Annotated in this window: 55 protein-coding genes (2 of these 55 only partly in view); 15 read left to right on the top strand and 40 right to left on the bottom strand. The window is 43.8% G+C overall.

The genetic code is table 11. The features are described from left to right. From ctaG to cyoE, 6 genes are all read right to left on the bottom strand, one after another. Nucleotides 1-428, bottom strand: the 5' portion of a protein-coding gene (ctaG, locus tag SporoP37_RS13985) for a cytochrome c oxidase assembly factor CtaG (RefSeq protein ID WP_081244252.1). 496 nt of this gene lie to the left of the window's left edge; 428 of the gene's 924 nt are visible here — the first part of the coding sequence; it begins with the start codon at nucleotides 426-428; its stop codon lies beyond the left edge, outside the window. Between the two features lie 233 nt (nucleotides 429-661). Further along, nucleotides 662-1,009 carry a cytochrome C oxidase subunit IV family protein gene (locus SporoP37_RS13980; protein WP_081244251.1) on the bottom strand — a complete coding sequence of 116 codons (348 nt, stop codon included), beginning with the start codon at nucleotides 1,007-1,009 and terminating at the stop codon, nucleotides 662-664. A 1-nt stretch (nucleotide 1,010) separates the two neighbouring features. Continuing rightward, complete coding sequence (locus tag SporoP37_RS13975) at nucleotides 1,011-1,637, bottom strand: cytochrome (ubi)quinol oxidase subunit III (protein ID WP_081244250.1); 627 nt, start codon at nucleotides 1,635-1,637, stop codon at nucleotides 1,011-1,013. Further along, nucleotides 1,637-3,514: a cytochrome c oxidase subunit I gene (locus SporoP37_RS13970; RefSeq protein WP_081244249.1), complete on the bottom strand. Its 1,878-nt coding sequence runs from the start codon at nucleotides 3,512-3,514 to the stop codon at nucleotides 1,637-1,639. The genes SporoP37_RS13975 and SporoP37_RS13970 overlap by 1 nt, the downstream gene beginning before the upstream one ends. A gap of 33 nt (nucleotides 3,515-3,547) precedes the next feature. After that, nucleotides 3,548-4,615, bottom strand: coding sequence for a cytochrome c oxidase subunit II (gene coxB / locus SporoP37_RS13965; RefSeq protein ID WP_081244248.1), 1,068 nt, complete (start codon nucleotides 4,613-4,615; stop codon nucleotides 3,548-3,550). Between the two features lie 102 nt (nucleotides 4,616-4,717). After that, a complete protein-coding gene (gene cyoE, locus SporoP37_RS13960; protein WP_085431279.1) occupies nucleotides 4,718-5,635 on the bottom strand; it encodes a heme o synthase in 918 nt (305 codons plus the stop codon). Between the two features lie 410 nt (nucleotides 5,636-6,045). Here cyoE and SporoP37_RS13955 point away from each other — a divergent pair, with 410 nt between their 5' ends. After that, nucleotides 6,046-6,957, top strand: coding sequence for a COX15/CtaA family protein (locus SporoP37_RS13955; protein ID WP_081244246.1), 912 nt, complete (start codon nucleotides 6,046-6,048; stop codon nucleotides 6,955-6,957). Nucleotides 6,958-7,060: 103 nt separating this feature from the next. Here SporoP37_RS13955 and pyc read toward each other — a convergent pair whose 3' ends face one another. From pyc to SporoP37_RS13940, 3 genes are all read right to left on the bottom strand, one after another. Then, nucleotides 7,061-10,507 carry a pyruvate carboxylase gene (pyc, locus tag SporoP37_RS13950; protein ID WP_085431278.1) on the bottom strand — a complete coding sequence of 1,149 codons (3,447 nt, stop codon included), beginning with the start codon at nucleotides 10,505-10,507 and terminating at the stop codon, nucleotides 7,061-7,063. A 14-nt stretch (nucleotides 10,508-10,521) separates the two neighbouring features. After that, nucleotides 10,522-11,691, bottom strand: a complete 1,170-nt coding sequence (locus SporoP37_RS13945; protein ID WP_081244244.1) for an FtsW/RodA/SpoVE family cell cycle protein — start codon at nucleotides 11,689-11,691, stop codon at nucleotides 10,522-10,524. Between the two features lie 64 nt (nucleotides 11,692-11,755). Next, nucleotides 11,756-12,037 (bottom strand): Fpa/YlaN family protein, encoded by a 282-nt coding sequence (locus tag SporoP37_RS13940; RefSeq protein ID WP_081244243.1) that lies wholly within the window; start codon nucleotides 12,035-12,037, stop codon nucleotides 11,756-11,758. Nucleotides 12,038-12,214: 177 nt separating this feature from the next. Between SporoP37_RS13940 and SporoP37_RS13935 the strand changes: the two genes are divergently transcribed. Both SporoP37_RS13935 and SporoP37_RS13930 read left to right on the top strand, forming a co-directional pair. Then, nucleotides 12,215-12,712 carry a hypothetical protein gene (locus tag SporoP37_RS13935; RefSeq protein WP_081244242.1) on the top strand — a complete coding sequence of 166 codons (498 nt, stop codon included), beginning with the start codon at nucleotides 12,215-12,217 and terminating at the stop codon, nucleotides 12,710-12,712. 13 nt (nucleotides 12,713-12,725) lie between these two features. Beyond that, a complete protein-coding gene (locus SporoP37_RS13930) occupies nucleotides 12,726-12,929 on the top strand; it encodes a YlaI family protein (RefSeq protein ID WP_085431277.1) in 204 nt (67 codons plus the stop codon). 19 nt (nucleotides 12,930-12,948) lie between these two features. On the opposite strand, the gene SporoP37_RS13925 is transcribed toward SporoP37_RS13930, so the two are convergent. Both SporoP37_RS13925 and typA read right to left on the bottom strand, forming a co-directional pair. Further along, the gene (locus SporoP37_RS13925) at nucleotides 12,949-13,284 is read right to left on the bottom strand and encodes a YlaH-like family protein (RefSeq protein ID WP_335697148.1); all 336 of its coding nucleotides are present in this window, start codon (nucleotides 13,282-13,284) and stop codon (nucleotides 12,949-12,951) included. A gap of 24 nt (nucleotides 13,285-13,308) precedes the next feature. Continuing rightward, entirely contained in the window at nucleotides 13,309-15,150 is a 1,842-nt protein-coding gene (gene typA / locus SporoP37_RS13920) for a translational GTPase TypA (protein ID WP_081244239.1), read from the bottom strand. A gap of 100 nt (nucleotides 15,151-15,250) precedes the next feature. Here typA and SporoP37_RS13915 point away from each other — a divergent pair, with 100 nt between their 5' ends. Beyond that, nucleotides 15,251-15,436, top strand: coding sequence for a YlaF family protein (locus SporoP37_RS13915; RefSeq protein ID WP_081244238.1), 186 nt, complete (start codon nucleotides 15,251-15,253; stop codon nucleotides 15,434-15,436). A 56-nt stretch (nucleotides 15,437-15,492) separates the two neighbouring features. Here SporoP37_RS13915 and SporoP37_RS13910 read toward each other — a convergent pair whose 3' ends face one another. Next, entirely contained in the window at nucleotides 15,493-16,284 is a 792-nt protein-coding gene (locus SporoP37_RS13910) for an inositol monophosphatase family protein (RefSeq protein WP_081244237.1), read from the bottom strand. Nucleotides 16,285-16,437: 153 nt separating this feature from the next. Then, complete coding sequence (locus SporoP37_RS13905; protein ID WP_081244236.1) at nucleotides 16,438-16,638, bottom strand: hypothetical protein; 201 nt, start codon at nucleotides 16,636-16,638, stop codon at nucleotides 16,438-16,440. Between the two features lie 156 nt (nucleotides 16,639-16,794). Here SporoP37_RS13905 and SporoP37_RS13900 point away from each other — a divergent pair, with 156 nt between their 5' ends. Continuing rightward, a complete protein-coding gene (locus SporoP37_RS13900) occupies nucleotides 16,795-17,421 on the top strand; it encodes a YktB family protein (protein WP_081244235.1) in 627 nt (208 codons plus the stop codon). Nucleotides 17,422-17,577: 156 nt separating this feature from the next. On the opposite strand, the gene SporoP37_RS13895 is transcribed toward SporoP37_RS13900, so the two are convergent. From SporoP37_RS13895 to SporoP37_RS13865, 7 genes are all read right to left on the bottom strand, one after another. Next, complete coding sequence (locus SporoP37_RS13895) at nucleotides 17,578-17,856, bottom strand: UPF0223 family protein (protein ID WP_081244234.1); 279 nt, start codon at nucleotides 17,854-17,856, stop codon at nucleotides 17,578-17,580. A 12-nt stretch (nucleotides 17,857-17,868) separates the two neighbouring features. Continuing rightward, nucleotides 17,869-18,828 carry an NAD(P)H-dependent flavin oxidoreductase gene (locus SporoP37_RS13890; protein ID WP_085431275.1) on the bottom strand — a complete coding sequence of 320 codons (960 nt, stop codon included), beginning with the start codon at nucleotides 18,826-18,828 and terminating at the stop codon, nucleotides 17,869-17,871. Between the two features lie 81 nt (nucleotides 18,829-18,909). After that, the gene (gene lpdA, locus SporoP37_RS13885; protein WP_081244232.1) at nucleotides 18,910-20,322 is read right to left on the bottom strand and encodes a dihydrolipoyl dehydrogenase; all 1,413 of its coding nucleotides are present in this window, start codon (nucleotides 20,320-20,322) and stop codon (nucleotides 18,910-18,912) included. A 5-nt stretch (nucleotides 20,323-20,327) separates the two neighbouring features. Beyond that, nucleotides 20,328-21,716, bottom strand: a complete 1,389-nt coding sequence (locus tag SporoP37_RS13880; protein ID WP_085431274.1) for a dihydrolipoamide acetyltransferase family protein — start codon at nucleotides 21,714-21,716, stop codon at nucleotides 20,328-20,330. Between the two features lie 34 nt (nucleotides 21,717-21,750). Then, entirely contained in the window at nucleotides 21,751-22,728 is a 978-nt protein-coding gene (locus SporoP37_RS13875; protein ID WP_081244230.1) for an alpha-ketoacid dehydrogenase subunit beta, read from the bottom strand. Nucleotides 22,729-22,731: 3 nt separating this feature from the next. Further along, nucleotides 22,732-23,847 (bottom strand): pyruvate dehydrogenase (acetyl-transferring) E1 component subunit alpha, encoded by a 1,116-nt coding sequence (gene pdhA, locus SporoP37_RS13870; protein ID WP_085431273.1) that lies wholly within the window; start codon nucleotides 23,845-23,847, stop codon nucleotides 22,732-22,734. 296 nt (nucleotides 23,848-24,143) lie between these two features. Next, nucleotides 24,144-24,779, bottom strand: coding sequence for a YkyA family protein (locus tag SporoP37_RS13865; RefSeq protein ID WP_158233630.1), 636 nt, complete (start codon nucleotides 24,777-24,779; stop codon nucleotides 24,144-24,146). Between the two features lie 169 nt (nucleotides 24,780-24,948). On the opposite strand from SporoP37_RS13865, the gene def reads away from it, so the two are divergent. The 3 genes from def to rnjA all read left to right on the top strand — a co-directional run bounded on the left by def (nucleotide 24,949) and on the right by rnjA (nucleotide 27,627). Beyond that, nucleotides 24,949-25,506 (top strand): peptide deformylase, encoded by a 558-nt coding sequence (gene def, locus SporoP37_RS13860; RefSeq protein ID WP_081244874.1) that lies wholly within the window; start codon nucleotides 24,949-24,951, stop codon nucleotides 25,504-25,506. Between the two features lie 240 nt (nucleotides 25,507-25,746). Further along, the gene (locus tag SporoP37_RS13855; protein ID WP_081244227.1) at nucleotides 25,747-25,956 is read left to right on the top strand and encodes a DNA-dependent RNA polymerase subunit epsilon; all 210 of its coding nucleotides are present in this window, start codon (nucleotides 25,747-25,749) and stop codon (nucleotides 25,954-25,956) included. Between the two features lie 3 nt (nucleotides 25,957-25,959). Next, on the top strand, nucleotides 25,960-27,627 hold the full coding sequence (rnjA, locus tag SporoP37_RS13850) for a ribonuclease J1 (RefSeq protein ID WP_081244226.1): 1,668 nt from the start codon (nucleotides 25,960-25,962) through the stop codon (nucleotides 27,625-27,627). Nucleotides 27,628-27,766: 139 nt separating this feature from the next. Here the strand turns inward: rnjA and SporoP37_RS13845 are convergent, their stop codons facing one another. From SporoP37_RS13845 to SporoP37_RS13825, 5 genes are read right to left on the bottom strand one after another with little or no spacing between them, the layout of a single operon-like run. Next, the gene (locus tag SporoP37_RS13845) at nucleotides 27,767-28,426 is read right to left on the bottom strand and encodes a potassium channel family protein (protein ID WP_081244225.1); all 660 of its coding nucleotides are present in this window, start codon (nucleotides 28,424-28,426) and stop codon (nucleotides 27,767-27,769) included. Nucleotides 28,427-28,462: 36 nt separating this feature from the next. Next, entirely contained in the window at nucleotides 28,463-29,536 is a 1,074-nt protein-coding gene (locus SporoP37_RS13840) for an ABC transporter substrate-binding protein (protein ID WP_085431272.1), read from the bottom strand. Then, entirely contained in the window at nucleotides 29,533-30,330 is a 798-nt protein-coding gene (locus SporoP37_RS13835) for an ABC transporter permease (RefSeq protein ID WP_081244223.1), read from the bottom strand. The genes SporoP37_RS13840 and SporoP37_RS13835 overlap by 4 nt, the downstream gene beginning before the upstream one ends. Beyond that, nucleotides 30,331-31,140 carry an ABC transporter permease gene (locus SporoP37_RS13830; protein WP_081244222.1) on the bottom strand — a complete coding sequence of 270 codons (810 nt, stop codon included), beginning with the start codon at nucleotides 31,138-31,140 and terminating at the stop codon, nucleotides 30,331-30,333. Then, nucleotides 31,130-32,236 carry an ABC transporter ATP-binding protein gene (locus SporoP37_RS13825; RefSeq protein WP_198160032.1) on the bottom strand — a complete coding sequence of 369 codons (1,107 nt, stop codon included), beginning with the start codon at nucleotides 32,234-32,236 and terminating at the stop codon, nucleotides 31,130-31,132. Before SporoP37_RS13825 ends, SporoP37_RS13830 begins: the two co-directional genes overlap by 11 nt. A gap of 199 nt (nucleotides 32,237-32,435) precedes the next feature. Between SporoP37_RS13825 and SporoP37_RS13820 the strand changes: the two genes are divergently transcribed. From SporoP37_RS13820 to SporoP37_RS13805, 4 genes are all read left to right on the top strand, one after another. After that, nucleotides 32,436-32,738 carry a hypothetical protein gene (locus SporoP37_RS13820; protein ID WP_085431270.1) on the top strand — a complete coding sequence of 101 codons (303 nt, stop codon included), beginning with the start codon at nucleotides 32,436-32,438 and terminating at the stop codon, nucleotides 32,736-32,738. Nucleotides 32,739-32,903: 165 nt separating this feature from the next. Beyond that, a complete protein-coding gene (locus SporoP37_RS13815; RefSeq protein WP_081244219.1) occupies nucleotides 32,904-33,446 on the top strand; it encodes a peroxiredoxin in 543 nt (180 codons plus the stop codon). A gap of 85 nt (nucleotides 33,447-33,531) precedes the next feature. Beyond that, entirely contained in the window at nucleotides 33,532-33,987 is a 456-nt protein-coding gene (locus tag SporoP37_RS13810) for a TlpA family protein disulfide reductase (RefSeq protein ID WP_081244218.1), read from the top strand. Nucleotides 33,988-34,121: 134 nt separating this feature from the next. Beyond that, nucleotides 34,122-35,312, top strand: a complete 1,191-nt coding sequence (locus SporoP37_RS13805; protein ID WP_085431269.1) for an MFS transporter — start codon at nucleotides 34,122-34,124, stop codon at nucleotides 35,310-35,312. 79 nt (nucleotides 35,313-35,391) lie between these two features. On the opposite strand, the gene SporoP37_RS13800 is transcribed toward SporoP37_RS13805, so the two are convergent. From SporoP37_RS13800 to SporoP37_RS13775, 6 genes are all read right to left on the bottom strand, one after another. Next, the gene (locus SporoP37_RS13800; protein ID WP_081244873.1) at nucleotides 35,392-36,276 is read right to left on the bottom strand and encodes a transcriptional regulator CcpC; all 885 of its coding nucleotides are present in this window, start codon (nucleotides 36,274-36,276) and stop codon (nucleotides 35,392-35,394) included. Next, on the bottom strand, nucleotides 36,263-37,702 hold the full coding sequence (locus SporoP37_RS13795; RefSeq protein WP_196796921.1) for an MDR family MFS transporter: 1,440 nt from the start codon (nucleotides 37,700-37,702) through the stop codon (nucleotides 36,263-36,265). The genes SporoP37_RS13800 and SporoP37_RS13795 overlap by 14 nt, the downstream gene beginning before the upstream one ends. Nucleotides 37,703-37,827: 125 nt before the next feature. Then, complete coding sequence (gene cbpB / locus SporoP37_RS13790) at nucleotides 37,828-38,265, bottom strand: cyclic-di-AMP-binding protein CbpB (RefSeq protein ID WP_081244215.1); 438 nt, start codon at nucleotides 38,263-38,265, stop codon at nucleotides 37,828-37,830. 133 nt (nucleotides 38,266-38,398) lie between these two features. Then, entirely contained in the window at nucleotides 38,399-38,629 is a 231-nt protein-coding gene (locus SporoP37_RS13785) for a hypothetical protein (RefSeq protein WP_085431268.1), read from the bottom strand. Nucleotides 38,630-38,909: 280 nt separating this feature from the next. Continuing rightward, nucleotides 38,910-39,779, bottom strand: coding sequence for an NAD(P)-dependent oxidoreductase (locus tag SporoP37_RS13780; protein ID WP_085431267.1), 870 nt, complete (start codon nucleotides 39,777-39,779; stop codon nucleotides 38,910-38,912). Between the two features lie 182 nt (nucleotides 39,780-39,961). Then, the gene (locus SporoP37_RS13775) at nucleotides 39,962-40,132 is read right to left on the bottom strand and encodes an aspartyl-phosphate phosphatase Spo0E family protein (RefSeq protein ID WP_158233629.1); all 171 of its coding nucleotides are present in this window, start codon (nucleotides 40,130-40,132) and stop codon (nucleotides 39,962-39,964) included. Between the two features lie 233 nt (nucleotides 40,133-40,365). Here SporoP37_RS13775 and SporoP37_RS13770 point away from each other — a divergent pair, with 233 nt between their 5' ends. Both SporoP37_RS13770 and SporoP37_RS13765 read left to right on the top strand, forming a co-directional pair. After that, the gene (locus SporoP37_RS13770; protein WP_081244211.1) at nucleotides 40,366-40,554 is read left to right on the top strand and encodes a YkvS family protein; all 189 of its coding nucleotides are present in this window, start codon (nucleotides 40,366-40,368) and stop codon (nucleotides 40,552-40,554) included. Between the two features lie 61 nt (nucleotides 40,555-40,615). Next, nucleotides 40,616-41,260 (top strand): hypothetical protein, encoded by a 645-nt coding sequence (locus tag SporoP37_RS13765; RefSeq protein ID WP_081244210.1) that lies wholly within the window; start codon nucleotides 40,616-40,618, stop codon nucleotides 41,258-41,260. 67 nt (nucleotides 41,261-41,327) lie between these two features. Here SporoP37_RS13765 and SporoP37_RS13760 read toward each other — a convergent pair whose 3' ends face one another. After that, on the bottom strand, nucleotides 41,328-42,713 hold the full coding sequence (locus SporoP37_RS13760; RefSeq protein WP_085431266.1) for a two-component system sensor histidine kinase NtrB: 1,386 nt from the start codon (nucleotides 42,711-42,713) through the stop codon (nucleotides 41,328-41,330). Nucleotides 42,714-42,926: 213 nt separating this feature from the next. Between SporoP37_RS13760 and SporoP37_RS13755 the strand changes: the two genes are divergently transcribed. After that, complete coding sequence (locus SporoP37_RS13755) at nucleotides 42,927-44,681, top strand: B12-binding domain-containing radical SAM protein (protein ID WP_085431265.1); 1,755 nt, start codon at nucleotides 42,927-42,929, stop codon at nucleotides 44,679-44,681. A 45-nt stretch (nucleotides 44,682-44,726) separates the two neighbouring features. Here the strand turns inward: SporoP37_RS13755 and SporoP37_RS13750 are convergent, their stop codons facing one another. From SporoP37_RS13750 to SporoP37_RS13720, 8 genes are all read right to left on the bottom strand, one after another. Beyond that, complete coding sequence (locus tag SporoP37_RS13750; RefSeq protein ID WP_081244207.1) at nucleotides 44,727-46,076, bottom strand: TrkH family potassium uptake protein; 1,350 nt, start codon at nucleotides 46,074-46,076, stop codon at nucleotides 44,727-44,729. 161 nt (nucleotides 46,077-46,237) lie between these two features. After that, nucleotides 46,238-47,002: a TerC family protein gene (locus tag SporoP37_RS13745; RefSeq protein WP_081244206.1), complete on the bottom strand. Its 765-nt coding sequence runs from the start codon at nucleotides 47,000-47,002 to the stop codon at nucleotides 46,238-46,240. Nucleotides 47,003-48,329: 1,327 nt separating this feature from the next. After that, nucleotides 48,330-48,641: a hypothetical protein gene (locus SporoP37_RS17110; protein WP_157118656.1), complete on the bottom strand. Its 312-nt coding sequence runs from the start codon at nucleotides 48,639-48,641 to the stop codon at nucleotides 48,330-48,332. Nucleotides 48,642-48,975: 334 nt separating this feature from the next. Beyond that, complete coding sequence (locus SporoP37_RS13740) at nucleotides 48,976-52,056, bottom strand: efflux RND transporter permease subunit (RefSeq protein ID WP_085431264.1); 3,081 nt, start codon at nucleotides 52,054-52,056, stop codon at nucleotides 48,976-48,978. A gap of 195 nt (nucleotides 52,057-52,251) precedes the next feature. Further along, on the bottom strand, nucleotides 52,252-53,826 hold the full coding sequence (locus SporoP37_RS13735; RefSeq protein WP_081244204.1) for a peptide chain release factor 3: 1,575 nt from the start codon (nucleotides 53,824-53,826) through the stop codon (nucleotides 52,252-52,254). Nucleotides 53,827-53,939: 113 nt separating this feature from the next. Continuing rightward, nucleotides 53,940-55,430, bottom strand: a complete 1,491-nt coding sequence (locus SporoP37_RS13730) for a UDP-N-acetylmuramoyl-L-alanyl-D-glutamate--2,6-diaminopimelate ligase (RefSeq protein ID WP_085431263.1) — start codon at nucleotides 55,428-55,430, stop codon at nucleotides 53,940-53,942. A gap of 483 nt (nucleotides 55,431-55,913) precedes the next feature. Further along, nucleotides 55,914-57,302, bottom strand: coding sequence for an aldehyde dehydrogenase (locus SporoP37_RS13725; protein ID WP_369922807.1), 1,389 nt, complete (start codon nucleotides 57,300-57,302; stop codon nucleotides 55,914-55,916). Between the two features lie 96 nt (nucleotides 57,303-57,398). After that, a protein-coding gene (locus SporoP37_RS13720; protein WP_085431262.1) for a heavy metal translocating P-type ATPase crosses the window boundary here: on the bottom strand, nucleotides 57,399-57,671 show its 3' portion. Its footprint extends 1,830 nt past the window's final position; the window shows 273 of its 2,103 coding nt (coding positions 1,831-2,103); its start codon lies beyond the right edge, outside the window; it ends in the stop codon at nucleotides 57,399-57,401.

The raw sequence follows: 57,671 nt of genomic DNA, 5'->3' as shown, positions 1-57,671 counted from the left end.
ACATCCAGAATGAGCGGATAGTGATACATGGAAAACATTAATGTAAATAATAACAAACTTATAAGCGGTTTCGTAAATAACATAAAGATTTTATTGAATATCTTTATGGTCAGCAGCTTTTCCCAAATCCAGTTTGGAATTCCGATAATAAAGAACGGTGCAACCATCAGCAGCAAAATTGCCATTTGAGCCATATGGACAGAGAATAAAATATGTCCCATTAAATCCATAGGGGATCCTTTAACAATATATAGAAGCGCCATAGATGACAGGAAGTATACAGCCTGGCGTTTCGTTAATGGCTCAGATCCTTCAAAACGGCCTCTCCATTTGACCGTGATAAGATAATACAAAACAATCCCCAGCGCAATGGCCAGTAAAAAATAAGGACTCCATAAAGCCCGAAAACCAAAAATACTTAAAGGCAAAACAGTCACTCTCCTTTTTTGATCAACTCGAGTATCCATATTATACTATGCTTTGCGAGTTGCTGAACAATGTGTGCTCATGATTGCATCACGTTTACAACGTTGTCGAATACTTGCCTCTTCTAATTATACGAGCATACAAACCATAACTCAATGTACGAACTTTGACAATTTCATTTCCAGTATAATAATAAAAAGAGCTTATGGACGAATCCATAAGCTCTTTCTATTATTTACCACCAAACGATTGTTACGAATGTAAGCGGGATAAGGAATCCAAGCAATGCACCCGTGAACATAAACATTTGTGGAATGCCATGTCCTTTTTCACTCATATGCATGAAGTAATACAGCTGGAGACCAACTTGTACGATTGCAAAGAGGAATAATGTTGGAATAACAAAGTATTTTGAGAAACCTGCAACATCAGAAATATGGGCAACTACCATCGAGAAAGAGATGAGTGTTAAGAAAATCATCAGAGAAAACATCGCAACTTGACTGCGCATAGCTTCCTTTGCCCGACGTTGTGACAGTGACTGTTCAGCAGGAGATCTTTTAATCATTTGAATTTCAGACATCTTAACCGATCACTCCCATCAAGTAGACTACAGTGAAGATGAATACCCAAACTACGTCAATGAAGTGCCAGTACAATGAAAATGTATAATACTTTGTTGCGTTATACAAATTCAATCCGCGCTTGGAGTTACGGAAGATTAACAATGTAACCCAAACCAAACCAATCGCTACGTGGAATCCGTGTGTTCCAACTAACGTGAAGAAAGAGGAACTGAACGCACTATTGTTGAACGTAAAGCCTTCTTGAACATAGTGAGTGAACTCATAAACTTCTAACATCAAGAACCCAAGTCCTAAAAATGCTGTCAGTGCCAGCCATAGCTGCATCTTTTTAAAGTTATAACTCTTCAGGTGGTACATTGCATACACACTTGTTAAGGAAGAAGTTAAAAGAAGCATTGTCATAACAAATACTAACGGCAATGTATAAAGCTCCTGGGTTGTAAAACCAAAGCCGCTTGGACCTTTGTTTTTCAATGCCATATACGTTGCGAACAATGTTGCGAAGAGAATCGTCTCCCCGCCAAGGAAAAGCCAGAAACCAACGAATTTGTTTTTAGCTTCCAAAGTAGCCTTTTCAGGATTAGCAGGCCACGTCTCAGGGGTGAATTTAGTATTCAAATCCATTAGTTACGCCCCCTTTTACTATTCTCTATATCTTGAAGAATTTGCTCTTTCGTTACATAGTATCCCAGATCATCTTTTAATGAACGAGCGGCCATCATAACAAATGTAAATGCAAGACCGAAAACTAATACCGGAAGTCCCCAAGATGTTTCTTGATGGAACATTGCACCGAATCCGGCAATGAATAATCCCAGAGTCATTAACATTGGAATAATCGAACCGTTAGGCATATGAATGTCCGTAATAGGTTCAGCCGGGGTAATCATTTCCTTGCTGCCTTCTGTCTTCTCAATCCAAAGAGTATCCAAACCACGGATTAATGGAGTTGCAGGGAAGTTATAGAAAGGCGGTGGAGATGGAATCGCCCACTCAAGTGTACGTCCGTCGCCCCAAGGGTCATTTCCGACACGCTCGTTTTTAACAGTTGTCATAATGATATTGATTACCATTACTGTAAAACCAACTGCCATTAATAGCGCACCGACTGTACTGATCATATTTGACATATTCCAGCCTTGTCCGTCCATATATGTCCAAACACGGCGCGGCATTCCCCAGAATCCTAACCAGTGCTGAATCAGGAATGTTAAGTGGAAACCGATAAAGAAGAATACAAATGTAATTTTACCTAAACCTTCATGTAACATTGTACCGAACATTTTTGGCCACCAGTAGTGAAGCCCTGCGAAAATAGCCAGTACTACCCCACCTACGATTACGTAGTGGAAGTGAGCAACGATAAAGTAAGAATCGTGTAACTGATAGTCAAGTGGTGCAGCACCTTGCATTACTCCAGTTACCCCACCCATAACGAATGATGGAATGAAACCTAGAGCATACAGCATCGGAGTTGTAACTTTAATGCTGCCGCCCCAAATCGTGAGCAGCCAGTTAAAGATTTTAACACCTGTTGGTACAGCAATCGCCATAGTTGCTACCGCGAAAATCGCGTTCGCTGTCGGTCCAAGACCTACTGTAAACATATGGTGAGCCCATACCATGAAGCCAAGGAAACCGATTAGCACAGTTGCGAATACCATCGCTGTGTAACCGAAAAGACGCTTACGGGCAAATACAGAAAATACTTCAGAGAAAATACCGAATGCCGGTAAGATCAGGATATATACTTCAGGGTGTCCGAAGATCCAGAAAATATGCTCCCAGATAATTGTGTTTCCGCCCATCGTATGATCAAAGAAGTTACCGCTGAACATACGGTCAAATGTTAAGAAGAACAACCCAACAGTCAATGGAGGGAATGCGAATAAAATCATCGCAGACGCTACAAACGTAGTCCAAGTAAACAAAGGCATACGCATATACGTCATCCCTGGTGCACGCATGTTAATGATAGTAACCAGGAAGTTAATCCCCGCCATTAACGTACCGCCACCGGCAATTTGTAAACCGATTGCATAGAAATCAACACCATGACCTGGTGAGTGAAGTGATAAAGATGCGTAAGATGTCCATCCAGCATCTGGAACCTCACCGAATAACCAAGAAATGTTAAGGAACAATCCGCCAAATGCGAACATCCAAAAACCTAATGAGTTAATGAATGGGAACGCGACGTCACGCGCTCCGATTTGAAGCGGCATAATGGCGTTCATAAAACCAAAGAGAATCGGCATTGCTGCCAGGAAAATCATGGTCGTTCCGTGCATTGTAATTAAATCATTGAAAAGCCCTGCGCTTACGAGATCATTGTTCGGCGTGATCAACTGAAGACGGATAATCATCGCTTCAATACCGCCAAGAACGAAGAAGAATAATCCCCCGAGGAGATACAGAATTCCAATCTTCTTATGGTCGACTGTTGTCAGCCAATCCCATAGCGTTGCGCCAAAGCCACTTTTTTGAGCAACTGAACTCACTGTGTTACCTCCTATTCAATTTCCGTTTGAAAATTATTTTTCGACTTTTAAGCCTAATAAGTATTCAGCTAATGCATCCAAGTCTTCATCAGAAATTTGATCTTTACTGAATGAAGGCATCGTATTGCCAGGTTTGTGTTTCTGTGTATCACGAATCCAGTCTTTCAAGTTCTCTTCGTCGTGCTCAAGGAAACCTGCCACTCGGTTACGATCCCCGAACGATGCTAAGTTTGGTCCCTGTGCACCTGACTCACCAACACCTGAAACTGCGTGACAGCCGATACAGCTTTGAGAGAATACTGCTTCGCCGTCAGCATTTGCAACAACAGGTTCTTCTGCTGTCTTTTGCATTCCTGCGACCCAGTCATCAAACTGATCTCTCGGTAATGTTTTCACTTTGAAGTCCATCAAAGCGTGTGAAGGTCCGCAAAGTTCAGCACATTTTCCGTAGAAAACGCCGTCTTTCAAGCCTTCAGATTCTCTTTCAAATGAGAGATAAAATTTATTCACGTTCTCAACGTTCGTGTCAAGCTTACCTCCGACTGATGGAATCCAGAATGAGTGCTTAACGTCTGCAGCGATTAAGTTGAAATAAACTTTTTCATCTGTCGGTACTACCAGTTCCTGAGCTGTAACAATACCTAGATCAGGATACTCGAACTCCCACCAATACAATTTCGCTGTAACATCAACTACTAAGTTTTCAGCGTTTCCATCCTCATCAACCGCTTCCATTGCTTTTACATCACCTAATTTATAAGTGTAGTAAACCGTAGGAACCGCTAGGATAAGAATTAATACAATCGGAATGAATGTCCAGATCAGCTCAAGTGTGTGACTTCCTTCCACTTGTTCAGGTATATGATCTTCACCCAATTTAGAACGTCTGAAGCGTAATAGTGCAACAGTATAGATTGCCACTACTACAATGATGACTAGTAACATAATTCCTGATGCCAACAGCAGCAAGTTAAACTGATCTTGAGCGACTTGTCCAGCCGGATGGAAGGTTGAAATTTCTTCTTGTCCGCAACCTGCCAGGAACACGGCGAAAACCGCAAGTAATGAAAAGAGACGCCACTTTTTGAGTCCTTTAATCATCGCTAACTAATACCTCTCTTTCTGAAAAAATGATTTTCTGCTATCGAGGACTGAGTGCCTCTGTATGATGAATTCCTGTTTTAAAGAAAGAATTCCGAACCGTCAGATGAATATAGAGAAAATAATCATGGAAACAAACAGGATAGTCATGTAATTCAATGAATATACAAACATCGATGTTGCCCACTTCAAATCTTCTTTGGCCTTAAAACCTTTAAGCGCCAGGTAAAGCCAGCCTACATTCAACAGTGTTGCAAAAACTACAAATCCTGTACCGAGCTGCTGCAATAAGAAAGGAAGAGGAAATAACAAAAGCACCCACATAAGCATGGATTTTTTCGTCCGCTCAAATCCTTTTATTACCGGCAGCATGGGAATGTTCGCCGCCCGATACTCTTCTGTTCTGCGCATGGCCAGCGCATAGAAATGCGGAGGCTGCCAAATAAACATGATTAAAAACAATGCCCACGCTCCCATCGGCAGTGTAGGATCAACCGCTGCCCATCCAATAAGGGGTGGAATTGCTCCTGACAGACTTCCTATTACTGTATTGCTCACGTGTTTGCGTTTAGACCACATGGAATATAACACAACGTAAGCGAATACGCCCAAGATGCCTAGCCAGCCTGCCATGGAAGATGCAGAAAACAGCAGTACTTCTCCTGCAATCAAAAATGTTACGGCCAACGTCAGCACAGCGGGAGCTTTAAATCTTCCCGTTACTGTCGGTCTCGACTTCGTTCTTGACATGACAGGGTCAATATCACGGTCAATCAAGTTATTCATAGCACCTGATGATGCGATGATCAACCCAGTGCCCAGAATTGCAAATACCAGAAGATCAAAATTGTGGAGAAAACTTTTGCCAGTGAATTGAAATGCCAAAAAAAGACCGGTGAACGTAGTGATTAAATTGGAATTGACAATACCTATCTTAATCAGCGCCAAAAAGTCTTTCCACAAGGTAATTGTCTCTACTTTTGGATCTGCAACTGTCGAAAGCGTTCGACCGTTTGACATAATAACCCTCCTTTCAAAGTTTTCAGCAAAGACCCTACCACCTACTATATCGAAAATCGTCTGTAATTTCTAGACCATTTCTCAATTTATAGCGGTTTCGTGCAACCTTTGTGTCTTTGTCCTTCACTTTCTATATAGTAATCCATTTACAGGCGGCATTTGTGAAGTTAAAGAGGCTTTTTTATGAACAATTTGTGAAAAGCCCTGCACTATAATGGTTTCTTCCATGCCGCCATTGTGTTTCATGATTTTTTTCGTTATCATAAAGCTTGCAATAGATGCCCTTTATCAACAGAAAACCAGATAATGCAACAAGTTGCTCCAAAATTATTTTTTCTTTGTTTCGGGCAAATTTCAACGTAAATCGATCTCTGTTTGAGATCAATTCAATAGAAGAAGGTGTTTCATACTTGCGATACAACAGATTTTTAAAATGGTTTGCGGTTGCTTCCACGATTGGAATGCTTGCCATCTTGCTCGGAGGGGCATTAGTTACAAAAACAGACAGCGGGATGGGCTGCGGAAGACACTGGCCGGGCTGTAACGGACAGCTGATTCCGGATGAAATTACAGCAGAAGTATTGATTGAATTCTCGCACCGAATCGTAACCGGCGGCGTAGGAATTTTCATTGTGGTACTCGCTGTCTGGTCCTGGAGATCACTGGGGCATGTCAGGGAAACCAAATTCCTTTCATTTATGGCTGTATTCTTCTTAATTCTACAGGCATTGATTGGTGCAGCACAAGTATTATGGGGACAAGGTGATTTCATACTTGCCCTGCATTTCGGCATATCGCTTATTTCTTTTGCCTCTGTCTTCTTACTCACGCTGCTGGTGTTCGAGGTTGACAAGAAATTTGATACAGACAAAATTCGTATAGGCAGATCATTACACTTCCATACGATTGGGGTGACGGTTTATTCATATCTTGTCATCTATACCGGTGCTCTAGTTCGGCATACCAACTCGGGCCTTGTCTGTGCGGACTGGCCATTGTGCCGAAATAACGAGTTCAGTTTGCCAAGGAATATGTACGAATGGGTCCAGATGGGCCACAGGCTGGCTGCAGCACTGATCGTCGTATGGATTGGGTTCATCGCTATTAAAGCTATTAAGCATTACAGTGATCAGCGTGTCATTTACTGGGGCTGGATCGCCGCATTCGCTCTTGTGCTGGCACAGGCAGCTACTGGGATGATTGTCGTACTGACAAAATTGAATTTGTATATAGCTTTATTGCATTCACTGTTCGTCACCTTATTATTCGGTTTATTGACTTACCTGGTTCTTCTTGTCTCACGGAGCCGCACAAAGAAATAACTAAAAGCGTGCAGAAGCTGTTAAACAGCAACTGCACGCTTTTAGTATACATAAGTACAGAAAAACAGCTCCCGCAGGTATATGAACCTGCAGGAGCTGTTTTTTAATGTTCTAATTCAATCAGCAGATCGCCTGTTGAGATAGAATCCCCCGGGCTAACATATAATGCTTTAACAACTCCCGAGAAAGGAGCTTGAATCGTTGTTTCCATTTTCATTGCTTCTGTAATGAGCAAATGCTCTCCGCGTTTTACTTTTTCCCCTATCGAAACCGCAACTTGCAGGACAGTACCCGGCATAGTGGCAGCAATGTGGGATTCATTCGTCGGATCTGCTATCTGCTTTTTCACGTCTTTTGTTTCAATTTGGAAGTCCTGAATGACGATTTCTCGTGACTGGCCGTTCAATTCAAAGTACAGTACACGGGTTCCATTAGGATTCGGTTCGCCGATTGACACTAATTTGATAATGAGCGTTTTTCCGAACTCAATCTCAATTTCAATCTCTTCACCTAAACGTAATCCATACAGGAATTCCGGCGTATTAATAACTGATACATCGCCGAACTGCTTTCTAGTCTCAATGTACTCCTCAAAGACCTTTGGATAAAGCACATAAGCCAGTGCATCATGCATCGTAGCAGGCTTATCCATCTTTTCAGACAGTTTGTTCAATATATCCTGGAAATTCACAGGCGCCAATAATTCACCCGGACGCACTGTAATCGCTTTCCTTCCCTTCAAAACGACTTCTTGCAGTTCTTTCGGGAAACCGCCGTACGGCTGTCCGATTGAACCTTCAAAGAACTCAATAACAGATTCCGGGAAATCAATGGACTCGCCTCTTGATATGACCGTATCCTCGTTCAAATCATTTTGCACCATGAACAACGCCATATCCCCAACTACTTTGGAAGACGGTGTCACCTTGATAATGTCTCCAAAGAGGAAATTCACGCGGGAGTACATCTTCTTCACTTCTTCCCAGCGCTCACCAAGCCCCACTGCCTTAGACTGTTGCTGCAGGTTGGAATATTGCCCGCCCGGCATTTCATGGACATACACCTCTGAGTGAGGACTGTTCATACCGCTTTCAAACGGGCTGTAATATTTGCGCACATCTTCCCAATAATGCGACAATTCTTCCAATGACTTGGTTTCTGCCCGAACACTCCGCTCGTTATTTTGCAATGCATACGCAAGGGAGTTGGCAGACGGCTGTGATGTCATCCCTGACATAGAACCAATTGCCGTATCTACAATATCCACGCCAGCCTCGATAGCTTTGGCATACATATAAATCCCGTTGCCGCTCGTATCATGTGTATGCAAGTGGATCGGAAGATTTGTAGTCTCTTTTAATTCAGAAACTAAACGATATGCTGCTTCAGGTTTCAATAATCCTGCCATATCCTTGATCGCCAGCATATGCGCACCGACAGCTTCCAGTTCTTTTGCCATCTCTTTGTAATAATTAACGGTATATTTCGCACGGCTGTCGTCCAGAATATCACCTGTATAACAAATCGCCGCCTCAGCAATCTTACCTGTCGAACGCGCTTCGTCAATCGCAACTTCCATTCCTTTGATCCAGTTCAAGCTGTCGAAAATACGGAATACATCAATGCCTGATGCAGCAGATTCTTTGATGAATTCACGGATTACATTATCTGGGTAGTTTGTATACCCGACTGCATTAGCTCCTCTAAATAACATTTGGAACAGAACGTTCGGAATTTGCTCTCGCAGTTTCTCCAGACGGTCCCACGGACTTTCTTTAAGGAAACGGTATGCTACATCAAATGTTGCTCCGCCCCACATTTCAAATGAAAATAGGTCAGGCAATAAATGCGCACTTTCCGTTGCAATCTGTGTTAATTCCTTCGTTCTTACACGGGTGGCCAGCAGTGATTGATGCCCATCGCGGAATGTGGTATCCGTCAGCAGTACATCGTCTTGCTCAAGCACCCATTTAACGAGTCCGTCAGCGCCCCGCTCGTCCAAAATCTGCTTCGTCCCTTTTGGCAACGGAACATTTCGATCAATTTTCGGAATGCGGACAGGATGCAAAACAGGCCGTGCAGGATCATCAATTCCCGGGAATCCGTTAATGGTAACGTTTCCAAGATACGACAGCATTTTTGTGCCTCGATCCTGTTTCTCGGCAAAGGTAAATAATTCAGGCGTTTTATCGATGAAGCTCGTATTATAGTCGCCTGTTAAAAAGTTTTCATGGCATACTACATTTTCAAGGAAAGGAATATTTGTTTTAATCCCGCGTATTCTGAATTCCTTTAAATTTCTGTACATTTTGCTTGCAGCATCGCTAAATGTCGGGCCCCATGTAGAGACTTTAACCAACAATGAATCATAATAAGGACTGATGACAGAACCTTGATAGGCGTTTCCTGTATCAAGACGGACACCAAATCCTCCACTTGAACGATAGACCGCTACTTTTCCTGTATCGGGCATGAAGTCATTCAACGGATCTTCCGTGGTCACACGGGACTGGATTGCAAAGCCGAACAACGGGATATCTTTCTGCTCGGGAATATTCACTTTCTCAGAATGCAGACTCTCGCCCGCTGCAATCAGGATCTGCGACTGAACAATATCAATTCCTGTAATCATTTCCGTTATCGTATGCTCTACTTGAACACGCGGATTGACTTCGATGAAATAAAATGAATCATCGGCTGCCAGAAACTCTACTGTACCGGCATTGATATAGGATACATTCTTGGACAGTTTGACTGCTGCTTCGCAAATTGCTTCCCGCAGCTCATCGGTCAGCGAGATGGAAGGAGCAATTTCCACTACTTTTTGATGGCGGCGCTGTATGGAACAGTCACGCTCGTACAAATGGACAATTTCACCATATGTATCTCCCAGTATTTGCACTTCTATATGTTTCGGGTTTGAAATATATTTCTCCACATACACTTCATCAGATCCAAATGCAGACTTCGCTTCGGATTTCGCACGTTTATATGCTTCATTCACCTCTTCAGGTGATTCGACGATCCGCATGCCGCGTCCCCCGCCGCCAAGTGAAGCTTTAATAATGATCGGATATTTGTACTGTTCTCCAAACGCTGCGACCTCTTCCACTGATGTGACAGGTCCGTCGCTTCCTGGTATAACCGGAATATCTGCAGCAATTGCCTGTTCTCTTGCCTTTACCTTATCGCCGAACATTTCCAGATGTTTTGATGTAGGGCCGATGAAGATAATCCCTTCCTCTTCCAGACGGGCCGCAAACTCCGCATTCTCGGCTAAGAAACCATAGCCCGGGTGAATCGCGTCTACCTTCGCTTTCTTTGCAATATCAATTATTCCTTCGATGTCCAAGTAAGCGTCGATTGGTTTCTTGCCTTCGCCTACTAAAAATGACTGATCGGATTTGTATCGATGCAGAGATGCCCGGTCTTCTGCTGAATAAATACCTACTGTGGCGATGCCTAATTCTGTACACGCCCGGAATACTCGTATTGCAATTTCGCCGCGGTTTGCGACTAGTACTCTCTTGATCTCTCTTCTCTCCACCAATAATTCAATCCTCTCTACTTCGTTTTCTCATACTTGACGAACATCGAAACATTCATCAGTATGCCAAGCGCAATCGACAGGAATACTACTGATGTACCTCCGTAACTGATGAATGGCAGTGTAACGCCTGTCAACGGGATCAGTCCTGTCAATCCTCCTAAATTCACTAGTGTTTGGATAGCAATCAAGCTGCCTACACCAGCCGCAAGCATTCGTGCATGTGCATCTTTTGTGCGCAATGCAACAGTAAACGCTCTCATTACAATAAAGAATAGACCCCCAAGAACAAGCGTTGTTCCAAATATGCCTGTTTCTTCAGAGATTACAGCCATGATAACATCAGTATGGGGTTCAGGTAAATACCCAAGTTTCTGAATAGAGTTTCCAAGACCCACCCCTTTCAGACCTCCGGCACCTATTGCGATGTAGCCATTAACGATTTGCAGGCCTGATCCCTGAATGTATTCAAAGGGATCTGTGAAGGCAAGAAAACGCCCCATTCGCGATACGGTCATGACTGTATCCCACTTAATCCACAGGACAATTCCGATTAAAACACCAAGTAATGCAAAGAATCGGCTGATGATTAAATAATTTTTTACTTTCATTCCGCTGGCCATAATAACCGATATAGCCACCAGGAATAAAATCATCGTTGCCCCGAAATCCGGCTCCAATAGAACTAATAACAGAGAAGCCGTCAAAATGGAAAACGTCGGAAAAATCGTCGTTTTTATTTCATCCAGTGTTCCCGCGTAATACTTATTTGCGAATACACCTGAGAAATACACGATAAAGGCAATTTTCGCCACTTCAGTCGGCTGCAGGTTCCCAAGCCCGAATGGGAGGGAAAGCCAGCTCTTCGCTCCGACTGCATCACCAAACCCTATGAATTTGACAAGAACTAATAGTGTAAACATGATACCAAGTGCAGTATATAAGAACTTCTTACTTCTGTAGTGCCGGTAAGGTATTATGGATACAACGAGAAAGGCCGGTATAGCAATTGCCAGACTCTTTATCTGTTTTTTAAAGAAATGTGATGGCTCGAAATTATAAATATTCATGGACCATACCATGCTGGCACTGTATATCATAATCAGGCCAAACACGCAGAGCAGCATATATACTGCAAATAACGGATAATCAAAATTGCGTAAAATTCGATTCATATAAGTCTTCATTTTCCTTGTACCTCATCGTCCTAAATAAAAAACTCAAACTGTTGGAGTAGTTTGAGTCTTCCATTTATTTATTTGTATACAGTTCATGCAAGATGTTTAACTCTTTTTCCAGCATAGAGAGTATTTCACGGCCCTTTTCATGCTCAACGAGACCGAGCTTCACGGCAAAATCAATTTCACGGGACAGCCCGTACATTTGCGTATCGAGTACTTCCTCATATAGCGGACATTGCGGCATAGTTAAATTATCCATTTGAACTTTGATCAGCTTCGCAATTTTCTCTGCGTCGATCTGCAGTTGTTTCATGGCTTGTTCTTTGTACGTATCTTGAACTTCTATATCCATGGAGACGCCCCCATTACTCATTATTCCCGCAAGGTGTTAATGTCTAAATTGTATCTTTTGCTTATGAAAATTGCAAGCGTTACCCAATGAAAAAAATGATCTGAAATGAAATCCTTTTCACTTCATCTATGAAACGGTATACTTACTCTAGTGACAATTGAATGAGGGGGAAGTATCTTGGAACTGATTATACCGATTACCGGAAATGTTAAACATGCGATCACGCTGGATCCTACCGTTTGGATATTTGATGATCGCCGAATCGATCTTGACGAATTTTTTACAGAGGGATTTGTCGAGAGAGATGAAATGGAAGAATATAAAGAAAAGATGGGAAAGCACTGGTCACGCGAAATTATGGAAGGTGCCATCTATCCGCCTACTTTGAAAAGTGAAAAGCGCTACGAGAAGAACAAAATGCTTTCAAGCAGCTTCGGCATCGTTTTGAAACCTTTTATTCATAATGCTGTACCGTCAGCAAACGCCAAGACGTTCACATTAATTACAAAAGACGACAAATACACGTACCCACTTGAGGAAGCGGCCAACATTATTTTCAAATTCAGTCATGAAGGCAAACCTCTTCGTGAAGATGGACCTGTCCATGTACTGTTCAAAGACGGGTCGAATAAAGATTCACCGATCCGTGATGTTCATGCAATCCAAGTGGACTGAAGGAGTGGCTGGAATGCGCGTAAAATGTGTCCTTTGCGACCAAATCAATCAATTGCCAGATGATAATCCACTCGCCAAGAAGTTGCGGAATAAGCCCATTCATACGTATATGTGCCCAACCTGCAAAGAGCGGATCAGTGATTTGACAGAGAAACGGATTGCGACCGGTAATTTTGTCTTTTACCGCAGCTCGCATCTGCCAGAAAAAGATTTTTAATCAAAAAAAGACTCCGTTGTTATTGCACAACGGAGTCTTTTTTGTGTTCGTTCATCCGACGGACACGATAGATAATAAGAATGGCAGCGGCCACAAACAGTCCTTCTACTATCGGAAGGAAGAAGGCCAGGAATGTCAAAATTAAGCATCCGATAAATAAAAATGCATAGATGACGACATTCCGCCAAAAACTGATCTTTCTTGCAAATCCAAGCTTATACACAATAGCAGACATGATGAAAACGAGCGCCAACAGAATATAGCCGGCCATCGTGAAATCAGGCGCAAGTTCATAGATCATGCGCGCGATTCCCGACATCCGATTGTAGACCATTTCTGAATCTTCTACTCTCATTTCATACATTCCCTTCTATCTATATTATTCGCCAAGTTTCTTCTTTTTATTTACACGTTCACGTTCACTCTTGTCGAGAATTTTTTTGCGCAGACGGATAGTTTGCGGCGTAACTTCACAATATTCGTCATCACCAATATACTGCAATGCTTCCTCAAGCGACAAAATACGCGGTTTTTTCGTTGTAACTGTTTGATCTTTTGTTGCGGAACGAACGTTGGTTGCATGCTTAATTTTCGTCAGGTTAATGGTCAAATCACTGTCCCGGTTGCTTTCCCCAACTACCATGCCTGCATAGATTTCCGCACCTGTTTCAACAAACATTGTTCCGCGGTCCTCCAGCTGCATAACACCATAGCCGGTGACTGTACCGTTCTCCATTGAAACAAGAACCCCGTGACGTCTGCCGCCGATTTTACCGGATGTAACCGGCTTGTAGCTGTCAAACGTGTGGTTTAGAATTCCGTATCCGCGCGTTAATGTTAGGAATTCTGTTGTATAACCAATCAATCCGCGGGCAGGCACTAAGAATATTAGACGCACTTGTCCATTGCCGTTATTGATCATATCCAGCATTTCACCTTTACGCTCACCGATAGATTCAATGATAGATCCAGTATGTTCTTCTGGCACATCAATTTGTACACGCTCGAAAGGTTCGCTTCGCTGCCCGTCGATTTCACGAATAATTACCTGCGGTTTAGAAACTTGCAATTCAAAACCTTCACGGCGCATGTTTTCGATCAAAATAGACAAGTGCAGTTCACCGCGTCCGGATACAATCCACTCGTCCGGAGAATCTGTCTGATCTACACGTAATGAAACATCTGTCTCAAGCTGCTGATCCAGACGCTCTTGAATCTTACGCGCAGTTACCCATTTCCCTTCGCGTCCTGCAAACGGGCTGTTGTTGACTAAGAAACGCATTTGCAGCGTAGGCTCATCAATGTGAAGCTCAGGAAGTGCTTCCTGATGATTAGTCGGGCAGACAGTTTCACCAACGTCAATATCACCCATCCCGGAAACCGCTACAAGGTCACCCGCGTATGCCTCTTCTACTTCTACGCGTTTCAGACCCATAAAGCCATACAGTTTGGTTACACGTAAATTCTTTACGGAACCATCCCGTTTAAGTACCGCGACCTGCTCTCCAACCTTCATTGTTCCGCGGAAAATACGTCCGATTCCGATACGGCCGACGTAATCATTATAATCCAGCAAAGATACCTGGAATTGAAGCGGCTCATCACGGTTATCAACTGGTGACGGGATATTTTCAAGAATTGACTCATAAAGTACACGCAGCGTATCTTCCTGAGTCTCAGGATCTGGAGAAAGACTTGCAGTCCCGTTAAATCCAGAAGCATAAACAACCGGGAACTCCAATTGCTCATCGTTTGCATCCAGCTCGATGAATAATTCCAGTACCTCGTCCACCACTTCTTCAGGTCTTGCAAATTCACGGTCGATTTTATTTACAACTACAATCGGCTTCAGGTTTGTTTCTAACGCTTTCTTTAGAACAAAGCGTGTTTGCGGCATACATCCTTCGAATGAATCGACAACTAAGATGACGCCGTCTACCATGCGCAGAATTCTTTCTACTTCGCCGCCAAAATCAGCGTGTCCGGGTGTATCCAGGATGTTAATTTTTGTATCATTATATTCAATAGCTGTATTTTTAGCTAAGATCGTAATTCCTCGTTCACGTTCTAATTCATTTGAGTCCATTGCACGGTCATCCACGTGCTCGTTTGACCGGAAAATCCCGGATTGTTTTAGTAATTGGTCGACCAATGTCGTTTTACCGTGGTCTACGTGAGCAATAATTGCAATATTTCTAAGATCTGTACGTTCGTTTGTCATTTTTTCACTCCGTTTATCTTTATTTCAGATGTTCAACTGTGTTATTATAGCACAAGATCGTTCATTTAAATAATATTTAATTTTATATGGAGGGATTTTTTTGAAAGACATTAAGTGGATTTTCGTAATTTATTCACTCGGCGCCGTACTTTCCATGTCTGCAATTGGTGTTGGAATCGGCATGCGCAGTCTGCTGGTTGTCGTCCTTGCCATTGCTGCCCTGATTCTGATCATGGGCAACGGATTTAAAACAAAAGCACGTATGCGCAGGGAAGGCACGCTATAAATAACTCAAAGGGACTGCAAATTAAACCTCTCAGGTTTAACAAACAGTCCCTTTTTTTATTTTAGTCGGATATATTTTGTCAGTATTTCCTCATGCAGTCCCGGACGTGTGACAATAAATGTGTCAGTTCCAAGAAGATGCGGTTTTACACCTTCTAAATTTGTTGCTACCGCACCTACTTCTTGTGCGATGACGATTCCCCCTGCTATATCCCAAGGAGCCAGCCGCATCGAAATATACGCATCAATTCTTCCTGACGATACATATGCCAGCTCAATCGCCGCTGAACCGTATGAACGGGTGCCGCGGCAGCGTGTGACAAGCTCGATAATTTTTTCATTTTCCACCCGGTGATTCGGTGCAACCCAGCTGGCGTTGATGCCGATGATTGCTTCCTCAAGCGGTGTGATTTCAAGTTGCGGCAGCCGCTCGTCATTGAAATAAGCGCCTTCGCCTTTTGCTGCATGATACAGTTCATCACGCATTACATCATATATGTAGCCCAGCATCCCCACGCCGTCTACATAAATCCCCAAAGATATTGCAAAGTTTCGTTTTTGATGGATAAAGTTCATCGTACCGTCAATAGGATCCAGGAACCAAACGACTCCCTCAAGCGAAGAAATCCTGTCTCCAAACCCTTCTTCCGAAACCATTTTATGTTCGGGAAAGTCTTGTCTTACCCGCTCAATAAAAAAGCTCTCCACTTCTCTATCGATGTTGGTAACCAAATCATTGGCATCTGCCTTAGAATCGATGTCAATTGTACTGAAAAATGACACGCGTATCTTGTGGCCAGCCTCTTTGATTAACGATTTTGCATATCGATCGATCGCATTAAGATTCATTATGCCACCTCTTCCCATTCCGACTAGTGCTAGTATAACATACAGCAAACGGAACAAAAGGGAATACGGTTACAGGAGTTTAAGTAAAAAGACATCCCGTCACATTTTCTTCAATTCTGAAGGAAATGGGGATGTCTTTTTACTGAGTTGCACTTACACCGTGAATACATTTAGCGTCTCCAATTCGTTGTGAATTTCAGCAAGCCTCGTCTTACTTTTTTCAACTTGTGCCGTGTCCTGTTCTTGCAGTGCATCATAAAGAGTAGCTAATTCATAATCCAGTTCCAAATGCAGTGTTCTGATATATTCTCTCTCAACATCTTCTTTTCGGACGAAATGAACAACCTGTTTCATTAGTAGCACCCCTTTTAATTAGTGATTGACTCCGACCGCCTTATAATAAGGTATGTGAAGATTGCGACTTCAAGTGGTTGGGAGCCTTGTTATTTTAAATTATTCCCCGTTTACTGATAAGATAAACGTAGTGATTACAAACTGGAGGAGATTTTCTTGACTCAGTCTTATTGGTCAGCAAAAGAATTTGACGTTTTCGCCATTGAAGGCCTGGACAAGCGCATGACAGCTTTACAACAAAACATTCAGCCTAAATTTGCTGAACTCGGAAACCATTTCGCACACCGCCTTTCCGCCCACGGCAAAGGTGAGTTTTTTCCACATGTCGCAAAACACGCAAGACGAACGGTAAATCCACCTACAGACAGCTGGGTGGCATTCGCTCCTGCTAAACGGGGTTATAAAGCGCTGCCTCACTTTCAGATTGGCTTATGGGGCACCCATTTATTCATCGTGCTTGCAATTATTTATGAAAATCCTGATAAAAAAGGCATTGCGGAACGATTAGAGAAAAACATGCAAGTTCTTACATCATTGCCGGATGATTTCATCGTATCCGGAGATCACATGAAGCCTGAAGCAGAGTTAATCTGTGAAGCGGGCAGCGGAGGTCTCGAAAAGTTGCTGGACCGTCTGCAGACAGTTAAAAAAGCGGAGTTTTTAGTGGGCCGGCACCTTCCAAGAGAAGATGCCGCAAAAATGAACGAACAGCAGTTTTACGCCTATGCAGAAGATACACTTACACAATTACTGCCTGTTTACGATACAGTTATTCATTCATAAAAAAACTGTATGCGGGCACACAATACGGCAGATATAAATCTGCAAATATCAGAATTTCAGTAAGCAAAATATATAAAAAACTGCTTGAAACCGTGATAATACAACATGGATTCAAGCAGTTTTTTTATTCGGCAGGACTGTATATGATACATTGTTTTATTTTTTCAGTTTCAGCAATTCCCCGCTTCGGCCTTCCTTAGCTGCTTTTACGGCACGGAAGGAAACGTAGCCGCTGCTTTCCTCAAATTCTTTACATAACGTTTTTTCTTCGGCCATGGAAGGAACCACGCTTTTGAATGCGCGGTAATATTTCATAAATTCATCCCGCTCAACCGATGATTCAAACGCTTGCTCTACCTTATTGAAAAAGTCAATCACTTTCACAATTTCTTCTGTTGACCAATCCGCACGCAGCGGATATTGATATCCTGCCATCGTCGCCACTCCTTAATTTATTGTCCATTTTTCACGTATTGACAGCGCTTCCTTTTTCATACGCGCAAATAATTCAGCGACTGCCGGCACATCTTCAATCATTCCTGCGACTTGTCCGCCCCAGCCGAATCCTTGATCTGCATCACCTTCATGGATGAATTTACGGTTAGCTTCCCCGCTAATATAAGTTTTCAGTCCTTCATAGCCTGCGCCTTCCGCTTCTTTTTCCAGAATCCGTTTTGTCCAGTCATTTGATAATGCGCGAGCCGGTGCACCGATTGTCCGTTTGATAATCGTCGTATCCTGCTCACTGCTTGCAAGAAGTGATTCAATATAGGCTGGAGATGCGTCTACACACTCTTTTGTTGCGATAAAACGCGTACCCATTTCTATCCCTTCCGCCCCCAGCGCATGCGCAGCCATCCAGCCGCGGCCATCGCCTATGCCGCCGGAACCGATCACTGGTATACTGACGGAATCTGCAATTCTCGGAATTAAAACCATCGTCCCGATATCATCGCGGCCCAAATGACCGCCGCCTTCCTGTCCCACAGCGATGACAGCGTCCGCACCAATTTCTTCTGCTTTTTGCGCTTGTCTTCTCGCAGCGACTAGTACCATCTTTTTCACCGCAGTTCCTTTTAGCATATCAAACAGCGGCGCAGGATTCCCTCCGGTTACCGAAACAATTTCGATATTCTCCTCAAGCGCGACATTCACCATATCCTCGTAAGATCTGCTATGACTGCCTATCGCGAAGTTTACGCCAAACGGCTTATCTGTCTTTTGCCGCACAGAGCGGATTTCATCCCTTAAGGCCTCAGGGGACGGCAGGCTCATCGCAGTGATCTGGCCTAATCCGCCTGCCTCTGAAACCGCAGCCGCCAAATCAGCATATGCCAAGTGCGCCAAACCGCCTTGCACAATCGGATATTCGATTCCAAACAATTCCGTCACTCTAGTCTTCCACATAACATCCCCACTCCCCTTTTTTCAAAATGTGAAAATAACCCATGAGAAAACATTCCCATGGGTTGTGAAATTCATGTTGTTTTATTTCGTCATCATGTGAATCGGTTTGCCAAGAGCAACTTCTGCCGCTTCCATTGAAATTTCTCCCAATGTCGGGTGAGCGTGAATTGTCATGGAAACGTCTTCCAATGTCATTCCCGCTTCAATCGCCAATCCGAGTTCTGCGATCATATCAGAAGCGTTTTCCCCAACGATTTGAGCGCCCAGCAATAAACCGTCTTCTTTACGCGCCACAAGCTTTACAAAGCCTTCTGTCGCATCCAGTGAAAGTGCGCGGCCATTTGCAGCGAACGGGAATTTACCGGTAACTACTTCATATCCTTCATCTTTTGCCTGTTTTTCGTTCAAGCCTACAGTCGCAAGTTCAGGATCTGTGAAGCAGACAGCCGGGATTGCCATGTAATCTACTTCAGATTTTTCGCCTGAGATAGCTTCCGCAGCAATTTTCGCCTCATAAGAAGCTTTATGTGCAAGCTGAGGTCCCGCAACGATATCACCGATTGCATAAACATTCGGAACGTTCGTACGGCACTGCTTGTCCACTTCGATCAAACCGCGGTCAGTCATATTCAAGCCAAGACCTTCCAAGCCGATTTCATCCGTGTTTGGTCGGCGGCCAACTGTTACAAGAACGTAGTCCGCTTCAATCTTCACTTCTTCACCTTTTGCTTCGTATGTTACTACGACGCCGTCTTTTGTTTCTTCCACGCCTTTAGCAGATGCTTTTACAACAACTTCCACACCTTTTTTCTTCAGGCCTTTTTTGACGATTTGCGTCATTTGCTTTTCGAATCCTGCCAGAATATCGTCCGCACCTTCAAGAATCGTGACTTCAGAACCAAGGTTTGCATAAGCTGAACCAAGCTCTGTACCGATATAGCCGCCGCCGACAACGACAAGCTTTTTCGGCAGCTCTTTCAAATTAAGAGCACCCGTAGAATTGATTACGCGGTCAGAAAATTTGAAGGATGGAATTTCCACAGGACGTGAGCCAGTTGCAATAATGACATTGTTGAACTTGTACGTTTGAGCAGATGATTCTGTCATTACACGTACAGTATTAGCATCCACAAAGTATGCTTCTCCTTCAACTGTCTCTACTTTATTGCCTTTTAACAGACCTGACACGCCGCCTGTCAGTTTTGAGACGACGCCTTCCTTAAACTTCATAGCTTTCGAAAAATCAAGTTCGACAGACTTCGCAGTGATTCCCATAGTATCGGAATTCTGAGCGGACACAAAACGGTGCCCGACAGAAATCAACGCTTTGGACGGAATACATCCAACGTTTAAACAAACGCCGCCGATTTTTCCTTTTTCTACGATTGTTACTTTCTGACCAAGTTGTGCTGCACGAATTGCTGCAACATATCCCCCTGGGCCTGAACCTACTACGAGCGTGTCTACTTCAATTGGAAAATCTCCTACTACCATTTGCTTTACGCCTCCATTAATAAAAGTGATGGGTTCCCTAGTAATTCCTTAAGATAGTTTAACGCTAATTGCCCCGTTACGCCATCAATTACTCGGTGATCGAACACTAAGGATAATGCTAACATAGGTGCCGCTACAATTTCACCATTTTTCACCACAGGTTTTTCAGAAATTCTTCCGACTCCTAAAATAGCTACTTCAGGATGGTTAATAATTGGCGTGAACCACTGTCCGCCTGCTGAGCCGATATTTGTGATTGTGCACGACGCGCCTCTCATTTCAGATGCCTGAAGTTTTCCGTCGCGAGCTTTTCCGGCCAGTTCATTTACTTCGCTGGAAATAGCGAATACTGATTTACGGTCTGCATTTTTAACAACTGGAACCATAAGTCCGCGGTCTGTATCTGCGGCAATTCCGATATTATAATAATGTTTTTGGATTAACTCTTCTGTTGCATCATCCAGCGATGTGTTCAATTGCGGGAATTCACGCAATGTCGCAACTAGCGCTTTCACTACATACGGAAGATACGTCAGTTTAATATCTCTTTCTGCAGCGATCGCTTTAAATTCTTTACGGTGCGCGACAAGCGCTGTTACATCTACTTCATCCAGCAATGTAACGTGAGCCGCTGTATGTTTGGAATTCGACATAGCTTTTGAAATTGCTTTTCGCATCGGAGTCATCTTCTCGCGTGTTTCAGGGAATTCTCCTTCAAGCACAGGTGTCTGCTTTTCAGATGCTGCCTGCGTATCCATTACAGTTTCAGCATTTTGCTGCGCATCAGCTGTTTCTGCTGCAGTCTGCTGCTGTCCTCCTGATTTGAATGAATCCACATCTTCTTTTAACACACGGCCGTTTTTGCCGCTGCCTGACACTTGCGCAATCGCAACGTCTTGTTCACGTGCGTACTTGCGGACAGAAGGCATCGCAATGACACGAATATTTTCACCCGCGTCATCATGCGAGGCTTTAGGCGCCTGCTCTGTTTTCTGTTCTGCTGCCGGCTGCTCTGCTGGAGCCTGTTCAGGTTTCGCTGAACCTTGGCTGCCTAGTGCTTCCCCTACTTGCTCATGAGATTTTTCTGCACTTGCTTCTTCGGATGAAGAATCTGCACTCTCTTCTTCATGATCGTCATGATCCGGAATCCCGTGATCCGGTGCGTCGAAGCGGATCAGCTTATCTCCCACAACCGCCACTGTACCTTCTGTCACATATATTTCTTCTACAGTTCCCGATACAGGTGACGGGATTTCTACTACAGATTTGTCATTTTGCACTTCTAGCAATGTATCATCTTCCTGGATTTCATCGCCCGGCTTCACGAACCATTTGACGATTTCCCCTTCGTGTATACCTTCACCAATGTCTGGCAATCGAAATTCATAAGTCACGTAATTCACCCTTCCTCGTTTGTTCTGTCAGTAATTAGAATGTCAGTACTTCTTTTGCTTTCGCCGCAATATCTTTTGCATTAGGCAGCCATGTATTCTCCCCAGCTGCAAACGGATAGACCGTGTCTGGCGCAGTTACACGCAGCACAGGTGCTTCCAGGCTTAAAATAGCACGTTCGGTAATTTCAGCGACAACATTCGCAGCAATGCCTGCCTGACGCTGTGCTTCTTGCACAACAATTGCTCGGTTTGTCTTTTCTACGGATTGAATGATTGTTTCAACATCGAGCGGCTGAATCGTACGAAGATCAACTACTTCAACTGAGTAGTTCTCTTTCTCCAGCGCTTCAGCAGCCTTTAAGCTTTCCTGAACCATCGCACCATAGGCAATGATTGTCAGGTCCGTACCTTCACGCTTCACATCAGCTTTCCCTAAAGGAATCGTGTACTCTTCCTCCGGCACTTCCTGTCTGAATGAGCGATATAACTTCATATGTTCTAAGAAAATGACTGGGTCGTCACTCTTGATTGCAGAAATTAAAAGGCCTTTTGCGTCGTAAGGAGTCGACGGGATTACGACCGTTAAACCAGGCTGTGCAGCCACAAGCCCTTCGAGGCTGTCCGCATGCATTTCCGGTGTCGCTACACCGCCGCCGAATGGCGCACGGATGGTAATCGGCGCATTGAAGTGTCCACCAGTTCTGAAACTCATTCTTGCCATCTGTCCACTGACAGAATCCATTACTTCAAACAAGAAGCCGAAGAATTGGATTTCCATAATTGGACGGAACCCTGTAAGCGCCAGTCCGATCGCCAATCCGCCAATACCGGATTCTGCAAGCGGCGTATCAAATACGCGGTCTTCCCCGAATTCTTGATGGAGGCCTTCCGTTGCGCGGAAGACACCTCCGTTTGCCCCTACGTCTTCACCAAACAGCAATACATTTTCGTCTGCTTTCAGTTCAGTGCGGAGCGCATCTGTAATTGCTTGAATCATTGTCAACTGTGCCATGAATCAGTTCGACTCCTTTCCAACATAAACATCTAATTGTTCTTGTAAGTTAAACGGCATATCGCCTTTATACATAATTTTCATGAAATCCGACGCTTTTTGTTTTGGTACAGCGTCTGCTTTTTTGATCGCTTCTTTTATTTCTTCTTTCGCGCGTTCAATCACTTTTTCTTCCTGCTCTTTAGACCAGATGCCTTTCGCTTCCAAGTATGTTCTGAAGCGGACAATCGGATCACGCTTTTCCCATTCATCATCTGTATCAGATGTACGGTAGCGCGTCGGGTCGTCACCGGCCATCGTGTGCGGACCATAGCGGTAACACATTGTTTCAATCAGCGTAGGGCCGTCTCCGTTGACCGCACGCTCTCTTGCGTCGCGTGTCGCCACGTACACCGCCAGCGGGTCCATCCCGTCAACAAGCACACTCGGAACGCCTGCAGCTACACCTTTTTGCGCCAATGTTTTCGCAGCAGTCTGCACATCACGGTGCGTGGAGATTGCATACTGGTTATTCTGAATGATGAAAATCGCCGGCACCTGATATGCTCCTGCGAAGTTCAATCCTTCATAGAAGTCCCCTTGAGATGTTCCGCCGTCACCTGTATACGTAATGACCACTGATTTCTGGCCTTTCTTCTTAAAGCCAAGACCAACTCCGGCCGCCTGAATATACTGTGCGCCGATAATAATTTGCGGCGGGAATATGTTAAGCCCGTCAGGCAGCACACTTCCTGCATAATGGCCGCGTGACCATAGGAAAGCCATGTGCAGCGGCCAGCCATGGAATAATAATTGCGGAACATCACGGTATCCCGGAAGAATGAAATCGTCTTTTTCCAGTACGTATTGGGATGCAAGCTGGGAAGCTTCCTGTCCTGCCGTAGGTGCATAAAAACCAAGACGCCCCTGTCTGTTCAATGAAATGGAGCGCTGGTCTAAAATACGCGTATAGACCATGCGGTTCATTAATTCCACTAATTCTTCATCAGGAAGTTTCGGATCTAACTCTTTATTCACAATCTTTCCTTCCTCATTTAGAATCTGTACCATGTCAAACTGGCTTTCAACCAGTTGAAGCGCTTTCACCGGATCGTACTGATTTCCTTTTTTCGCTACCATATCTTGATCTCTCCTTCTTATCTGTATTATAATTTTCTCTTTTAGAATTAATACAACAGTGTATATTTCTTAGTATACTTAAAACTGATCACTCGGTCAACCATTGTAACTAAAGACTTTTTCAATATTACTTACTTTTAAGAAATATTAACTGTACTAACACAATATCATTTCTGTGTTGGTACAGATGTGTTTACTTTCGGCAGTGATGCCTCCCAGACCGCCGGCATTAAATGTATGAAATGTGAATCACCCGATCCGCACTCTGACTTTTGTTCTTTCTCTTACATGTTTCCTTATTTCGCCTTTTCTAAACTTACTATTGCACGTCCGGCCAATCTGTTTGCCTGCAGTGTCAATTCATTATATTCTTCCAGCGTCTGCCGGCAAGAAATCAGTAAGTTGTTTACTTCGGCCGCATATTTTTGCAGTTCTCGGTCACGAACCTCCCTGTCTTCAAGCTGTGTATATAACTGAGTCTGACTGTCAATCATTTTTTTATACTCTAAAACAAATGTTTCGTGCTCTTCGTAACGTTTTTGCAATACAGCGGCTACAGCCTCAACTTGCGTCTGTTCGGATGAACCCGCAGAAGCTGCCCATTCGGAAAGTCGCTCCACTGCTTCCTTCGCTTTATCTGCCGCATGCTCCTCTTTTTCCAGAAGGTTTGTCCGTTCGTGCGCAGACTTTTTTAATGCAGCCACACGCTGCTTCACTTCGGGATATTTCCGCTGTGTCAGTTCCATCGCTTCATTGAAAAGGTCCTGCTCTTTACGTTCCAGCTTAGTTAACTTCTTCACAATGGTCTTCCCCTGATTATCTTTTTCATCTACTGCGACTAATAATTCTTTGAGCTGCCGGTCCATTGCCGGCTCTTTGGAACAGGCAGTTAATAGAAGGAGTATGAACAGAGAATACATAATTTTCTTCATTAATTGACCTCCTAATGTTTCATCACACATTTTCCTTTCACCCTTTTTCTCATTCGTTTATACTGTATAAGAGGAAATGGATTTGTATGATTATATACCCGCACCTGCGCGTTGTAAAAGCGCACTGCGGATTGTAGTATACCCAATATATCCGAAAGGAAGAGCAGAAATGATTTTAATGAAAGATATTATCCGGGAAGGCCACCCTACTCTGCGCAAGAAGGCGGAGGAAGTAAAATTCCCTTTAAGCGACGAAGACCGGCAGCTGTGCGATGACATGATGGAGTATATCGTCAATAGCCAGGACGATGAGCTGTGCGAAAAATATGGACTGCGCTCCGGAATCGGTTTGGCAGCACCCCAAGTCAACGCCTCCAAAAGAATTTTTGTTCTCCATATACCTGATGAAGAATATGCGCTGGAAAACTTTATCGCCATCAATCCGAAGATCGTCAGTCACTCTGTGGAAAAAACCTATATTTCTACGGGAGAAGGCTGTTTATCAGTCGATCGCGAAGTGCCGGGTTATGTGCCGCGCTATGCCCGCATTACAGTAAAAGCTTTTGATAAAGAAGGCAATGTAATCAAAAAGCGGTTAAAAGGACTGCCCGCGATTGCATTCCAGCACGAACTGGACCATCTGAACGGCATAATGTTTTATGACCATATAGATGAGAATGCTCCATATAAAGAAATACCGGACGCTGTCCCATTTGATAGAGAGTAAAGGATTTAAACTTGACAGACTGGCGAAAATCTGTTACAGTCATATCAAGGAGTGATGACGCCATGTATAAACGTCTGAAACGCAAATTGCTTAGACGACTCAATGGCCTGCTCGGTAAAAAGACGATTGCCTAGACTATTACGCCCGCCAAGTAATTGGTGGGCTTTTCTTTATTTTAGGGAAATTGCATGCTATTATTGAGGATATGACTTATAACGAACGTAAAAAGGAGAGTTTAACATGATTTTCAAAGTTTTTTACCATGAAAACGTACACCAAGTTCCAGTCCGCGAAAACACACGCAGCTTGTATGTAGAAGCTGAAACAGAAAAAGAAGTCCGCGATCAATTACAGAATCGTGAAATAATGATTGAATACATCCAAAAGCTGGAAGGCGAGCATTTAGCATACGAACAAGCTTCCCCAGACTTTCAGGTTGAGCAGGTCTAATCGATGAAATCTATAAAGAACAATGAAACAGCCGTTTTTGCCCTAGGCGGACTAGGTGAAATCGGTAAAAATACGTATTGTGTACAATTCCAGGACGAAATCATTATTATTGATGCCGGCATTAAGTTCCCTGAAGATGAATTACTAGGCATTGATTACGTAATTCCGGATTACACATACTTAGAACGCAATATCGACAAGATTAAAGGACTTTTCATCACACACGGCCACGAAGATCATATCGGCGGAATTCCTTACTTGCTGCGCAAAGTGAACGTACCTGTATATGGAGGCAAACTGGCAATCGGACTGCTTCGCAATAAGCTGGAAGAGCACGGCCTATTGCGCACAACGGAAATTCATGAAATTGAAGAAGATGATTTCATCAAGTTCCGTAAAACAGCAGTATCGTTTTTCAGAACTACACACAGTATTCCTGATGCGTACGGAGTAGTCGTCAAAACACCTTCAGGCAATATTGTTCATACAGGAGACTTCAAGTTTGACTTCACGCCCGTCGGTGAACCAGCCAACTTACACAAGATGGCGAAGATCGGCAGTGAAGGCGTCCTTTGCCTATTGTCAGACAGTACGAATGCAGAAGTGCCAAACTTTACGATGTCTGAAAGAAAAGTCGGAGAAAGCCTGAATGATATTTTCCGTACAGTAGACGGCCGGATTATTTTCGCTACATTCGCTTCAAACATTCATAGACTGCAGCAAGTCATAGAAGCAGCACAGATCTTCGACCGTAAAATCGCAATTTTCGGACGAAGCATGGATAATGCGATTACCATCGGACGCGAACTCGGATATATTGATGCGCCGAAGGAACTGTTTGTGGATTCGCAGTCACTCAACCGCCTCCCTGCCAATAAAGTCATGATTTTATGCACCGGCAGCCAAGGGGAACCGATGGCGGCATTATCCCGCATTGCAAACGGTACGCACAGACAAGTGCAAATCCAGCCTGGAGACACAGTCATCTTTTCATCATCACCAATTCCAGGAAATACACTCAGCGTTAACAAAACGATCAACTCTCTGTTCCGTGCAGGCGCAGAAGTAATCCACGGTCCATTAAACAACATCCATACATCCGGACACGGATCACAGGAAGAGCAGAAACTCATGCTGCGTTTAATCAAACCGAAGTACTTCATGCCGATACACGGTGAGTACCGTATGATGAATATGCATTCTCAACTTGCAATAGACTGCGATGTCGAGCCAGATAATATTTTCATCATGGGGAATGGAGACGTTCTTGCACTTACTGATTCATCAGCAAGACTTGCAGGGCGTGTACCTTCAGGCGATGTCTACATTGACGGCAGCGGAATTGGAGATATCGGCAACGTTGTACTGCGTGACCGCCGCATCCTGTCAGAAGATGGCCTGGTGATCGTTGTAGCCACAATTGATACGAAGAAGAACCGCTTAGTTTCGGGTCCTGATCTCATTTCTCGCGGGTTTGTCTATATGCGCGAATCAGGAGCAATGATCAATGAAGCACAGTATATGCTGTCCAAAACATTACAGCGTAAACTGGCTGCAAAACCGGATTCTGTGAACAACCTAAAGGGCGATATTATTGATACACTCGTTCCGTATCTGTATGAAAAAACAAAGCGTAAACCTATGATTCTTCCTGTTATTATGGAATTGTAAATATTACCAAATACAAAAAGCAAGCGCTAAACAGCACTCGCTCAATATAGAAGGCAAAATCCGTAATGTTCGGATTTTGCCTTCTTTTTATTTATATGGTTTGACATGTGCACTCGTTCCGCGCAATATTACCTGTTGATTAATGCAATGCTCTGCGTTCAAAACGGTGAATATCTAAATCAGATCCAATGACGATCAGTATGTCATTGACTTCAATTTGCTCAATTGCCTGCGGTGAGACGAGTATATGTGTACCGCGCTTAATCGCTACAATATTTACTCCATACTTGGCCCGAATATCCAAATCTATCAGCGATGATCCCGCAATATGATCATTGGCCTGAATCTCAACGATAGAGTATTCATCAGACAGCTCCAAATAATCCAGTATATTATTGGAAACCAAATTATTCGCAATCCGCTTCCCCATATCCCGTTCAGGGTGAACGACTTGATCCGCTCCAATTTTACGCAGCACTTTTTCATGATAATCATTTTGCGCTTTTACTGTAATTCTCTGCACGCCAATCTCTTTTAAAATTAGCGTCGTCAAAATGCTTGCTTGAATATTTTCCCCGATCGCGATAACGACATGTTCGAAATTTCGTATGCCTAATGAACGCAGTGCGGCTTCATCTGTCGTATCTACCGCAACGGCCTGTGTTGCGATATTCGCAAATTCGTCCACACGTTCTTCCGACTTGTCAATGGCCATCACATCTGCTTCAAGCTCAATCAGTTCTTTAACAATACTGCCTCCAAAACGGCCTAAACCAATTACTACAAATTCCTTTTTCATATCATTGCTCCTCGCCTTTACGATCAGTTATATGCCTTACCGCAATCCCATTTTAAATTTCAGGAATAACTCATTATACACCCCAAGCGTTTCTAATCCTAAGTTTTCATACACTTCCAGATTTTCTCGCGCCTGTTCATCAGGATAGAATCTCTCATCACTCGTAATTTCTTCATCCATAAATGATAGAGCCGAGATGTTTGGAGTGGAATACCCTACATATTCAGCGTTTTGTGCAGCCACCTCGGGATCCAGCATGAAATTAATAAATTTATATGCTCCCTCGATATTCGTGGCCGTTTTCGGTATAACGATATTATCAAACCATAGATTCGATCCTTCTTCAGGGACGATATAATCAATTTCATCGTTTTCCGAAATCATGTCTGCCGCCTGACCTGACCAAGTCAGTGCGACGGACGCTTCATTATTGATCATGAGCTGAGTCACTTCGTCACCAATAACCGCCTTGACGTTTGGTCCCATTGTTTCCAGCTTATCCGCCGCTTCTTTCAGCTCCTGCAAACTCGTGGAATTTAATGAGTAACCAAGCGAATTCAGCGACACTCCAATCACTTCCCGGGCACTGTCTACCAAGATCAGCTTTTGGCGCAGTGATGCATCCCATAAACTGTCCCAGCTTTCAAATGTCTGTCCTTCCAACAGCGAAGGATTATAAGCAATTCCAACTGTACCCCAGAAGTATGGAATCGAATATTGATTATCCGGATCAAACGGGAGATCCATAAAGTAAGGATCTATATGTTGAATGTTAGGAATCTTGGAGAAATCGAGCGGTATCAGCAAATCTTTTTCTTCCATCATCTGCACCGCATACTCGGAGGGCACTGTCACATCATAAGACGTTCCCCCTTGCTCAATTTTTCCCATCATTCCTTCATTCGAGTCAAACGTTTCATAGATAACTTTAATCCCCTCCTTCTCTTCAAACTCTTTCAGAAGGTCGGGATCAATATATTCACCCCAGTTATAGACTGTAATCGTATCTTTCCCCGCACTCCCCGCCTTATGTTCAAGCCGGTAATTTATGAACAATAAAAAACCGGAAACTAGCAGAATAGCCGCTGCACTGCTGATTAACCCTCTCATTTCCTCACCCCCTGAGGTGACTTTGCTTTATTGCCGATAATATAATAACCAAGCACCAGAACGATGGTAATCAAAAATATCAAGCCTGACAGTGCATTGATTGTCAAGGTGATGCCCGTTCGTGCCATGGAGTAAATTTCTACGGATAATGTCGAGAAACCGTTTCCTGTCACGAAGAACGTCACTGCAAAATCATCCAGTGAATATGTCAAAGCAAGGAAAAATCCTGCAAATATGCCCGGTTTGATATACGGCAATATCACTCGCGTCATTACATCTTTTCGCGTGGCACCTAAGTCGAGCGCGGCATCAATTAACGAAGTGCTCATCTCCTGCAGTTTTGGCAGGACCATAATGACAACAATCGGAATACTGAACGCAATATGAGAAATCAGAACAGACGCAAATCCGAGCTTGACTCCTATCAGCGTAAATAAAATTAAGAATGAAGCGCCAATAATGACATCCGGACTGACGATCAAAATATTATTGAGCGACAAGATGGTCTGGCGTGCTGATTTATTCTTCATAAAGTATATTGCCAATGCGCCAATCACGCCGATGGTGGTAGAAAGCAATGCCGACAGCAGCGCAATGATTACCGTATTCATAACAATGATCAGCAGCCGGGTATCTTGAAAGACTGCCTGATAATGTTCCAGCGTAAATGATTCAAAATGTGACATCCCGCCACCGGAGTTAAAAGAGTAATAAATAAGATAGAAAATAGGCGCGTATAAAATCACAAAGACAAGCGTCAGATAAATTTTTGGCAGACTGCTTAACTTCCCCATTTAACGGTGCCCCCTCTCTTTGCCCGATGTCAGAACCATAATTAAAAACATGAAGATGATGAGGAATACAGCAATTGTCGAACCCATCCCCCAGTTTTGCGTAACGAGGAATTGCTGCTCAATTGCAGTTCCAAGCGTAATAACCTTATTCCCGGCGATTAAACGCGTAATCATAAATAATGAAAGTGCCGGAATGAAAACTACTTGGACACCCGATTTCACCCCGTCAATGGTCATCGGCCAAACCACACGCTTAAACGTTACCCATGCGTTCGCTCCGAGATCTTTGGATGCATCCAGCAATGCAGGGTTAATTTTATCCAGCGAGTTGAAAATCGGCAGAATCATGAACGGAATGAAAATATAAACCGATACAAAGACAAAACTGAAATCTGTAAATAAAATCTGCTGACCGCCGATGCCAATTGTCTCCAACAGTGCATTAATAGGCCCATACTGCCCCATCAATCCAATGAAGGCATACGTCTTCAGCAGCAGATTAATCCACGAAGGAATAATGATCAGCAGCAGCCATAATTGCTTATGCCTAGTTTTCGTCAAAAAATAAGCTGTCGGATATGAAATCAATAACGAGAAGAACGTGATGAGAAATGCATACCAGAACGAACTCATCGTCAATTTAAAGTAAACCGATGAAAAAAAGTTGCGATAGTTGGCCAATGTCAGATGACCGGACAAATCAAAAAATGAATAGTAGACAATCACGGCGATCGGCGCCAGGACAAACAGCAGCAGCCATGCCGCATACGGCGCAGCATAAACGAACCGCAACGGTTTTTTATTCTTCATCTTCCGCCACTCCAAACGATTCCAGACGTGCATCAAAATCTTCTTCCGATTCATTCAGACGCATGACGTGGATATCTGCCGGTGCAAAGTCCAGGCCGATGACCGTGCCGACATCCGCCGGTTTTGTCGAATGAACAAGCCACTCATTGCCGTCCGTATCATAGGTCGAGAGTTCATAATGCACACCCCGGAACAATTGCGTATCTACTGTGACACTTAGCTTTCCTTGCTCAACTGTCGTCATTTCCAAATCTTCCGGCCGGATGACGATGTCGACTTTCTCATTTGGATAGAATCCGCCGTCCACACAGGTGAACTGTTTGCCTGTAAACTCCACCAGATAGTCTTCCACTATTCTCCCTGCCACAATATTCGATTCACCAATAAAGTCTGCTACGAACCGGTTGATCGGCTCATCGTAAATATCAATAGGCGTTCCAGATTGTTGAATTTCTCCATGGTTCATGACAAAAATTTCATCGGACATAGCCAATGCTTCCTCCTGGTCATGCGTGACAAATACGAATGTTTTGCCAAGACGCTGCTGCAGCTCCCGTAACTCGTATTGCATCTCTGAACGCAGCTTCAAATCGAGTGCGGACAATGGTTCATCGAGTAAAATGACTTCCGGATCATTGATGATCGCTCGTGCAATGGCGACCCGCTGACGTTGACCGCCGGACATTTCAGTAATTTCACGTGTTTCATATCCGTGAAGGTTCACAAACTTGAGTGCTTCCTTTACCCTACGGTCCACTTCATTTTTCTTCACTTTCTTTATACGAAGGCCAAACGCCACATTCTCATACACATTTAAATGGGGGAACAGCGCGTAATCTTGAAATACGGTATTCACTTGCCGCTCATTTGCGGGCACTGAGTTGATTTTCTTTCCATTAAAGAAAATCGAACCGTCTGTTGCCTCTGTAAAGCCTGCAATCAAACGCAGAATAGTGGTCTTCCCGCAGCCTGACGGGCCGAGCAATGTATAAAATTTCCCGCGCTCCATTTCAAAAGCAACCCTGTCGAGCACTGTTGTCGATTCGCTGTATCGTTTCGTGACATTTTCAAAACGGATAATCGGCTGATTAGTCAATATACTTCCTCCTTGCATAACGTAATAACTCAAATAGTACTAGAACAGTTGTAAACTTACTTATTATACACAATACCATAGTGAAATCAACTGTCTCCCTGCATTTAAATGACAATTTGCCTACAGAATAACGGTCATGAAAATTGTTTTTTCGCAGATGACATAGTAGAATGAAACCATCTAGTAAGGAGGGATTCAGTTGGAAGACCATTTGTTTTTTTACCTGGACTCTGATGACAAGCGAAACCGAAAATCAGAGCCTGCAACAAGAGAAAATCACCTGGAAGGGATTTTTCTGTTGAACAACAAGAAAATCCGCACATGGAAAGAGATGGCTTCTCATTGTGTGGAGTGCATGGAACCGCTGCATTACAGTGACGAGTTTGATGCACGCTATTGTAAAGATTGCGATGAATGGCGAGAAATGATTTGTGATCCGAATTGCAAAACATGCCAGACACGCCCCGTAAAACCTTCTGACTGCAAACAAGACTTTGAGTAAACACCTGCTCAAATCCTCATAATATAGGTTTTTTGTTCTATTTAATAATAATTATTATCTTCGATTCATTCTAATTGAAATCCATTGCAATATTTGGTATTCTAAGTAAGAATTGTACGACACGGTTATGAAGTTGTACAAAAGACTAATTGGGGGTTTTTTTCAATGGCTGAACGCATGGTAGGTAAACAGGCTCCAGATTTTACAATGGAAGCAGTATTAGCTGACAAATCTTTTGGCAAGGTCAGCTTGCAAGAAAACATTAAAAACGACAAATGGACAGTCCTTTTCTTCTATCCAATGGACTTCACTTTCGTATGTCCTACAGAAATCACTGCAATGTCTGATCGCTATGATGAGTTCGAAGATCTCGATGCGGAAGTAATTGGTGTTTCCACTGACACAATCCACACACACTTGGCTTGGATCAATACAGACCGCAAAGACAATGGTCTAGAACAGCTTAAATACCCGCTTGCGGCAGATACAAACCATTCTGTATCACGCGAATACGGCGTATTAATCGAAGAAGAAGGCATCGCATTGCGCGGCCTTTACATCATCAACCCTGAAGGTGAACTTCAGTACCAGACAGTATTCCACAATAATATTGGTCGTGACGTGGATGAGACGCTTCGCGTACTGCAAGCTCTGCAAACTGGCGGTCTTTGCCCTGCAAACTGGCGCCCAGGTGAAAAAACTCTTTAATTTTTAGACAGCCATCCCCACGCATTACAACAATCGTGGGGATTTTTTTATCATATAATGCCCATTTAGCTAGGAGGAATTCTTGATGAAATTACGTGAACAAATGCCGGAACTCCAAGGCGCAACAGCTTGGTTGAACGGGGAAACTTCTAAATCAGAACTCGTTGGGTCAAAGCCGACACTGATTCATTTTTGGTCTGTCAGCTGTCATATGTGCAAAGAAGCAATGCCGGATGTTAACAACTTCAGAGATCAATATTCAGATGAACTGAATGTGGTGGCAGTCCATATGCCGCGTTCCGAAGACGACACAGATCTTGAGCAAATTAAGAAAGTCGCAGCAGAGCATGATATCACACAGTCAATTTTCGTGGACAGCGAACTGAAACTGAATGACGCATTTGAAAACCAATACGTGCCTGCTTATTACGTCTTTGACAAAGACGGCCAGTTACGACACTTCCAAGCAGGCGGCAGCGGAATGAAAATGCTCGAAAAACGTGTGAATCGCGTACTCGATGAAATGAAAAAAGAAGATTAATCTTCAGCGGCCCTTTATATAGGTGCCGTTTTTTTATACTTTCTTATGCGCCTCTTTTCCCGAGCTTCCAAAAGGTATTAGAAATTTATATATGATACGATTAGAAAAAAGTTTCTTGGAAAGCGAGCAATCGAATGAAAAAACCACCTACTCCTATTGCACTTTATATTCTTATGTTTAATATGTTTATTGCCATGGCAGGAATTGGCCTGATTATCCCTATTATGCCGGAGTTTTTGGGAACATTCGGCGTTGCCGGAAGAGCACTCGGACTGCTGATTGCGATCTTTTCTTTCGCACAATTCATACTCTCCCCGATTTCAGGAAATCTCTCAGATAAATATGGGCGTAAACGCATTATTATTATCGGATTAATTATTTACGGACTTTCTCAATTAGCTTTCAGTTTATCAACAGAACTATGGATGCTGTATATTTCACGGTTCTTTTCAGGTTTCGGCGCTGCCTTTATCATTCCGCCCACAATGGCGTTCGTAGCGGATATCACATCGCTTGAAAACCGGGGACGCGGAATGGGGCTTCTTGGTGCTTCGATGTCGCTAGGCTTTATGGTAGGCCCGGGTATCGGCGGTTTTTTATCAAAAATCAGCCTGTATTTCCCATTCTACTTTGCCGCATCGGCCTCGGTGCTGGCCGCTGTCGTATCATTGATCCTCCTGCCAAACCCTAAACCGGTGCTGCAAGGTGCTGCAGCGAATGAAAACATATTCCAGCAAATGCGGCGATCTACACAAACTTCTTATTTCGTGATGCTTCTCGTGATGTTCGTGTTTTCATTCGGACTGGCAAATTTCCAGTCTACAATTTCACTGTACGTGGACCAGAAATATAATTACACCCCCTCGCAAATCGCCGTCATTATTACGGTTGGCGGATTTGTGGGTGTCATCATTCAGACATTCGTCATCGACCGCCTGTTCAAACGATTCGGTGAGATGCGTGTCATCTTGATTAATCTGGTGATTGCAGCTTTTGCCATGCTCGGTATTCTGTTTGTTAATACATTTTTCACCATTTTATTAGTGGCTACTATTTTCTCTACCGCCACCTCTCTGCTTCGGCCCGCTGTCAACACACTGGTCTCGAAACTTGCCGGTAAAGAGCAGGGATACGCAGCTGGTATGATGAACGCTTACATGAGCTTAGGGAATATGGTGGGACCTGCTACGGCGGGTTACATATTTGATATCAACATGGCCTCGCCTTATATCGTCGGAACGATTATTTTGCTGCTCTGTTTCACTCTCGCTTTGTACTGGGCAAGAAACAACAAAGCACTTATACATTCCGCCAGAACACCATAAAAAAACTGAAAACAGACCCGGCAGTGTCCGGTGTTTGTTTTCAGCTCAGGACTTCCGCAAACTATGGAAGTCTTTTTTATTATTCATTCCGCAATAATGCTGCAGATTCCTGCACGATATCCACAAATGCTTTCACTTGTTTCAGCTCAAACGTTGAGCCGTAGCCGATCAGCCACGTGTCACGTGTCAGTTCAAACTCTTCCTCGCTGTTCAGCAGCGGAATACGGTTAACCTTTTCTTCTCCAGACAGAGTAATCGAAGGCAATATCGCGTAGCCGATGCCTTTTAACGCAAGCTGTTTACATGTTTCGATCTGGTCCACCACAATCCGGCGGCTTGGATTTTGTTTAAAATGCTTATTCCACCAGCGCTGAATCTCCATGTAATAGTTCGAATCACTTTTGTATTGAATAAAGTGGCGGTTCGTATCTTTTAATTCATCAATGGTCGAGATTTCAGAATCCACCAGGTACAGCTGATCACGGAACAGATGCACACGATTGCTTTTCCAGTCCGTCTGTCCCCGGACGATGCCGATATGTGCTTCTCCTTCATAGAGTGCTTTTGAAATTTCGGAACTCCACCCAGTCATTAATGAAATTTTTGCATCCGGATAAAGAGCAACATACTCTTTCAATACTTGCGGCAGCCATGTCTGGCCGATAATTGAAGCACATGCGATCTTTAGCGTACCGTGCACTTTGTCTTCGAGCGATGCAATCAATTCCATCGTCTCATCTTTCTTAGCGAGCGATTCATTTGCATAGCTGATTACGTGTTCTCCTGCAGGTGTCGGTTCCAGACCTTTTTGAGAGCGGATGAATAACTGCATTCCCCACTCTTTTTCGATCGTCTGGAGGCGCTGTGACAAGGCAGGCTGTGATAAGTACAGTCGTTCAGATGCTTTACGCATATTTCCCTCTTCCGCCAGCGCTTTGATAATATCCAATTCAGTTGTTGACATGGTCATACACCTTCCCCCGCGGAATTCGTAAAATCAATAGTAAGCTGACGACAGCAAATACGGCGATTGCAATATAGACCCAGTGCAAAGAAGTTTCCAGACCGTTTTGCAGACTCAACAGTTCTTGCGATGAAATTAGTGAGCGTCCGTCCTCCGTTAACAGCGTATTTACATCATCAATTGTATACGGCAGCTTCTTTTTCGCGAAATAAGCGATGAGTGTGCCGTTTAAAATCGCACCGAATACAGACGCCCCGATCGTGTTTCCAAAATTCTTCATGAACATATTGGCAGCCGTCGCAGACCCTCTTTGAATACGGGGGACCGCTCCCTGTATCGTGACAATGAATGATGTATTCGTCAGCCCCATTCCGACTCCTATGAAGAAACTGGAGCAGCCAGCCCATACAGGCCCGAGCTCTGCATTCATGAAAACAAACATCATCGTGCCAATGACGAGAGAAATCCCTCCCATAAAGGATACGAGGAATGGACCGAAACGAATCAGCAAGTGCCCTGCCAGTGAAGAAGCTAATGGCCAGCCGATCGACATGGCAGTCAACGTAAAGCCTGCGACGATTGCCTGTTGTTCCATTACACCTGATACATAGGTAGGCAAGTAGGAAGAAACCCCTATTAAGATAACTCCGGTAGTCAGCGATACAAGATTTGCATATAAAATAACAGGGTTTTTCCATATACTAAATGAAATAAGAGGATCTTTCGCTGCTTTTTCCTGCCTGAAAAATAACCAGAATAGCATGGCGGACAGCAGGAGCAATGACAGACCGACGGCAGATAAACGTCCAAACCCCTGTCCCCCTTCCACCAGCCAAATTAAGACGGCAGACAGCGCAAATGTCAACAGAAACGCACCTTTATAATCGACGGAAGCTTTGCACGTTTCTTTTGGTTCATGTAAGAAGAAGTAAATAACGGCCATTGAAAGCAGGCCAAGCGGGACATTGACCCAGAATATATACTGCCAGCTGACGTACTGTACGAGCAGTCCCCCGATGACAGGTCCCGAAACCGCGGAAACACCCCATACACTCGATAAATATCCTTGTATTTTTGCACGTTCTTCCGTGGAATAAATATCTCCGATAATCGTGGTGGCGATCGGCATGACCGCCCCGGCGCCTACACCTTGTATCAGCCGGAAGAAAATCAGCTGCTCCATTGATCCTGCAAATCCGCATAATATAGAACCAACCAGAAAAATTGTCAGACCGGCAAAAAATATCGGCTTCCTTCCAAATAAATCCGCTAATTTCCCGTAAATTAATACGGTTACAGTGCTCATTAAAAGATAAGATGAAAAAATCCAGCTGTAACGGGAAAATCCTCCAAGCTCTGATGCAATAGTCGGCATCGCGGTAGTAACAATCGTCGCCTCCACTGCTCCGACGAACATGGCAAGCATAACTGCTGCAAGCACGAGCGGCCGATTGGTTTCTTTAGGCACGGCATAGTTCAACTCCTTCTATTAGAAAAAGACTCCCGTATCGGAGCCTTTTACTGTATTAATATACTGCTTCTGTTTCATCATCACACATTATAAATATATTTTTTGAATTCTTTCATGATTACACGTCTGGTGATGATCCCTGCAAATGTTCCATCATCTTCCGTAACGCATAAAAATGGGTGGTTGATTAATAGATCCATAGCCCGCTGAAAACGGTCATTTACACGAATCGTCGGCAGGTTGGTGTCCATAATTTCATCCACTTTTATGTCTTCTAATCTCTCATATTCAATACGTTCCATACCTAAAATAGAATCCGTAATCATACCAATCCCGAGGAGCCCTTTTAAATGATATTGGTGATCGAGGACGGGAATGGCAGAATAGCCGGTCTTCGTTAGTACAAGAAGAGCGTGCTCTGCATTATTACCTATTTGCACGTGGGCAACTTTTTCCGAAGAAATAATTTGGTCCGCAATGGGCGCAGTAAGAAAATCTTTATTGTTTATCGAAACCATAGGTGATCGCTCCTTCTTTTCATCGTCAAACTTGTATACTTATTCATTCATCGCATCTACTCTATCATAACACAAATGGAAATTTTTCACCTCAAAAAGAAAGCGGATTCATAAAAACAAAAAACCTCTTCCTTTAAAGGAAAGAGGCCCAGTAATAAAATATGACGATAAAGATAAAAAATGATACGACGAGAATAATCCACAGCAGCGGATTCATGGTATAAGGATTCTCTGCTATAGCGTCAGGGATTTCATTTTTCTCATTTAACTGAAATGAGCGGCTGGATTTTCTAACACCCGCTATACAGATAGCAATCATGATGGCGGTCACAATTACCATCGGCCAGATCCACACATCCCACATCTTCACTCACTCCTTTACAAACATCCTGTACTAAAAGGATGTGCAAAAAGCAAGCTATTATGCGTCATGTGAAATTCAGTAATCGCAGGGAATTACTTTTTAATTAACTCTGAAGTAACAGCCGATTTCAAGTGTTTTTTGTGTATTATAAAAATCATTTCAGCCAATCGCCCCAGACATTTTTTACAGTTTTCTGATGAATTATGGAACCTATTGTATAGTTGGCTTCGTTCAGTACCAAATTAAGCAGAAGGACTTAATCAGCCTTCTGCCCAGAAATTCAATTTATATAATGTTTGATCAGGACCTGTGTTCCTTTTTCTCCATATCCTTTTTCCAGTAATTCTGTGTATAGATTACGGGCCAGCTGTAAACCAGGCAAGTCAAGATGAAGCCGTTCTGTCTCCCGCAATGCAATATTGAGATCTTTCACGAAATGTTTTACATAGAAACCGGGCTCATAATTTTCTTTAATGATCCGCGGTCCGAGATCCGATAAACTGAAAGAATTTGCAGCACCGGATGTAACCGACTGCAGCATTACATCGGGGTCAAGACCTGACTTCATAGCGTAAGCAAGTGCTTCACATGCCCCAATCATATTTCCGGCTACCGTAATCTGATTACACATCTTGGCATGTTGGCCTGCACCTGCTTCTCCCTGATAGACAATTTGTTTACCGAAAACAGATAATACAGGATATAAGAAGTCAAATAACTCCTTCTGACCTCCGCACATGATAGATAATGTACCATTTTTCGCACCGGTATCTCCGCCTGAAACTGGTGCATCAAGTGAACGCATCTGTAATGAAGAAGCTTTCTCGGCGATGCGCACAGCCAATTCAGGACTCGATGTAGTCATATCCACTAAGATTTGGGATGCATGGCCGTTTGCAAATATCCCATGATCCGAAAAATACACTTCCTCCACATCTGACGGCATACCGATCATTGTAAAAATAATATCCGCCCGTTGGATCGCATCGCCAATCGTGTCCGCCCACTTCGCTCCAAGCGCAATTAGCGGCTTCGCCTTCGCTTTCGTCCTGGTGAAAATCGTCACATCGTAGGATGCATTTACTAAGTGTTTCACGACACTTGCTCCCATTACGCCTGTCCCAATAAAAGCAATCCGTTCTTTCTTCATATCTCCACTCCTCACAATACATTACTATAGCTATCGTATCGAAGTCGAAATACTTTTACAACGGTGCAGCCAAAAAAAAGAGGGCCAATCTTAAAGTAAGATTGGCCCACAAAAGGGGGAAATGAGAATGTTGCTGTGTTCATTTATAGTATGCCCCTTCTGCTGCATTCTAAACATAAAAACTACATATTTTTCATTTTATTTTTCATCTTTTCTTGCTCGTATTTATTAATCAATCGGTCCAATTTTCGACTGAGTGCAATGGTACGTTCATGGTGTAATCCTTCTTGCTGCGCCGTTTTAATTAATTGATATCTCAGACGTTCGATTTCTCCTTCGAAATTGCATACCAATTGGCACACCTTCCATCTAAATAAATTCTAACCTCTATTATATCATATATGAGCGTAAATTATGCTGCTATATTATCGACACTTTGCGACAATTTGTGCATCTCTATTTATCTGTTTTACAAAGATAACTCTTTACCTTTCACTATTTTTCAGGCAAACTATAAATGATTCTCAATATGAGTTATTCATCACTCTGCCAAGAGTAATTTTTGAATATAGAAAGGATGACTAAAATGACGATTGCAGAAATCGGTGATATCATTGAATTTAAAGAGGGCTTACAAGGGATTGTTGAGAAAGTAAACGAGAACTCCGTTATTGTCGATTTAACTTATATGGAAAATTTCGACGAACAGGTAATGGAAGAAAAGACAGTCATTAACCATAAACGTTATAAAATTATTCACAGCAGCCAGGAATGAAACCTTCCTGGTCCCCGTCCGTCCAATTGAATAATAACAGAACATAAAGGAGCCGATTACTATGAACAGCAAATGGCGTATTATTTTCACTTCATTAGCCGCTTCTGCACTTCTTGCAGCGTGCGGAACATCCGATCCGGATAAAGACCAGGAAGGCAATGCCGACAGCGCTGTGGAAGAACCTGCAGCTCCTGCAGAAGATACAGAAGATAACACATCTTCTGAAGGTGATGCAGAAGCCGACAGCAATACGGAAACGAACGAAGATGCACTGAAGGATGCTGTTGAAACGCAAAGTGATGAGCAGGATTATTCTATGATGGTGCTCCCCGGCTATAAATTAACAAGCGAAGAGCCCGGCAGAGACAGCCTGTATCTGGAAGAAAACAGCGAACTATTCATGCGTATTGAAACGATGCCAAAAGGCGAAGAATCCTATACATTTGATGAGCTTTATGAAAATACGAAAGAATTGCTGGCAGCCTCGAGTGATGGTGAGTCAGTGACGGATATTACAGACGAAACAGAACTTCCTCAAAGCGAAGGAATCCTGTCTGTCAAAGGTGCAAAGGCTGAATCAGCTGAAGGGTATTTTACAGGCTATGTGATGGAGCGCGAAGATAAGCTGGTGCGCGTAACGATTTATGCTGCTGAAGACAATGAGCATGCAGAAGACTTTAAAGAAATGGCAGCTACGATTCACTAATTTTTTTAGTAACAACAGAAAGCCGATCCGCAGACGGATCGGCTTTCTTGTATAGAAATTTGCTTTGTTACACTGACTCTGCCAAGCTAATTTTCGGAAAGGATAATTGAAATGTTGTGCCTTTGCCGATTTCACTTGTGACTGAAATTGTTCCGCCATATTCCTGCACCGTTTTCTTAACGAAAGGCAGACCCAGGCCTGTGCCGCCTTCTTTGCCGGAAACGAATGGCAAGTAAATTTTTTGCAGCATCTCTTCATCCATTCCTACCCCGGTATCCTTGACTAGAACATTCACATTCCCCATGTCACCTTCTTCGACTATGACAGTCAATCTTCCTTTCGCTTCCATAGCTTCCATTGCATTTTTCAGCAAGTTCACTAATACTTGCTTTATTCGATTAGGATTTGCACGTATCAATACTGGTTCATTGACATACATTTCATTCACCAAATGTATGTGATCGAGCAGCGCCTTCGGACGAAGCAACACTAAAACTTCTTCCACCAAAACGGTAAGAGAAAATATCGTAACCTCGTCAACCGCGGGTTTTGAAAGCGCCAACATTTCGTTAAGGATCTCATTCATGCGCTTGACCTCGTCTTGAATGACAGCGACATAGTTTCGGGCATTTCCTGACACTTCATGTTCCAGCAGCTGAAGAAAACCTTGCAATGTTGTCATTGGGTTCCGTACTTCATGAGCAATGCTTGCAGCAATTTCTCCCGTAGTACATAATTGATCGGAGTGCGCCAATTGATCGAAAAGCAGTTCTGTTTCTGTTATATCAACGGCCTTTAAAACAAACATTTCTGTTTCCCGGTCAAGACCCAAATACACATTGAAATAGCGAAGTTCTCCATTGACATCATAAGACATTTTCCTTTGTGCAAACCCACTGGCTCTGGCTTCCAATATATATGCCTGATAAGAAAAAGGAGGCACGGGGGTCACCTGCTTAAAAAATTCTTGCAAATGGACAAAATCACCGGATGCTTGAATGGGAAATTCTTGTGTAAATTTGTTATTCGTTGAGACCAGAAAACCCCATTCGTTAACCAAAGCCATGGAACAATTGGATGTGGTAAAGATATTTTCATACACTTGATGCATTTTCTTTTTCCACTCGCCAACTTTTATCGTAATAATCACCTTTCCACTGTGATATTGGTATATAATATAACAAGGTTTAAGATTTTTATTTTCGCCTATCAGATGACCCGTCAGGATAGTATGTCCCGTTACTATTTCAGATTTGTTGTGAGACAAGCGTTCTTCAATTTGCAACAGCAGATCCTGATAGAAAATATCAGACATATGCCGGGGTAACGGATTTTGGTCCAGCAATATTTTAACTTCTTCTGTCATGTCTAATATCGAGCCATTTACATCCAAAGTAAGTTTAAATAGAGAACTATCCAAGAACTCATTAATATTTATCGTTTCCGCAACCATAACAACATCTCCTTCAAAAACGGCAAATTAACAACATCTCCTTCAAAAACGGCAAATTATATTGAAAATCGAGATGTAAAGTAATCTCTGAATATGGGATTTTTTTTCTGAATTGTTTATATTATGTCACAGTAACTCGATAGTTCACATAGGTACATAAACCCATTTATTTTCCTTTATTCTTTATATTATTATTTTAATAGGAGTTATCCCATGAATATTGTCTTATCTACACTAAATGCTAAATATATACACACCAACATTGCCATCCGATATTTAAAAGCGTATGCGGCCCCTGAATATCATTGTGAATTGGCTGAGTTTACTATACATGATCCTACACTTTCCATTGTTTCCGATCTCTATCAGCATGCTCCGGATGTTGTAGGATTCAGCGTTTACATATGGAATATTGAAGAAACGCTGAAAGTAATCCGTCTGTTGAAACTGACTAGTCCGAACACAGTTATTGTCTGCGGCGGTCCTGAAGTTACGTATGATTATGACCAATGGATGGAAAAAGTACCCGAGATCGACGTGATTGCCATTGGTGAAGGTGAACAAACTTTTAAAGATATCCTAAGGGCAATTGATAGTCAAAAGGACTACTCTTCCGTTGCGGGTATTGCTTACCGTCAAGACGGCCAATTGCGGATTACGGCGCCAGGGCCAAAGCTGGATCTTCGTGTGCTTCCATCCCCTTTCCGTTTTGAAGAAGATATTCCCCACCTGGCAAATCGTGTCACATATATCGAAACAAGCCGCGGCTGTCCATTTTCTTGTCAATTCTGCCTTTCATCGATAGAAGTCGGTGTCCGTTACTTTAACCGGGATGCAATTAAAGACGATATTCGTTATTTGATGGCACATGGCGCAAAAACAATTAAGTTTGTTGACCGCACATTTAATATCAGCCGAAGCTACGCAATGGAAATGTTCCAATTTCTAATTGACGAGCATGTGCCCGGAACCGTTTTTCAATTTGAAATTACCGGTGATATTATGCGGCCGGAAGTTATTCAATTTCTGAACGAAGAAGCACCTGCAGGTCTGTTTCGTTTTGAAATCGGTGTTCAATCCACAAATGATCTGACAAATGAACTTGTGAAGAGACGGCAAAATTTTTCCAAACTGTCACGTACCGTCACGATGGTGAAAGAGGGAGGTAAAATCGCGCAGCACCTGGATTTGATCGCCGGACTTCCTGAAGAAGATTACGCGTCTTTCCGTGATACGTTCAATGAAGTATTCGCTCTGCGCCCTGAAGAATTACAGTTAGGCTTCCTAAAATTACTGCGCGGGACAGGGCTCCGCATTCAAGCAGAGCAGTATGGTTACCGCTACATCGACACCGCTCCTTATGAAATTGTATCGAATAATGTTCTGTCATTTGATGATATGCTGAAGATCAAACAAACAGAAGACATTCTCGAGAAATATTGGAATTCAGGGCGATTTATATACTCTATGGAATATATCGTCTCGGAGCTGGCGGAAACACCTTTCGACTTCTTCCAACTCTTCGGTGCGTTTTGGGAAAAACAGGGATGGTCACGCATCGGGCATCAGTTTGAAGATTTATTCACGCGGCTGGAACGTTTTTTACATGAGATACTGAAAGTTGATACGTCTATAGCCGTTAGCTTGTTAAAGGCCGATTATTTACTTCACCAAAAATTCCTTCCAAGAAAAATCTGGTGGAAATCTGTATTGCCTGAAGAAGAGCTGAAGGAGATTTATCAGTTACTTGTCCGTTCGCCTGAACTCCTTGATGAATCATTTGCATCCAATGGTTATACAGACAGAACCATTCGTAAACAGGTATTTATCACAAAATCCGCGGCGAAACTGGAAGAAGACTTAACCGTTACAGCGGATCCGGGGTATCTCGTCGTACAATACGCGCCTGGTGAAAAAGCACGGCAGTATCATCTGTCTGAACACGTATTTGAATCTGTTTGGCAATAGCAAAAAGCAGCCGGGATTTCCTCCGGCTGCTTTTTATATGACTGTTTATCCGATGATCACACGCTCTTTTGGATAATGATATGGTGTTTTATTTGATTTTCCGCCTATTGTATAGATAAACGAAATCAATCCGACCCGTCCGATGAACATCAGTGTCATAATAATAATTTTTCCTACAATAGATAAATCAGATGTAATCCCAAGTGACATCCCGCACGTTCCGAACGCAGATGTGATCTCAAACAGCAATGGGATAACCGGGATTCCCGGTTCCGTCAGCAGCAGCAGCAGCAAAGCTGCCATCACCATAAAACAGGCCACCAGAATAACTGCATACGAACGGAAGACATCAATCAATTTAATCTGGCGCTTAAATATGTGAATGACATCATTTCCTTTAGCAAAATTGATCAGAAATAATAATGCAATTGCAAACGTTGTCGTCCGGATTCCCCCGCCAACAGAACTCGGTGAAGCACCGATAAACATTAACGCACTGACGAAAATGTCTGTGGCTTCACTGAACTGCGTAACATCATACGTGACCAGTCCTGCTGACCGCGCCGAGACAGAATGAAACAGCGCGGTAAAAAACTGCTGATGCCAGCTCATGCCCTTGAATGAATGGAATGACTCCAATAGCCAGATGATCAGTGTGCCCGCCAGCAACAGCACTCCAAAGGTGGATGTTGTGACTTTCGTGAAAAGCGAAAAACGGAAGTTCGGCACTTTTTTCGAGAAAAAACTTTTCACTTCGATCAGTACCGGGAAACCTATCGCGCCCAGCACAATCAGCGTCATCAAAATCAGCTGCACAATGTAATCATTATGGTAAGGCATCATCGATGAACCCGTAATATCAAAACCCGCATTTGTAGTTGCTGAAACCGCCATGAACATCCCGTTCAGCAAAGCTTCACTGAATGATTCAAAGTAACGGCGTATATATAATGTCAAAATACCGCCGCCGATGATTTCAACTGCTATGATAATTTGGATAATTTGACGGATCAGCTGGACAACACCTTGTAACGTGTACTGATTGGTGTCCACCATGATAAGCTGCCGTTCCCTCATGCCAATCCTCTTCTTGACCAGCAGCCAGAAAAATGTACCCAGTGACATAATTCCAATACCGCCAAGCTGAAGAACGAGCATGATCATACATAGTCCAAATACGGAGTAAGTCTCCCCTATGCTGATAGGAGACAATCCCGTTACACTCACTGCACTTACCGCTGTAAACAAGCTATCTATAAATGAAACTTCTACGCCCGGTTTATATACCCCAGGCAAGTTCAACAGTAGAAAAGATGATGCAATTGCCAAAAAGTAATAGAAGGCGATGATCTGAGCTGGTGTGAATTTATGAAATACTTCCCTGGAAAGCCTCATCTTGTTCAAATTCCTTTCATTACGGAAATGTCATTTTCCTACTTTATCAAATACCATGATGAAAAGATAGCGTTACATAGAACTTTACACTCTTTTCTCCATTCTAAACCAATCATCAATAAAAAGCAGTCCTCCCTGAATCGGGAAGGACTGCTTCTGCATTATCTGTTTGCTTTAATTTTGGACTTCGCAACGGCCAATGCGTATCCGCCTGCTGCAAGAACTAATAACACAATCCAGAAGGTTGTTTTCCATAAAGTGGAATGCGGGAATGTTTCGGGAATGATTAGAAGTGACGGGTGCGCAAGAGTTAACACAGCCAGTTTCACACCTACCCAGCCGACGATTAGAAATGCTGCTGTTTCGAGCGTTGGGTACTTTTCAAGCAAGATTACAAACTGTCTGGCCGCAAAACGGATCATGATTAAACCAATCATGCCACCGAGCAACATCACAGTGAATTGTCCGCCGTTGATGCCGCCGATATGGAAATCACCCAGTTCTGGCAAAGTCACGGCAAGTGCGACTGCCGCAAGCATGGAGTCCAATGCGAATGCGATATCCGCCAATTCCACTTTCAGCACGGTCATCCAAAAACCGGATTGCCTTTTTGGCTTTTTATTCGGGTGATCGTCCGGCTTATGGGTGATTTTATCATAGATATTCTTACCTGCAATGAATAGAAGATAGATCGCTCCGATCGCCTGTATCTCCCAGAACTTCACTAAGAATGTGATCATGAACAGCGCAGTGAACCGGAAGACGAATGCTCCGAGCAGGCCATAAAAAAGTGCTTTCTTTTGCTGCGGTTTCGGTAAGTGTTTGACCATTACCGCCATAACTACTGCGTTGTCTGTTGCTAATAATCCTTCGAGTACGATGAGTACGACGAGTACCCATGCATATTCTAATAAAATGGCCTCCAACGTATTTCCTCCTTGTTTTTTACAATATAAAAAGACCCTCACCTAATAATTAGGCAAAGGTCTCGCTAAGTCGGAATTTTACGATCAAAATCCAGCTATCATAACCGATGGCCGTCTGGCAGCCACGTATTGACGATTATGAAATAGGTTTCCCTATAGCTACTCCCCTTTGACATTGCGTCAAAAGTTATTAAGTTATTGGATACTTTTACAGTATTATAACATAATAACTTTGCTGTGCAAATAGTTCAGGTGATCTTTGGTGTGCTATTTTGTTTGCCGATCGGTTATGTTTTGTAGTGTTGGGTGTTGGGTCGTTGCTCGACTGGTTGTCGGGTGTTGAAGTTAGTGAGTGTCGGCTTTTTGGACCCGCGCAGGCACGTGGGGGATTGCCTTTCGTCATGAGCCAGCTGGCGAAGTGCGCGCCAGTTGTCTCATGACTTCGGCCGACCCCGCAGTTGTGCCTGCGCTGCTGTGTGGAAGCTACTCATGTACTCATTTAAAAGAGAAGAAGTGCAGTGACTGGTTGCCGACTGGCGTATGCTTAGGCGAATGAAGTGTCATATTTGCTTCCCCCTAACTGAACGGAGGCGCCTTACAAGCGGTCGGCGTAGTGATGAGACTGACAGGCGCTCTTCCTGTCTGGCTCATTGCGTAGCAATCCGCCAGCGCCGCAGTGACTTCAATGCCGTTCTGTCTCTGGTTTTGTGGTCGTTGCTCGATCGGTTGTCAGGGATTGAAGTCAGCAAGTGTCTGCTCTTAGGACCCGCGCAGGCACGTGGGGGATTGCCTTTCGTCATGAGCCAGCTGGCGATAGAGCACGCCAGTTGTCTCATGACTTCGGCCGACCCCGCAGTTGTGCCTGCGCTGCTGTGTGGAAGCTATTCATGTACTCTTTTAAAAGAGAAGAAGTGCAGTACGTAGCCGTCCGCAAGCGCCCCAGTGAGTTCAATGCCGTTTTGGCTTTGGTGTTGGGATCGTAGCTCGACTCGTTGTCGAGGATTGAAACTAGCAAGTGTCCCCTCTTTAGACCCGCTCAGGCACGTGGGGGATTGCCTTTCGTCATGAGCCAGCTGGCGAAGTGCATGCCAGTTGTCTCATGACTTCGGCCGACCCCGCAGTTGTGCCTGCGCTGCTGAGTGGAAGCTATTCGTGTACTCTTTTAAAAGAGAAGAAGTGCAGTACGTAGCCGTCCGCAAGCGCCCCAGTGAGTTCAATGCCGTTTTGGCTTTGGTGTTGGGATCGTAGCTCGACTCGTTGTCGGAGATTGAAGTTAGCAAGTGTCCACTCTTCGGACCCGCGCAGGCACGTGGGGGATTGCCTTACGTCATGAGCCAGCTGGCGAAGTGCGTGCCAGTTGTCTCATGACTTCGGCCGACCCCGCAGTTGCGCCTACGCTGCTGAGTGGAGGCAATCCAAGTACTCTTTTAAAAGAGATGAAGTGCAGTGACTGGTTGACGACTGGCGTATACTTAGGTAAAAGACGTGTCATGTTCTGCTTTCCCCTCACTGAACGGAGGCGCCTTCCAAGCGGTCGGCGAAGTGATGAGACTGACAGGATGCTCTTCCCTGTCTGGCTCATTGCGTAGCCATCCGCCAGCGCCGCAGTGGCTTCAATGACGTCCCCTTCTCTTCTCACAAAATGTCAGACTATGTGATCCAGTCGTTAACTACAGTGCAGAACATTGTCGGCGCTGTACTTAACATTTACGTTTACTTTTCCTAAACCAGAAGCCACAGTGACTCCCCCTAACTGAACGAAGGCGCCTTACAAGCGGCAGGCGTAGCGATGAGCCAGCGCCGCAGTGGAGTTAAAGCCGTTCCGCTTATTTTTAACATCATTATAAACCTTGTACAAAATTCTTTATTGCTATGGCAAATACACTCTACCACCACTATACTTCCGCGCCATGCAATTTATTCTGCTATATGAAAAAAGCCCGCAGCCGGTCGAATCCGGCTGCGGGCCTCTGTTATTCAGTCTTTACTTTAACTTCCTTCGCACTGCGTCGCGTCTCGCGGTCGAATAAGCTGTAAATGACCGGAACAATATACAATGTCAGGAATGTGGAACTGATCAGACCGCCGATTACTGCAATTCCCATCGGCTGATTCAGTTCGGACCCTTCACCCAGGCCGAGTGCCAATGGTAGAAGACCCAGAATGGTTGTGAGGGCAGTCATCAGGATCGGACGCACACGGTCGCGTACAGATGAGATAATCGCATCATACGAGCTGAGTCCCGCTTCTTTCCGCTGATTAATATAATCCACCAGCACAATCCCATTATTGACGACAATCCCTACCAGTATGAGTATACCGATGACCGCTGTGACGCTGACCGGTGTATTCGTGAAGAATAATCCAAGTGATACGCCAATAAACATTAACGGCACGGAGAACATAATAACAAACGGATATTTAAACGATTCAAACTGTGCTGCCATTACGATATAGACCAGTACGACAGCCAGCACAATGGCGAGCAGCATATCATTGATCGCACTCTCAAACAGTTCTCTGTCTCCGCCGTATGAAAGTTCCACTTCGCTCGGCAAGTTCAGATCATCCACGATATCATTCACACGCTTCGTCATGTCGCCCAGTGATTCGCTGGACAGGTACTTGAGTGTGAACGTGATGGAATGTGCCTGATCCACACGGACAATTGAAACCGGTCCTTGCGCAATTTCGACTTTAGCCACGTCTTTTAATTTGACGTAGGTGTCGAGCGGTGTTTTAAATTCCAGTTCTTTTAATTTTTCCACACTGTTTCTGAAACGTTCGTCATAGCCCACATTGATGCCGACTACTTCTCCCGTTTTTTCGAAGACGATTTGTGAAGCGAAGACGCCGCGCGTAACGTCACTGACCGTTTGTGCAATCTGGTAAGGCGCTAAGCCTGCATCTGAAGCCTTCTCGCGGTCAATATCAACCTTCACTTCTTCTACTGTGTCAATTAAGTCATTATCGACTTCTGTCACGGTATCTAATTCACGCAGCTTTTTATCGAGTTTTGTTACAGCTTCTCCTAAACGCTCTTCACTCGTATCGTTTAGAGAGAATGTAAGTGTATTCGGACTGGAGCCGGCCGCAGTCTGCATATTGAAGCTGACTTCCGCATCGTCTCCGATTTCATCAAGCACAATCGGCTGGACTGTATCCACGAATTTAAAAACAGAACGGTCACGGTCATCAAGAGGTACAAGTTTTACATACAATTCTGCCATATTGCTTTCAGAACCGCCTTGCGCCATGCTCTGCTGCGTTCCGCCAACTAAGCTGACATACACTTCTACGTCTTTCTGTTTTTTCAATTCTGCTTCGATTCTTTCTACCACATCATTAGTTGAATCAAGAGAAGCACCGTTTGGCAGCTGTACATTGATGCTGAAAGCACCTTCGTCTGTAGCAGGCAGGAATTCCGTACCTACTTTCAAAATACCGAACGCGCTTCCCGCAAGTAAAACGGTTGTCAGAAGCAATACGAGTATACGGTGTCCTAATGCCCACTTTACTGTCTTTTCAAACGTTTGCTTCTTTTTCACGCGCTGTTTTTTCGCCAAAGCATTTTTATCAGGCGTTTTCAGCATACGGCTTGCAAACATGGGCACGACAGTTAACGCCACAACCAATGAAGCAAATAAACTGAAGGAAATCGTCAGGGCAAATTCTGTGAAAATCTGTCCGATAATCCCTGTAATGAAAATTACGGGAACGAATACTGCTAGTGTTGTCAGGGTAGAAGCAGTGATCGCCCCGCCTACTTCTTTTGAACCATCTTTTGCTGCCTCTGTCGGGGTTTTGCCCATCGCCAGATGCCGTTCGATATTCTCAATGACGACTATCGCGTTATCCACCAGCATCCCGATTCCTAATGCCAAGGCACCAAGTGTCATGATGTTGAGGGAGAAGTCTGCAAAGTACATTAAGACAAATGTGACGATTACAGAATATGGAATGGCGACTCCGATGATAATCGGACTTTTGATTCCGCGCAGGAAAACAAATAATACGAGCATCGCAAACAATCCGCCGAGAATCAGCGACTGCCCTATATTTCCGATCGCAAGCTGCACATAATCGCCTTGGTCAAATATAATATCTGATTCGATGCCTTTATACGCATCTTTCTCCAATAGCTTCTCTAATGACTTTTGGAACTCTTTCGAGACTGTCGCCGTATTTGCACCTGACTCCTGCAATACAGATAACAATACCGCCTGGTCATCATTCGCTCTTGTCTCGGTCTGCATTTTCGGTTCCAGCAGCGCAACGTCTGCTACATCGGAGACTTTAATCTTATCACCTGTCAGCGGATTTACACCTATTTGAATCCCCCGTACATCCGAAATGTTTTGAACGGTGCTGAGAATTCTGGTCGTTAATTTTCTGCCATCCGCGGTATCAATCGGATCACCCGGCATGGATACATTACTCGCCTGAATCATCTGAACTACATCAGACTGTCCTAAACCAAATTCTTTTAATTTATCAGGATCTAATATCACCTGGACGTCTTCAATGATTTTGCCGGATACGTTAACACTTGCTACACCGTCAATACGGCGAAGTTCTTTTTCCAGCTCGTCGGCAATCCTTCGTATATCCGCATCTTTATCGACTGTCCGCAAAGATAGCTGAATCACAGGAAATTGAGATGGATCAAACTTCATGAAGCGCGGCTTATTGGCGCCATCCGGAACCTGTACCTGGTCCATTCGCTGAAGTATATCCATTTGAACATCATCAATGGATGAATCCCAATCAAATTGAAGGAATATCAGATTCGCCCCTTCCTGGGAAGAGGATTGCATCGATTTCAAGCCTGGAGCTGTAGATAAGCTTTCTTCCAAAGGCTTCGTAATCTTCTCGCTCACTTCTGTTGGAGATGCTCCCGGGTAATTCGTAACGACTACCGCAACAGGCGGATTCAAGTCCGGTATAAGCGTTACAGGGATTTTAAAGAAGGAAACCGCACCTAAAATAATGACGAGAAACATGGTGACTAATGTAAATACTGGGCGTTTGACCGAAAAACTACTAATCTTCATTTATCTATTCCTTTCTGTGTGCACCTAATGCCTGTCACATATAACTTTTACATCTTTCCACCATACCACCTGAATACAGTACTTTCATCATAATTTGCTCGAAAACTGCCGAAAACAGCCTATACTTATTCACAATTTCTACAAATAGCCCGGCTGGATTTTAAAATTCCAGCCGGGCCCAAATTCCAAAATGACTTATAATTGATTGTATAGCTGAATATCCGGGAATTTGTCCTGGAACCAGCGCATCGCGAAATCATTTTCAAACAAAAATACTTTTTGATCATAGCGGTCTTTAACAAGCAGCGCCCGCTGTCCGGCCATAGATTCCTTCACATCTTCTTCATTCTCGATCCAGCGTGCCACCTTGGACCCCATTGTTTCCATTTGTACTTCGACATGGTATTCTGCTCTCATCCGGTGTTCAAACACCTCAAACTGAAGCTGGCCGACTGCACCGAGGATGACTTCTTCGGTATGCAGCGTCTTGTAGTACTGAATGGCACCTTCCTGAACAAGCTGTAAAATCCCTTTATGGAACTGCTTTGACTTCATGACGTTTTTAGCTGCCACTCTGACAAACAATTCAGGAGTAAATTGAGGTAACGCTTCAAATTGGAAATTGGCTTTACCGCCTATGACAGTATCCCCGATTTGATAATTCCCCGTATCATACAGGCCGATGATGTCACCCGCCACTGCCTGGTCTACCGTTTCACGGTCATCTGCCAGAAACTGCGTCGTCTGAGACAACTTAAAATTTTTGGAGAGCCGCGGAACATTCACGGACATCCCCCGTTCAAATTCACCCGAAACGATCCGGACGAAAGCAATCCGGTCCCGGTGTGCAGGATTCATATTGGCCTGAATCTTGAAGATGAAGCCCGAGAACACATCTGATTCCGGATCCACTGCCTCCCCGTCCTTTGTCATTCTTGGCTGAGGTTCAGGAGCGAACTGCAGGAATGTTTCAAGGAATGTCTGCACGCCGAAATTTGTCAGCGCACTGCCGAAGAACACAGGCGTCAGTTCACCTGCAGCAATACGCTCTTCATCGAAATCATTCCCTGCTTCATTCAGCAGCATGACATCTTCAAGTGCCTGCTTATAGTAGGAAGTCTCTGTCATGGAATGTTCTGCGGCAAGTTCTCCTTCTTCGTCGATTGGAAGGAAACGTTCTTTTCCGTCGGGGCGGGCCAATTCCACCCGTTTGTTGAAACGATCATAAATGCCGAGGAATTCTTTCCCCATACCGATCGGCCAATTCATCGCATACGACTGGATCTCCAGTACTTCTTCCAGCTCTTCCATCAGTTCCAGAGGTTCTTTACCTTGCCGGTCCATTTTGTTAATGAAGGTAAAAATCGGAATGCCCCGCATTTTACATACTTTAAACAGTTTAATCGTCTGAGGTTCAATCCCTTTTGCCGAGTCGACCATCATAACGGCCGCATCTACTGCCATCAGTGTACGGTAGGTGTCTTCACTGAAATCTTCGTGTCCGGGTGTATCCAAAATATTGACGCGCTTTCCGGCATAATCAAATTGCAAAACAGAAGAAGTAACCGAAATTCCCCGCTGTTTTTCTATTTCCATCCAGTCAGACGTAGCAAATTTTCCGGTTTTTTTCCCTTTCACTGTTCCCGCATCGCGAATCGCACCGCCAAAGTACAGAAGTTTTTCAGTTATGGTCGTTTTACCGGCATCCGGGTGGGATATAATCGCAAACGTCCGCCGCGAAGTAATTTCATCATGTATATTTTTTTGCATCAATTGTACTCTCCTTTTGTTTACATTTTCTATCATAGAGAGAATGAGGATGCATTTCAATGACTTTCATTGAATTGACTTAAAACTATATGCTCTCAAATCCAGATTATTCTTCAGTTATTGACGGATGTGCCGCCAAACTTTTTTGCTGCTTCATCCAGTGCAATATTCGCATCTGAATGCGGATATTTGGTATTGCCGATAATTTGGAAATCTTCATGGCCTTTTCCTGCAAATATAATGATGTCCCCAGCATTTGCCATCTCTACGGTATGACGGACGGCTTCTTCCCTGTCACCGATGCAGGCGTACTGATCATGCGGCATCGAAGCGCTTAGTTCCGATACAATCGATTCATACGATTCATCACGCGGATCATCTGTAGTGAAGACTACATAATCTGCAGCGGCTGCTTTCTCTCCCATAATCGGCCGCTTCAGCCGGTCCCGGTTGCCGCCTGTTCCAATCAAAAACAGCAATCGGCTTCCTTCCTTTTTTAAAGGCTGAACCGTCGCAATTGCTTTTTCAATTGCATCCGGTGAATGGGCATAATCAATGAAGATAGTCAGCGGCAACGATGTCTCGACTTTTTCCAAACGTCCCTTTACGGTCGATACATTCGCAATGAGCGGTAAAATATCTTGTGTCGCCATGCCTTTTGCATATAATGCCGCGATCGCAGCAAGCGCATTGTACACGTTGAACTCGCCGATCAGCGGCATTGTTACCGGGAACGTCCCATCCGGTGCGTGCAGTTGGAATTTCGTGCAGTTCGGCTGCATGTCAATAGCCGTTGCCTGAAATGAAGATTTCACGTGAATGCCATATGTAAACACCGGAAATGACGTCATCTCCATCATTTTACTGCTCCAAGGATCATCTGCATTCATAATTGCATATTTCTTCTGATCGAGCTGCTGGCCTAATTGGGCAAACAGTAAGCCTTTTGCGGCACTGTAATTTTCCATCGTTTTATGATAATCCAAATGATCATGCGTTAAATTTGTGAAAATCGCGATATCGAATTCTGTTCCTGCAAGCCGTCCCTCCACTAAACCATGTGAAGAAACCTCCATTGTCATCGACTTACAGCCTTCATTCGCTGCCTGCGCAATCATTTGCTGTGTCGTCAGAACATCTGCTGTAGTGTTTTCAGTTTCATATAAAATATCATTTAATTTAAAGCCAATTGTGCCTGACACGGCCGTCTTTTCTCCGGTCTGCCGCAGCATGTCATGAATGATATTGCCGACACTAGTTTTTCCATTGGTCCCTGTCACACCAATCATCTGCATTCGCTTTGACGGGTACTGATAGAACTTGGATGCCAGTAACTCAATCGCTTTTGATGTGTTCTCAACATAAACGACTGCTGCCCGCTCCTCATCTGCCATAATCGGTTCGGAGGCTACAATTACGCGTGCACCGCTCAATAGAGCATCCTTGACGAATTGATGGCCATTGACGGTATATCCTTTCAAACAGACAAACAAACCGCCATCCTGAACTGCTCTTGAATCCACTGCCACATCAGTTACATATTCAGGAACTGTTCCTTTTATTGTTTTTACCGGAAGTACAGATAATAACTCCTTAGTATTCATGTGATTTCCTCCAATAGGTTGGTAAATAACCCTGCTCATTATAACAAATAAACGAACTTTTCTTCAAAAGAATTATGATGATAAATAGTTGAAGTATTATATAAATAATCAATTACTACCATCATACGCTCATTTTCTATTCACATCCAGCTAAGATCCTCTCACGCGGCTTAATGATCGGAGTGCTGTAAGTTGTCGTCAGAACTACCTCCCCGCCGTCCGCTTTTCAAATTCTCTGGACTTATTTTTCATGCAGCCGCAAGAGGCAATCTCTGTTTTCAATTTAGCTATTACAGTCATAACGTGCAATCCGGCATTTGAAAGATTATGCGGCTGGACACTGGTAAAATGCATTGGTAAGTCTATTCCTTTTTATCTTGAGACGAGATAAGTAAGAGAACAAAAAAATTCGCGGCATACAAAGGCACTCTGAAGGCAGAAAGTCTGCAGAGCGCCTGGGCCAAACTTTGGATTCAGTTACCTTTAACGGATGAAACGCTTTACTAAGGGCAATTTCCCTTTATAAGGAGGATAAGCAATCGGCATCGTCACGGCTGTACTTTTCTTCATCATCGATTTGGAATGCGTGAACGTCTCAAAACTTGCTTTGCCGTGATATTGATTCATGCCGGAAGAACCTACCCCTCCAAACGGCAGATGGATATTCGCCACGTGCGAAATCGTATCATTAATACAGCCGCCGCCAAATGGCAGAGACTCAATAAAGTGATCCGCCGCTTCATCACTTTCTGTGAAGAAGTACGCGGCAAGCGGTTTAGGCAGCAAGCTGATTTGCTGAATAGCAACACCTAAATTATCATACGGCAGGACCGGCAGAATCGGACCGAACAGCTCATCCTGCATGCTGGCACAATTCCAGTCCGGCAGCGCTAAAATAGTGGGTTCGATGTACTTATCCGCTGGATCGGTCTTTCCGCCTTGTACGATATACAGCTGATCTTCATCCAGAATAGCCGCCAGTCGTTCGAAATGGCGATCTGCGATAATCCGGCCGTAATCGGGGCTTTTTTGAGCGTCTTTACCATAAAAACGATGAATCGCACTTTTCATTTCTTCCAGCAATTCATTGTAAATGGAAACATCCACTAACACATAATCCGGTGCTACGCATGTTTGCCCCGCATTCATGTATTTGCCCCAGACAATTTTTTCCGCTGCTTTTTTTATATCCGCAGTGTGGTCGACAACAGCCGGACTCTTTCCGCCGAGTTCAAGCGTCAGCGGAGTCAGCCGTTCCGCGCAGGCTCTCATAACAATTTTCCCTACCTTTGCACTCCCTGTAAAGAATACATAATCAAACGGCGCTTCCAATAATAACTGCGTCTCTTCTTTACGGCCGTGCACGACGGTCACATAATCTGACGGATATATATTCTTTATCATCTTATCTATCACTTCCGCTGTATGCGATGCATCCTCTGATGGCTTCAGCACTGCACAGTTGCCCGCTGCAATAGCTCCCACCAACGGATCAAGCAATAGCTGGAAAGGGTAATTGAAGGGTCCGATAATTAATACACTTCCATATGGTTCTCTGACAATAAAACTTGTCGCCGGCTGCAGATGAAGTGGCGTCTTTACTCTTTCGGGAGCAGACCATTCATCCAGATGATTGATCGCATGGGTAATACTTGATAAAACGAAGCCTACTTCCGATACATACGCTTCGAATGGATGTTTATGCAAGTCCTTATGCAACGCAGCCATAATTTCTTTCTCATGACGTTGAATCGCTTTATAAAGCTTTTCGAGCATCGTCTTTCGGAATGACATGCTTCTTGTCACACCCGACACATAATAATGTTTTTGTTTATTCATAATCATTTCAAGCTCAAGACCGGTCATTCCCACTTCATCCACACTCCCCTTGTTCGTTCTTACTTAGTAGTCTACCATTTTATTTTATAAAAAAAACTCCAGACGCTGAATTCGCCTGAAGTTTCTGTTTTATCCTCTATTTCGCAGCAGCCGCAGTGAATTTAATACTACAATGACCGTTGCGCCCATATCTGCCATGACAGCCATCCACAGCGTCAGCCAGCCTGGAATAATAAGCAGCAATGCAATAATTTTCAATCCGAGTGCAATGGAAATGTTCTGCAGAATGATTTGTTTAGTTCGTGAACTCAGTCTGATCGTATACGGAAGTTTCTCCAGGTCATCTGCCATCAGTGCAATATCTGCTGTTTCCAGCGCCGTATCCGTACCCGCGCCGCCCAT

Origin of the sequence: Sporosarcina sp. P37, assembly GCF_002109365.1 — a bacterium.
In the GTDB taxonomy this organism is placed as follows: domain Bacteria; phylum Bacillota; class Bacilli; order Bacillales_A; family Planococcaceae; genus Sporosarcina.
This window is presented reverse-complemented; position numbering and strand designations above follow the sequence as displayed.

Excerpts from the sequence above, each read along its gene's own strand:
- SporoP37_RS13980 (WP_081244251.1), bottom strand. The coding sequence starts at position 1,009 with ATGTCTGAAATTCAAATGATTAAAAGATCTCCTGCTGAACAGTCACTG.
- SporoP37_RS13975 (WP_081244250.1), bottom strand. The coding sequence starts at position 1,637 with ATGGATTTGAATACTAAATTCACCCCTGAGACGTGGCCTGCTAATCCT.
- coxB (WP_081244248.1), bottom strand. The coding sequence starts at position 4,615 with ATGATTAAAGGACTCAAAAAGTGGCGTCTCTTTTCATTACTTGCGGTT.
- cyoE (WP_085431279.1), bottom strand. The coding sequence starts at position 5,635 with ATGTCAAACGGTCGAACGCTTTCGACAGTTGCAGATCCAAAAGTAGAG.
- SporoP37_RS13945 (WP_081244244.1), bottom strand. The coding sequence starts at position 11,691 with ATGAAGACTTATATGAATCGAATTTTACGCAATTTTGATTATCCGTTA.
- SporoP37_RS13940 (WP_081244243.1), bottom strand. The coding sequence starts at position 12,037 with ATGGATATAGAAGTTCAAGATACGTACAAAGAACAAGCCATGAAACAA.
- SporoP37_RS13930 (WP_085431277.1), top strand. The coding sequence starts at position 12,726 with ATGCGCGTAAAATGTGTCCTTTGCGACCAAATCAATCAATTGCCAGAT.
- SporoP37_RS13925 (WP_335697148.1), bottom strand. The coding sequence starts at position 13,284 with ATGAGAGTAGAAGATTCAGAAATGGTCTACAATCGGATGTCGGGAATC.
- typA (WP_081244239.1), bottom strand. The coding sequence starts at position 15,150 with ATGACAAACGAACGTACAGATCTTAGAAATATTGCAATTATTGCTCAC.
- SporoP37_RS13910 (WP_081244237.1), bottom strand. The coding sequence starts at position 16,284 with ATGAATCTTAATGCGATCGATCGATATGCAAAATCGTTAATCAAAGAG.
- SporoP37_RS13905 (WP_081244236.1), bottom strand. The coding sequence starts at position 16,638 with ATGAAACAGGTTGTTCATTTCGTCCGAAAAGAAGATGTTGAGAGAGAA.
- SporoP37_RS13895 (WP_081244234.1), bottom strand. The coding sequence starts at position 17,856 with ATGGCAGGATATCAATATCCGCTGCGTGCGGATTGGTCAACAGAAGAA.
- SporoP37_RS13890 (WP_085431275.1), bottom strand. The coding sequence starts at position 18,828 with ATGTGGAAGACTAGAGTGACGGAATTGTTTGGAATCGAATATCCGATT.
- lpdA (WP_081244232.1), bottom strand. The coding sequence starts at position 20,322 with ATGGTAGTAGGAGATTTTCCAATTGAAGTAGACACGCTCGTAGTAGGT.
- SporoP37_RS13875 (WP_081244230.1), bottom strand. The coding sequence starts at position 22,728 with ATGGCACAGTTGACAATGATTCAAGCAATTACAGATGCGCTCCGCACT.
- pdhA (WP_085431273.1), bottom strand. The coding sequence starts at position 23,847 with ATGGTAGCGAAAAAAGGAAATCAGTACGATCCGGTGAAAGCGCTTCAA.
- SporoP37_RS13865 (WP_158233630.1), bottom strand. The coding sequence starts at position 24,779 with ATGAAGAAAATTATGTATTCTCTGTTCATACTCCTTCTATTAACTGCC.
- def (WP_081244874.1), top strand. The coding sequence starts at position 24,949 with ATGATTTTAATGAAAGATATTATCCGGGAAGGCCACCCTACTCTGCGC.
- SporoP37_RS13855 (WP_081244227.1), top strand. The coding sequence starts at position 25,747 with ATGATTTTCAAAGTTTTTTACCATGAAAACGTACACCAAGTTCCAGTC.
- rnjA (WP_081244226.1), top strand. The coding sequence starts at position 25,960 with ATGAAATCTATAAAGAACAATGAAACAGCCGTTTTTGCCCTAGGCGGA.
- SporoP37_RS13845 (WP_081244225.1), bottom strand. The coding sequence starts at position 28,426 with ATGAAAAAGGAATTTGTAGTAATTGGTTTAGGCCGTTTTGGAGGCAGT.
- SporoP37_RS13840 (WP_085431272.1), bottom strand. The coding sequence starts at position 29,536 with ATGAGAGGGTTAATCAGCAGTGCAGCGGCTATTCTGCTAGTTTCCGGT.
- SporoP37_RS13835 (WP_081244223.1), bottom strand. The coding sequence starts at position 30,330 with ATGGGGAAGTTAAGCAGTCTGCCAAAAATTTATCTGACGCTTGTCTTT.
- SporoP37_RS13830 (WP_081244222.1), bottom strand. The coding sequence starts at position 31,140 with ATGAAGAATAAAAAACCGTTGCGGTTCGTTTATGCTGCGCCGTATGCG.
- SporoP37_RS13815 (WP_081244219.1), top strand. The coding sequence starts at position 32,904 with ATGGCTGAACGCATGGTAGGTAAACAGGCTCCAGATTTTACAATGGAA.
- SporoP37_RS13810 (WP_081244218.1), top strand. The coding sequence starts at position 33,532 with ATGAAATTACGTGAACAAATGCCGGAACTCCAAGGCGCAACAGCTTGG.
- SporoP37_RS13805 (WP_085431269.1), top strand. The coding sequence starts at position 34,122 with ATGAAAAAACCACCTACTCCTATTGCACTTTATATTCTTATGTTTAAT.
- SporoP37_RS13800 (WP_081244873.1), bottom strand. The coding sequence starts at position 36,276 with ATGTCAACAACTGAATTGGATATTATCAAAGCGCTGGCGGAAGAGGGA.
- SporoP37_RS13795 (WP_196796921.1), bottom strand. The coding sequence starts at position 37,702 with ATGCTTGCCATGTTCGTCGGAGCAGTGGAGGCGACGATTGTTACTACC.
- cbpB (WP_081244215.1), bottom strand. The coding sequence starts at position 38,265 with ATGGTTTCGATAAACAATAAAGATTTTCTTACTGCGCCCATTGCGGAC.
- SporoP37_RS13785 (WP_085431268.1), bottom strand. The coding sequence starts at position 38,629 with ATGTGGGATGTGTGGATCTGGCCGATGGTAATTGTGACCGCCATCATG.
- SporoP37_RS13780 (WP_085431267.1), bottom strand. The coding sequence starts at position 39,779 with ATGAAGAAAGAACGGATTGCTTTTATTGGGACAGGCGTAATGGGAGCA.
- SporoP37_RS13770 (WP_081244211.1), top strand. The coding sequence starts at position 40,366 with ATGACGATTGCAGAAATCGGTGATATCATTGAATTTAAAGAGGGCTTA.
- SporoP37_RS13765 (WP_081244210.1), top strand. The coding sequence starts at position 40,616 with ATGAACAGCAAATGGCGTATTATTTTCACTTCATTAGCCGCTTCTGCA.
- SporoP37_RS13760 (WP_085431266.1), bottom strand. The coding sequence starts at position 42,713 with ATGGTTGCGGAAACGATAAATATTAATGAGTTCTTGGATAGTTCTCTA.
- SporoP37_RS13755 (WP_085431265.1), top strand. The coding sequence starts at position 42,927 with ATGAATATTGTCTTATCTACACTAAATGCTAAATATATACACACCAAC.
- SporoP37_RS13750 (WP_081244207.1), bottom strand. The coding sequence starts at position 46,076 with ATGAGGCTTTCCAGGGAAGTATTTCATAAATTCACACCAGCTCAGATC.
- SporoP37_RS13740 (WP_085431264.1), bottom strand. The coding sequence starts at position 52,056 with ATGAAGATTAGTAGTTTTTCGGTCAAACGCCCAGTATTTACATTAGTC.
- SporoP37_RS13735 (WP_081244204.1), bottom strand. The coding sequence starts at position 53,826 with ATGCAAAAAAATATACATGATGAAATTACTTCGCGGCGGACGTTTGCG.
- SporoP37_RS13730 (WP_085431263.1), bottom strand. The coding sequence starts at position 55,430 with ATGAATACTAAGGAGTTATTATCTGTACTTCCGGTAAAAACAATAAAA.